Annotated in this window: 57 protein-coding genes (1 of these 57 running past the window's edge); 43 read left to right on the top strand and 14 right to left on the bottom strand. The window is 59.6% G+C overall.

What is annotated here, in order from left to right; translation table 11 throughout:
- Together trmD and rplS are read left to right on the top strand one after the other, a co-directional pair.
- Nucleotides 1-576, top strand: the 3' portion of a protein-coding gene (gene trmD / locus BN1130_RS20050; RefSeq protein WP_042044209.1) for a tRNA (guanosine(37)-N1)-methyltransferase TrmD. 171 nt of this gene lie to the left of the window's left edge; the window shows 576 of its 747 coding nt (coding positions 172-747); the start codon falls outside the window, past its left edge; its stop codon occupies nt 574-576.
- Between the two features lie 35 nt (nt 577-611).
- Entirely contained in the window at nt 612-959 is a 348-nt protein-coding gene (rplS, locus tag BN1130_RS20045; protein ID WP_005892418.1) for a 50S ribosomal protein L19, read from the top strand.
- An 83-nt stretch (nt 960-1,042) separates the two neighbouring features.
- On the opposite strand, the gene BN1130_RS20040 is transcribed toward rplS, so the two are convergent.
- Together BN1130_RS20040 and mutH are read right to left on the bottom strand one after the other, a co-directional pair.
- Nucleotides 1,043-1,366, bottom strand: coding sequence for an isoamylase early set domain-containing protein (locus tag BN1130_RS20040; RefSeq protein WP_042044208.1), 324 nt, complete (start codon nt 1,364-1,366; stop codon nt 1,043-1,045).
- Nucleotides 1,367-1,446: 80 nt separating this feature from the next.
- A complete protein-coding gene (mutH, locus tag BN1130_RS20035; protein ID WP_042044408.1) occupies nt 1,447-2,121 on the bottom strand; it encodes a DNA mismatch repair endonuclease MutH in 675 nt (224 codons plus the stop codon).
- 735 nt (nt 2,122-2,856) lie between these two features.
- Between mutH and rppH the strand changes: the two genes are divergently transcribed.
- The 8 genes from rppH to BN1130_RS19995 all read left to right on the top strand — a co-directional run bounded on the left by rppH (nt 2,857) and on the right by BN1130_RS19995 (nt 10,467).
- Nucleotides 2,857-3,384, top strand: a complete 528-nt coding sequence (gene rppH, locus BN1130_RS20030) for an RNA pyrophosphohydrolase (RefSeq protein ID WP_084218272.1) — start codon at nt 2,857-2,859, stop codon at nt 3,382-3,384.
- A gap of 12 nt (nt 3,385-3,396) precedes the next feature.
- Nucleotides 3,397-5,664: a phosphoenolpyruvate--protein phosphotransferase gene (ptsP, locus tag BN1130_RS20025; RefSeq protein ID WP_042044206.1), complete on the top strand. Its 2,268-nt coding sequence runs from the start codon at nt 3,397-3,399 to the stop codon at nt 5,662-5,664.
- Nucleotides 5,665-5,737: 73 nt separating this feature from the next.
- Nucleotides 5,738-6,562, top strand: coding sequence for a prolipoprotein diacylglyceryl transferase (gene lgt / locus BN1130_RS20020; RefSeq protein WP_042044205.1), 825 nt, complete (start codon nt 5,738-5,740; stop codon nt 6,560-6,562).
- Complete coding sequence (gene thyA / locus BN1130_RS20015; protein WP_042044204.1) at nt 6,559-7,353, top strand: thymidylate synthase; 795 nt, start codon at nt 6,559-6,561, stop codon at nt 7,351-7,353. Before lgt ends, thyA begins: the two co-directional genes overlap by 4 nt.
- Nucleotides 7,354-7,601: 248 nt before the next feature.
- Nucleotides 7,602-8,792 carry a Na+/H+ antiporter NhaA gene (gene nhaA, locus BN1130_RS20010; RefSeq protein ID WP_042044203.1) on the top strand — a complete coding sequence of 397 codons (1,191 nt, stop codon included), beginning with the start codon at nt 7,602-7,604 and terminating at the stop codon, nt 8,790-8,792.
- A gap of 14 nt (nt 8,793-8,806) precedes the next feature.
- Nucleotides 8,807-9,196 carry a hypothetical protein gene (locus BN1130_RS20005; RefSeq protein ID WP_370736623.1) on the top strand — a complete coding sequence of 130 codons (390 nt, stop codon included), beginning with the start codon at nt 8,807-8,809 and terminating at the stop codon, nt 9,194-9,196.
- On the top strand, nt 9,183-10,115 hold the full coding sequence (gene nhaR / locus BN1130_RS20000; protein WP_042044201.1) for a transcriptional activator NhaR: 933 nt from the start codon (nt 9,183-9,185) through the stop codon (nt 10,113-10,115). Before BN1130_RS20005 ends, nhaR begins: the two co-directional genes overlap by 14 nt.
- A 49-nt stretch (nt 10,116-10,164) precedes the next feature.
- Nucleotides 10,165-10,467: an ArsR/SmtB family transcription factor gene (locus BN1130_RS19995; protein ID WP_042044200.1), complete on the top strand. Its 303-nt coding sequence runs from the start codon at nt 10,165-10,167 to the stop codon at nt 10,465-10,467.
- Between the two features lie 48 nt (nt 10,468-10,515).
- Here BN1130_RS19995 and rpsT read toward each other — a convergent pair whose 3' ends face one another.
- Entirely contained in the window at nt 10,516-10,779 is a 264-nt protein-coding gene (rpsT, locus tag BN1130_RS19990; protein WP_005892298.1) for a 30S ribosomal protein S20, read from the bottom strand.
- Nucleotides 10,780-10,970: 191 nt separating this feature from the next.
- Between rpsT and murJ the strand changes: the two genes are divergently transcribed.
- From murJ to ispH, 6 genes are all read left to right on the top strand, one after another.
- The gene (murJ, locus tag BN1130_RS19985; protein WP_042044199.1) at nt 10,971-12,536 is read left to right on the top strand and encodes a murein biosynthesis integral membrane protein MurJ; all 1,566 of its coding nucleotides are present in this window, start codon (nt 10,971-10,973) and stop codon (nt 12,534-12,536) included.
- A gap of 61 nt (nt 12,537-12,597) precedes the next feature.
- Nucleotides 12,598-13,572, top strand: a complete 975-nt coding sequence (ribF, locus tag BN1130_RS19980) for a bifunctional riboflavin kinase/FAD synthetase (protein WP_042044198.1) — start codon at nt 12,598-12,600, stop codon at nt 13,570-13,572.
- Nucleotides 13,572-16,433, top strand: a complete 2,862-nt coding sequence (gene ileS, locus BN1130_RS19975; RefSeq protein ID WP_042044197.1) for an isoleucine--tRNA ligase — start codon at nt 13,572-13,574, stop codon at nt 16,431-16,433. The genes ribF and ileS overlap by 1 nt, the downstream gene beginning before the upstream one ends.
- Nucleotides 16,433-16,948, top strand: coding sequence for a signal peptidase II (lspA, locus tag BN1130_RS19970; RefSeq protein ID WP_042044196.1), 516 nt, complete (start codon nt 16,433-16,435; stop codon nt 16,946-16,948). Before ileS ends, lspA begins: the two co-directional genes overlap by 1 nt.
- Nucleotides 16,945-17,400, top strand: coding sequence for an FKBP-type peptidyl-prolyl cis-trans isomerase (gene fkpB / locus BN1130_RS19965; RefSeq protein ID WP_042044195.1), 456 nt, complete (start codon nt 16,945-16,947; stop codon nt 17,398-17,400). The genes lspA and fkpB overlap by 4 nt, the downstream gene beginning before the upstream one ends.
- On the top strand, nt 17,400-18,335 hold the full coding sequence (gene ispH / locus BN1130_RS19960; RefSeq protein WP_042044194.1) for a 4-hydroxy-3-methylbut-2-enyl diphosphate reductase: 936 nt from the start codon (nt 17,400-17,402) through the stop codon (nt 18,333-18,335). The genes fkpB and ispH overlap by 1 nt, the downstream gene beginning before the upstream one ends.
- Before the next feature lie 46 nt (nt 18,336-18,381).
- Here the strand turns inward: ispH and BN1130_RS19955 are convergent, their stop codons facing one another.
- Entirely contained in the window at nt 18,382-18,771 is a 390-nt protein-coding gene (locus tag BN1130_RS19955) for a type IV pilin protein (protein ID WP_042044193.1), read from the bottom strand.
- A 103-nt stretch (nt 18,772-18,874) separates the two neighbouring features.
- Here BN1130_RS19955 and BN1130_RS19950 point away from each other — a divergent pair, with 103 nt between their 5' ends.
- The 8 genes from BN1130_RS19950 (at nt 18,875) to luxS (ending at nt 26,446) form a co-directional block, all read left to right on the top strand.
- Nucleotides 18,875-19,402 carry a GspH/FimT family pseudopilin gene (locus tag BN1130_RS19950; protein WP_042044406.1) on the top strand — a complete coding sequence of 176 codons (528 nt, stop codon included), beginning with the start codon at nt 18,875-18,877 and terminating at the stop codon, nt 19,400-19,402.
- Nucleotides 19,396-20,040 (top strand): PilW family protein, encoded by a 645-nt coding sequence (locus BN1130_RS19945; RefSeq protein WP_042044192.1) that lies wholly within the window; start codon nt 19,396-19,398, stop codon nt 20,038-20,040. The genes BN1130_RS19950 and BN1130_RS19945 overlap by 7 nt, the downstream gene beginning before the upstream one ends.
- Nucleotide 20,041: 1 nt before the next feature.
- The gene (locus BN1130_RS19940; RefSeq protein ID WP_042044191.1) at nt 20,042-21,151 is read left to right on the top strand and encodes a PilX N-terminal domain-containing pilus assembly protein; all 1,110 of its coding nucleotides are present in this window, start codon (nt 20,042-20,044) and stop codon (nt 21,149-21,151) included.
- 11 nt (nt 21,152-21,162) lie between these two features.
- Nucleotides 21,163-23,265 carry a prepilin-type N-terminal cleavage/methylation domain-containing protein gene (locus tag BN1130_RS19935; protein WP_042044190.1) on the top strand — a complete coding sequence of 701 codons (2,103 nt, stop codon included), beginning with the start codon at nt 21,163-21,165 and terminating at the stop codon, nt 23,263-23,265.
- A gap of 86 nt (nt 23,266-23,351) precedes the next feature.
- Nucleotides 23,352-24,974, top strand: coding sequence for an NAD+ synthase (locus tag BN1130_RS19930; RefSeq protein WP_042044189.1), 1,623 nt, complete (start codon nt 23,352-23,354; stop codon nt 24,972-24,974).
- 9 nt (nt 24,975-24,983) lie between these two features.
- Complete coding sequence (gene glnB / locus BN1130_RS19925) at nt 24,984-25,322, top strand: nitrogen regulatory protein P-II (RefSeq protein WP_005895417.1); 339 nt, start codon at nt 24,984-24,986, stop codon at nt 25,320-25,322.
- Nucleotides 25,322-25,918, top strand: a complete 597-nt coding sequence (locus tag BN1130_RS19920; protein WP_042044188.1) for a transglycosylase SLT domain-containing protein — start codon at nt 25,322-25,324, stop codon at nt 25,916-25,918. The genes glnB and BN1130_RS19920 overlap by 1 nt, the downstream gene beginning before the upstream one ends.
- 18 nt (nt 25,919-25,936) lie before the next feature.
- On the top strand, nt 25,937-26,446 hold the full coding sequence (gene luxS, locus BN1130_RS19915) for an S-ribosylhomocysteine lyase (protein ID WP_005895411.1): 510 nt from the start codon (nt 25,937-25,939) through the stop codon (nt 26,444-26,446).
- Between the two features lie 74 nt (nt 26,447-26,520).
- Here the strand turns inward: luxS and BN1130_RS19910 are convergent, their stop codons facing one another.
- Entirely contained in the window at nt 26,521-27,543 is a 1,023-nt protein-coding gene (locus BN1130_RS19910; protein WP_042044187.1) for a GGDEF domain-containing protein, read from the bottom strand.
- 133 nt (nt 27,544-27,676) lie between these two features.
- Here BN1130_RS19910 and rnr point away from each other — a divergent pair, with 133 nt between their 5' ends.
- The 6 genes from rnr (at nt 27,677) to BN1130_RS19880 (ending at nt 34,013) form a co-directional block, all read left to right on the top strand.
- A complete protein-coding gene (rnr, locus tag BN1130_RS19905) occupies nt 27,677-30,055 on the top strand; it encodes a ribonuclease R (RefSeq protein ID WP_042044186.1) in 2,379 nt (792 codons plus the stop codon).
- Nucleotides 30,052-30,801, top strand: a complete 750-nt coding sequence (gene rlmB / locus BN1130_RS19900) for a 23S rRNA (guanosine(2251)-2'-O)-methyltransferase RlmB (RefSeq protein ID WP_042044185.1) — start codon at nt 30,052-30,054, stop codon at nt 30,799-30,801. The genes rnr and rlmB overlap by 4 nt, the downstream gene beginning before the upstream one ends.
- A gap of 9 nt (nt 30,802-30,810) precedes the next feature.
- Nucleotides 30,811-31,368 carry a Crp/Fnr family transcriptional regulator gene (locus BN1130_RS19895; protein ID WP_042044184.1) on the top strand — a complete coding sequence of 186 codons (558 nt, stop codon included), beginning with the start codon at nt 30,811-30,813 and terminating at the stop codon, nt 31,366-31,368.
- A 109-nt stretch (nt 31,369-31,477) separates the two neighbouring features.
- Nucleotides 31,478-31,927 (top strand): GNAT family N-acetyltransferase, encoded by a 450-nt coding sequence (locus BN1130_RS19890; protein WP_042044182.1) that lies wholly within the window; start codon nt 31,478-31,480, stop codon nt 31,925-31,927.
- A 255-nt stretch (nt 31,928-32,182) separates the two neighbouring features.
- The gene (locus BN1130_RS19885) at nt 32,183-33,043 is read left to right on the top strand and encodes a DMT family transporter (protein ID WP_042044181.1); all 861 of its coding nucleotides are present in this window, start codon (nt 32,183-32,185) and stop codon (nt 33,041-33,043) included.
- A 133-nt stretch (nt 33,044-33,176) separates the two neighbouring features.
- Nucleotides 33,177-34,013, top strand: coding sequence for an EamA family transporter (locus BN1130_RS19880; RefSeq protein WP_042044179.1), 837 nt, complete (start codon nt 33,177-33,179; stop codon nt 34,011-34,013).
- Between the two features lie 45 nt (nt 34,014-34,058).
- Here BN1130_RS19880 and BN1130_RS19875 read toward each other — a convergent pair whose 3' ends face one another.
- Together BN1130_RS19875 and BN1130_RS19870 are read right to left on the bottom strand one after the other, a co-directional pair.
- Complete coding sequence (locus BN1130_RS19875; protein WP_042044178.1) at nt 34,059-34,907, bottom strand: alanyl-tRNA editing protein; 849 nt, start codon at nt 34,905-34,907, stop codon at nt 34,059-34,061.
- 86 nt (nt 34,908-34,993) lie between these two features.
- Nucleotides 34,994-36,232 carry an Nramp family divalent metal transporter gene (locus tag BN1130_RS19870; RefSeq protein ID WP_157014122.1) on the bottom strand — a complete coding sequence of 413 codons (1,239 nt, stop codon included), beginning with the start codon at nt 36,230-36,232 and terminating at the stop codon, nt 34,994-34,996.
- A 299-nt stretch (nt 36,233-36,531) separates the two neighbouring features.
- On the opposite strand from BN1130_RS19870, the gene rpsF reads away from it, so the two are divergent.
- The 4 genes from rpsF to BN1130_RS19850 all read left to right on the top strand — a co-directional run bounded on the left by rpsF (nt 36,532) and on the right by BN1130_RS19850 (nt 38,523).
- Nucleotides 36,532-36,918 carry a 30S ribosomal protein S6 gene (rpsF, locus tag BN1130_RS19865; protein ID WP_005895384.1) on the top strand — a complete coding sequence of 129 codons (387 nt, stop codon included), beginning with the start codon at nt 36,532-36,534 and terminating at the stop codon, nt 36,916-36,918.
- A 32-nt stretch (nt 36,919-36,950) separates the two neighbouring features.
- On the top strand, nt 36,951-37,181 hold the full coding sequence (rpsR, locus tag BN1130_RS19860) for a 30S ribosomal protein S18 (protein WP_005313392.1): 231 nt from the start codon (nt 36,951-36,953) through the stop codon (nt 37,179-37,181).
- A 49-nt stretch (nt 37,182-37,230) separates the two neighbouring features.
- Entirely contained in the window at nt 37,231-37,677 is a 447-nt protein-coding gene (gene rplI, locus BN1130_RS19855) for a 50S ribosomal protein L9 (protein WP_042044176.1), read from the top strand.
- Between the two features lie 102 nt (nt 37,678-37,779).
- The gene (locus BN1130_RS19850; protein WP_042044175.1) at nt 37,780-38,523 is read left to right on the top strand and encodes a ferredoxin--NADP reductase; all 744 of its coding nucleotides are present in this window, start codon (nt 37,780-37,782) and stop codon (nt 38,521-38,523) included.
- Between the two features lie 17 nt (nt 38,524-38,540).
- On the opposite strand, the gene BN1130_RS19845 is transcribed toward BN1130_RS19850, so the two are convergent.
- The gene (locus BN1130_RS19845) at nt 38,541-38,855 is read right to left on the bottom strand and encodes a hypothetical protein (protein WP_042044173.1); all 315 of its coding nucleotides are present in this window, start codon (nt 38,853-38,855) and stop codon (nt 38,541-38,543) included.
- Nucleotides 38,856-39,080: 225 nt separating this feature from the next.
- Here BN1130_RS19845 and BN1130_RS19835 point away from each other — a divergent pair, with 225 nt between their 5' ends.
- Nucleotides 39,081-40,145, top strand: coding sequence for a hypothetical protein (locus tag BN1130_RS19835; RefSeq protein ID WP_042044171.1), 1,065 nt, complete (start codon nt 39,081-39,083; stop codon nt 40,143-40,145).
- Nucleotides 40,146-40,259: 114 nt separating this feature from the next.
- Here BN1130_RS19835 and BN1130_RS22480 read toward each other — a convergent pair whose 3' ends face one another.
- Nucleotides 40,260-40,427, bottom strand: coding sequence for a hypothetical protein (locus BN1130_RS22480; RefSeq protein ID WP_198135324.1), 168 nt, complete (start codon nt 40,425-40,427; stop codon nt 40,260-40,262).
- A gap of 56 nt (nt 40,428-40,483) precedes the next feature.
- Between BN1130_RS22480 and BN1130_RS19830 the strand changes: the two genes are divergently transcribed.
- The 5 genes from BN1130_RS19830 (at nt 40,484) to BN1130_RS19810 (ending at nt 47,908) form a co-directional block, all read left to right on the top strand.
- Complete coding sequence (locus tag BN1130_RS19830) at nt 40,484-41,443, top strand: NADP-dependent oxidoreductase (RefSeq protein ID WP_042044169.1); 960 nt, start codon at nt 40,484-40,486, stop codon at nt 41,441-41,443.
- Nucleotides 41,444-41,506: 63 nt separating this feature from the next.
- Nucleotides 41,507-41,932 carry a YqaA family protein gene (locus BN1130_RS19825; protein WP_042044167.1) on the top strand — a complete coding sequence of 142 codons (426 nt, stop codon included), beginning with the start codon at nt 41,507-41,509 and terminating at the stop codon, nt 41,930-41,932.
- A 27-nt stretch (nt 41,933-41,959) separates the two neighbouring features.
- Nucleotides 41,960-44,773 (top strand): M16 family metallopeptidase, encoded by a 2,814-nt coding sequence (locus BN1130_RS19820; RefSeq protein ID WP_042044166.1) that lies wholly within the window; start codon nt 41,960-41,962, stop codon nt 44,771-44,773.
- A gap of 61 nt (nt 44,774-44,834) precedes the next feature.
- Nucleotides 44,835-46,430, top strand: coding sequence for a glutamate--cysteine ligase (gene gshA / locus BN1130_RS19815; protein WP_042044165.1), 1,596 nt, complete (start codon nt 44,835-44,837; stop codon nt 46,428-46,430).
- A 263-nt stretch (nt 46,431-46,693) separates the two neighbouring features.
- Entirely contained in the window at nt 46,694-47,908 is a 1,215-nt protein-coding gene (locus tag BN1130_RS19810) for an aldose 1-epimerase family protein (protein ID WP_042044164.1), read from the top strand.
- A gap of 70 nt (nt 47,909-47,978) precedes the next feature.
- Here BN1130_RS19810 and BN1130_RS19805 read toward each other — a convergent pair whose 3' ends face one another.
- Nucleotides 47,979-48,692, bottom strand: coding sequence for a lipopolysaccharide kinase InaA family protein (locus BN1130_RS19805; RefSeq protein WP_052448273.1), 714 nt, complete (start codon nt 48,690-48,692; stop codon nt 47,979-47,981).
- A gap of 191 nt (nt 48,693-48,883) precedes the next feature.
- Nucleotides 48,884-50,674 (bottom strand): AMP-dependent synthetase/ligase, encoded by a 1,791-nt coding sequence (locus BN1130_RS19800; RefSeq protein WP_042044163.1) that lies wholly within the window; start codon nt 50,672-50,674, stop codon nt 48,884-48,886.
- Nucleotides 50,675-50,858: 184 nt separating this feature from the next.
- Here BN1130_RS19800 and BN1130_RS19795 point away from each other — a divergent pair, with 184 nt between their 5' ends.
- Nucleotides 50,859-51,401 (top strand): hypothetical protein, encoded by a 543-nt coding sequence (locus BN1130_RS19795; protein WP_042044162.1) that lies wholly within the window; start codon nt 50,859-50,861, stop codon nt 51,399-51,401.
- A gap of 52 nt (nt 51,402-51,453) precedes the next feature.
- Here the strand turns inward: BN1130_RS19795 and rimI are convergent, their stop codons facing one another.
- Together rimI and BN1130_RS19785 are read right to left on the bottom strand one after the other, a co-directional pair.
- Complete coding sequence (rimI, locus tag BN1130_RS19790) at nt 51,454-51,915, bottom strand: ribosomal protein S18-alanine N-acetyltransferase (protein ID WP_042044161.1); 462 nt, start codon at nt 51,913-51,915, stop codon at nt 51,454-51,456.
- A 66-nt stretch (nt 51,916-51,981) separates the two neighbouring features.
- A complete protein-coding gene (locus BN1130_RS19785; RefSeq protein ID WP_042044160.1) occupies nt 51,982-52,428 on the bottom strand; it encodes a hypothetical protein in 447 nt (148 codons plus the stop codon).
- Between the two features lie 161 nt (nt 52,429-52,589).
- On the opposite strand from BN1130_RS19785, the gene BN1130_RS19780 reads away from it, so the two are divergent.
- Nucleotides 52,590-54,203 (top strand): ATPase RavA domain-containing protein, encoded by a 1,614-nt coding sequence (locus BN1130_RS19780; protein ID WP_042044159.1) that lies wholly within the window; start codon nt 52,590-52,592, stop codon nt 54,201-54,203.
- Between the two features lie 95 nt (nt 54,204-54,298).
- Entirely contained in the window at nt 54,299-55,756 is a 1,458-nt protein-coding gene (viaA, locus tag BN1130_RS19775) for an ATPase RavA stimulator ViaA (protein ID WP_042044157.1), read from the top strand.
- On the opposite strand, the gene BN1130_RS19770 is transcribed toward viaA, so the two are convergent.
- Nucleotides 55,703-55,961: EamA family transporter (locus tag BN1130_RS19770; RefSeq protein WP_042044155.1), on the bottom strand; the 259-nt coding region annotated here is incomplete at its 5' end. The two genes, viaA and BN1130_RS19770, sit on opposite strands and share 54 nt — an antisense overlap.

Genomic DNA, 55,961 nt, shown 5'->3' with positions numbered 1-55,961 from the left:
CCCGGCATGTTAATGATGGTTCAGCCGCTGCGTGATGCGATTCATGCGGCCAAGCAAGCGGCGGGAGACGGGGCGAAAGTCATCTATCTCTCCCCTCAGGGACGCAAGCTGACTCAAGCGGGCGTAACCGAGCTGGCAAGGGATCAGAAGCTTATTCTGATCGCAGGTCGATACGAAGGTGTCGATGAGCGCGTGATACAAACCGAAGTCGACGAAGAGTGGTCTATCGGCGATTACGTGCTAAGTGGTGGCGAGTTGCCTGCCATGACCCTGATCGATGCGGTTTCGCGTCTGGTTCCAGGGGTATTGGGGGATCAGGCCAGTGCCGAGCAGGACTCCTTTACGGATGGCTTGCTGGATCATCCCCACTACACTCGGCCAGAGGTGTTGGATGGATTGGCGGTGCCGGAGGCGCTGACAAGCGGCAATCACGAAGTGATTCGACGCTGGCGGCTCAAGCAATCGCTCGGACGAACCTGGCAACGTAGGCCGGAACTTATTAACAACCTAGCTCTGACTGACGAGCAAGAGTCACTTCTTGCCGAGTATGTCCGCGAAGTGCGTGACAACGTTTAGTAGAGTTTTCAGTTTATCCTAGGTAAGGAAAGACAATGAGCAAGATTATTCAGCAGCTTGAACAAGAGCAACTGCGTAGCGACATCCCGGCTTTTGCCCAGGGCGATACCGTACGTGTTCAAGTGCGTGTTAAAGAAGGTGGCAAAGAGCGTCTGCAGGCTTTCGAAGGCATCGTTATTGCCAAGCGTAACCGCGGTCTGCACTCTGCTTTCACCGTTCGCAAGATCTCCAACGGCGAAGGTGTTGAGCGTGTATTCCAGACTCACTCTCCGCTGATCCACAGTGTAGAACTGAAGCGTCGTGGTGATGTTCGTCGCGCCAAACTGTACTACCTGCGCAACCTGTCCGGCAAAGCTGCTCGTATCAAAGAGAAGCTCAACTAATTCGATTCGAATTGGTGTCGATTTATCGACGGATAGTGAAAAGGCTCGCCAATGGCGAGCCTTTTTTGTTGCTGGGGTGCGGCCTAGGCGCTGACTCGTACCACCGAGTTGTCACGCCCGAACGGGCCTGGCACATAGGCATCCGCCGCCCAGTCGTTGTCGTAGCGACTCTCTCCATCGGAGTGAACCAGCTGATAACAGTACTCGAAGTGGCTGGGACCATCGGTGGGCAGATTGAGGGTCGCCTTGAACTCGCCGCTTTTCATGCGCTTGAGCTCGATCGGTTGCCACTGGTTGAACTCCCCCAGCAGTAACACCTGCTCAGCCCCCTCTGCGGCGGCTTTCTCCACTTCGAAGGTGACCTTGACTTCCGGACGGGACTTGAGGAACTGCTTGTTGATAGGCATGACGCCTCCTTGTCATTGGCTACGAAGAAACCAGATTGGTTATTTTTATACCAATTCATGACAAGACGATAGATAAAGTCTCATTCGGGCAAGGCGAAATGGCGCATCAGCAGGGCGTGGGTGAAGGGGATCTTGAGATAGAAGCCCCTGGGCAGGGTCATGATCGGCTGGCCAGCTCTACCAATGGCGCGGGTCAGTGCCTTGTTGTTGGCGGCCTTGGGGCGCAGTTGCATCACTTGGCCGTGACGAGCGCTGATCTGTTCCACCTCTCCCAGCACTATCATGTCCATCAGCTCCTCCCAGTCCTGGCGCAGCAAGGCATCCTCCTCGGCACTGGGGATCCACAACAGCGGCATGCCAACCCGGCGCTCTCCTATCGGGATATCGCGACTGCCTTCGACCGGGATCCAGAGCACCCGGGAGAGCTTGTTGCGCACATTCGATGCCTCCCAGTGCTGGCCATTGATGCCAACCAGCGGCGCCACGCAGACGAAGGTCGTTTCCAGCGGCTTGCCTCTGGGATCCACCGGTATTGTCTTGAGCTCTATGCCCAGTTCGGGGAAATCCTGCTCCGGTCTGCTGCCAGCACTGGCGCCCAACTGCCACTCGATGAGTTGACCTACCCAGCCCTTGTCCCGACGCAGATCCCGGGGCACCTTGATGCCGGCCTCAGCTGCCAGTTGGGCCAGGGTGAACCCGGCGATGGCATGAGCACGGGTCAGCAGCTCCTGCTCTGACTGGGGTGGCATGGGCATAGGCATAGCTTCTCCTGTGGTTGAAAGGGTTGGGATCAGCGACCCGGATCTGGATCTGCTGATTTTATCAGCAGTGGGCTGAACGGGAAAAGTGGGGGACTCTTAATGGGACGCTGTTACTTATCACCATGATTTTAAATGATTTTGATGAGGAAATCTGGCTTTGTTGTTATCAGGATCCTCAGGCCTTGAACTTGTCCAAGGGTTTGCCCTGCTTGTTACACATAGTTATCCACAGAAAACTTGGATAACTGATCCCCATGGGGATCAGTTCCCACTTTGGGAGAAAAAAAATGTGATCTGACCGCTTTTTCAGCCGGGATCCTGGTGAGAAAGAGCTCAGGCCTTGTGGATAATTTCCTCTTGATGGATCTTTGAGCACCCAGACTTGTTCACAATCTGGATCCGGGATCCTGAGGCGATAAAGTCATGGATCTTGATCCAGTTGTTTATGGTTATTTGTATGTATTTAAAGAAGTTATTCTTAACTGTTCCAAGATGGATATGACTGTTCGTTCGGGATCTCGTTTGCTAGTATGTGGGGGTATACCCGTTTGCTCACAGTGTTATACACAGTTAGCGTGAGCAACTCCTGGATGAGGATCCCTGAGTTTGTTTATAACTTGGGTTGAAATTGAAAGTTATTCATGATTCGCGGAATGTAACCGCCGTTTGCTGCCAAGGGGTGAATGTGGAACAATCTCCTTATAGATTCAGCCTTTATAAGGTGATCACGTGATAGATGGTGACGGGTTTCGTCCCAATGTCGGCATCGTGATCTGTAACCGCGAAGGACAAGTTCTGTGGGCTAAGCGCTATGGACAGCACTCCTGGCAGTTTCCCCAGGGGGGAGTGGATGAGGGTGAGACACCAGAGCAGGCCATGTTTCGGGAATTGTATGAGGAGATTGGCCTCAAGCCCGAGGATGTGACCATACTGGCTATCAGCCGTAACTGGCTCAAATATCGCTTACCCAAACGTCTTGTCCGTTGGGACAGTTCACCGGTCTGTGTTGGCCAAAAACAGAAATGGTTTCTGCTGCAGTTGAATGCTGGTTGCGAGTCGCACATTCAATTTGGCTGTTATGGTCATCCTGAGTTTGATGACTGGCGCTGGGTCAGTTTCTGGTATCCGGTGCGGCAGGTCGTCTCCTTTAAACGGGAGGTGTATCGCAGGGTGATGAAGGAGTTTGCTCCGCTGGCTATGCCAGTGGTGCAGCAGGTGAGTAACAAGAAGGAAGGACGGCGCCACCGTTCTCGCTAAGGAGCAGAGTATTTGCTGACGGAATTGAGGCGTATCGTCGAGAGCATGGCCCAGGCCAACACCCTCGAACAGGCACTGGAAGCATTGGTGGGCCAAACCCGGCTCGCCATGCAGGTATCCTGCTGTTCTGTTTACGTCTCCGAACCCGAGGCTCGCTGCTACCGGCTGGCGGCCACTGACGGCCTGGCACAGGCTGCGGTAGGCAAGACCACGCTGCCGTTCGAACAGGGTATCGTCGGTTTGGTGGGTCAACGCGAAGAGCTGATCAACCTGGCCGATGCCCCCTCCCACCCCAGTTTCAAGTTTCTGCCCGATGTGGCCGAGGAGGCATTTCGCTCCTTCCTCGGCGCTCCCATCATGCATCAGCGCCAAGTGGTGGGCATCCTGGTGGTGCAGCAAAAAGAGAGCCGGCTGTTTGATGAGAGCGAGGAGTCCTTCCTCGTGACGCTGGCCGCTCAACTGGCGGCCCGGATCGCCCATGCCCAGACCAAGGGCTGGTTGCAGAAAACCGACTGGAGCAAGCCACTGCGCGGCATCGCTGGCGCCAGTGGCATTGCCATCGCCAAGGCCTGGGTCTGGCGCCCGCGCAAGGCGCTCAATACCATCAATCCACGCAAGGATGAGGATCACCAGGCTCAGTTGGTCCGTCTCGATGAGGCGGTCGAAGAGGTGCGTCACGATCTGGAGAGTCTGGCGCTGCGCTTTCGCGAGAGCTACAGCCAGGATTCGGTCGCCATTTTCGACATCTATCTGCATCTGCTCGATGATCCCAGCTACATCAAGCCGATCCGTCATAAGGTCAGCAAGGAGCACTGGACTGCGGTCTCGGCGGTCAAGCTGGTCAGCGATCGGCTGATCGATCAGTTCCGGAGCATGAAGGATCCCTATCTGCGGGAGCGCTCCACCGATGTGAAGGACATAGCCCAGCGGCTCATCAGCCGTCTGGTGCAGAATGAACCCGAACATTTCACCATAGGTGAACCCGTTATTCTGGTGGCGGATGAGGTGACCGCCACCATATTGGCCGAGATCCCGCGAGAGTTTCTGAGCGGAGTGGTGTCGCTCAAGGGGGGAACCAACTCCCACGCCGCCATATTGGCACGGGCCATGGGTATTACCGCCATCATGGGGGTCGAGCTGCCCCTCGGTGACATTGGCGGTCGTCCGCTCATCCTGGACGGCTACAGCGGCGATCTCTTCATCGAACCCAGCGCCCTGCTGCTCACCGAATATCGCCAGTTGCTCGATGAGGAGCGGGCCCTCGATACCCTGGTGCGCAGCGTCGATAGCCTGCCGTCCGAGACGGCGGATGGCGTCAAGGTCTCCTTGCTGCTCAACGCCGGCCTCAGCGCCGACACCGAGATATCCCTCAATCAGCTGGCCGACGGGGTGGGACTCTATCGCACCGAGATCCCCTTCATGCTGCAAGACAGTTTCCCCTCGGAAATGGAGCAGACGGCGCGATATCGCGGCATTCTCGAAACCTATCGCGATCGCCCCGTCTGCATGCGTACCCTGGATGTCGGCGGCGATAAACCCCTGCCTTACTTCCCCATCGTCGAGGAGAACCCCTTCCTCGGCTGGCGAGGGATCCGGCTCACTCTGGACCACCCCGAGCTCTTCCTGGTACAGCTCAAGGCGATGCTGCGCGCCAGCGAGGGCTTGGACAACCTCACCATCATGCTGCCGATGATCAGTAGCGTGGGGGAGATAAAAGCCTCCCGTCGTCTGCTCGATCAGGCCTGGCGGGAAGTCTCGGAAGAGGCGGCCACCCGCGGCGCCACCATCAATTATCCCAGCCTTGGCGCCATGATAGAGGTGCCTTCCGCCCTTTACATCCTGCCGGAGATGGCCCCCCTCATCGACTTCTGGTCGGTGGGCAGCAACGATCTGACTCAGTATCTGCTGGCGGTAGATCGCAACAATGCCCGGGTGGCCAACATCTATGACGCCTTCCACCCGGCGGTGATCCGGGCCCTGCAACTGCTGGTCGATGCGTCCCATCAATACAAGAAGCCGGTGTCGGTCTGCGGCGAGCTGGCTGGGGATCCGGTCGGCGTGCTGCTGCTGCTGGCCATGGGCTATCGCCGCTTCAGCATGAATACCCACAACATAGCCCGCATCAAGTATGTGTTGCGCCAATCAAGGCTGAGCGAGCTGAGCAGCCTGTTGGCCGAGGGGCTCAAACATGACAACCCCCATGTGCTGCGCGGTCTGTTCGCCCGCTATCTGGAAGAACAGGGCCTGGGTGGTCTGCTGCGAGCCGGTCATAAGCCTTAACTGATTAACATCAAACCTTGTCCCCCTGCGAGATTCATCGCAAAATGCGGCTTTTCGTTTGACAGAGACGCTTATGCAGCACGATGGATATTGGGTTTTCTCACAGATTGATCCCGTCGCATTCAGCCTGGGGCCGTTGTCGGTACGCTGGTATGGCCTCATGTACCTGTTCGGTTTTGCCTTCGCCATGTGGCTGGCTGGCCGCCGCGCCGACAGTCCCAACAGTGGCTGGACTCGTGATGAGGTCTCGGATCTGCTGTTCTACGGTTTCCTCGGGGTGATCCTGGGGGGACGAGTCGGCTACGTACTCTTCTATAATTTCGACCTATTCCTGGCCGATCCCCTCTATCTGTTCAAGATCTGGACCGGCGGTATGTCGTTCCACGGTGGCCTGATTGGTGTCATCACCGCCATGGTCTGGTTTGCCCACAAGACCAAGCGTCACTTCTTCACGGTGGCAGATTTTGTGGCGCCGCTGATCCCGTTCGGACTGGGGGTTGGCCGCATCGGCAACTTCTTGAACGGCGAGCTGTGGGGCCGGGTCACCGATGTGCCCTGGGCCATCATCTTCCCGGAGGCTGGCCCCGAGCCGCGCCACCCATCTCAGCTCTACCAGTTTGCCCTGGAAGGGGTGGTGCTGTTCATCATCCTCAATCTGTTCTGGCGCAAGCAGCCGCCCCGTGGTGCCATTTCGGGCCTCTTCCTGTTCTGCTACGGTCTGTTCCGCTTCCTGGTGGAGTTTGTACGCCAGCCGGATGCCCAGCTTGGTCTCTATTTCCAGGAGATCAGCATGGGACAGATCCTCTCTACCCCCATGATACTGGCCGGTGCCCTCATGGTCTGGGCCGCTTACAAGCAGCCTCGCCTGTTTGGTAATGCCCCCAAGGAGGCTAAATGAGGGCCTATCTTGACCTGATGCAGAAAATCCTGGATGAGGGCACGGTCAAATCTGATCGTACCGGTACGGGGACTGTGTCTCTGTTCGGTCATCAGATGCGCTTCAATCTGGCCGAGGGTTTCCCTTTGGTCACGACTAAGAAGTGCCACCTGCGCTCCATCATTCACGAGCTGCTCTGGTTCCTCAATGGCGATACCAATACCGCCTATCTCAAGGAACATGGGGTCAGCATCTGGGATGAGTGGGCCGATGAGCATGGCGATCTGGGTCCTGTCTATGGTGCTCAGTGGCGATCCTGGCCGGCGGCCGATGGCACCGTGGTCGATCAGATCCAGAAGGCCATCGATGACATCAAGCACAACCCGGACTCTCGCCGCATCATCGTTTCGGCCTGGAACGTGGGTGAGTTGGACAAGATGGCGCTGGCCCCCTGTCACGCCTTCTTCCAGTTCTATGTGGCGGACGGCAAGCTCTCCTGCCAGCTCTACCAGCGCAGCTGTGATGTGTTCCTGGGTCTGCCGTTCAATATTGCCAGCTATGCCCTGTTGACCCACATGGTGGCCCAGCAGTGCGATCTTGCGGTAGGCGACTTCGTCTGGACCGGCGGTGATGTACACCTCTATTCCAATCACATGGAGCAGACGGCGCTGCAACTCTCCCGGGAACCACGCGCACTGCCGCAACTGGCAATCAAACGCAAGCCGGGCTCCATCTTCGACTACCAGTTCGAGGATTTCGAGATCCTGGGATACGATCCCCATCCTGGCATCAAGGCGCCCGTCGCCATCTAATACTCAGGCGCCTGCGGGCGCCTTTTTCATCTCTTCTTTATATGCAAAATATGCAAATATGAAGGTAACTATTCATTGATAGAGTGCCGGTTCGACCTAGTGCCCAGTGGCTTGATATATGCTTATAGCCGCTCATTAAGATTTTGCCTTCGGTTTTTCCGTTGGTTTAGGCTGTAAGAAACGATTTTTCATTGTTCCCATCCCTGTCTAGACTGAATCCAATAGGATTTTTGGGGGATAGCTTGACCATGAGTGATGTATTAAAACGCTTTCTGAAACTGGAGTCCGCTTCGGGGATTATTCTTATCCTCGCGGCACTGGTTGCTATCTTGCTCGCCAATTCCAGTTTGGCTGATGCCTATCAAGCCTTTCTCAACACCCCGGTTCAGGTGCGTATTTCTGCACTGGATATCCACAAGCCCCTGCTGCTCTGGATCAACGATGGCTTCATGGCCATCTTCTTCCTGCTGGTCGGCCTGGAGGTGAAGCGGGAGATGATGGAAGGGGCACTCTCTTCCAGGGAGCAGGCGACCTTCCCGGCCATTGCTGCCGTGGGGGGCATGTTGGTGCCTGCCCTGCTTTACTCTTTCTTCAACTATTCGGACGACGTGACCCGGGCAGGTTGGGCCATACCGGCGGCTACCGACATCGCCTTTGCCCTCGGTGTCATGGCGCTGCTCGGCAAGCGGGTACCGACCAGTCTCAAGGTGTTCCTGCTGGCGCTGGCCATCATGGATGACTTGGGAGTCATCATCATCATTGCCCTTTTCTACACCCAGCAGTTGTCACTGACGGCGCTGGCAGTGGGTCTGGTGGCCACGCTGATCCTGGTGTGGATGAATCGCCGGGGTGTGGATCGCATCTCCCTCTACATGCTGGTCGGTTTGGTGCTCTGGGTTGCCGTGCTCAAGTCAGGTGTCCATGCGACCCTTGCCGGGGTAGTGGTTGGTTTCCTGATCCCCCTCAAGGGGGAGCGCCATGTATCGCCGCTCAAGCACCTGGAACATCAGCTCCATCCCTGGAGTGCTTATCTGATCTTGCCGCTGTTTGCCTTTGCCAATGCTGGCGTCTCCCTCGATGGCATAGGGTTGGATACCTTGCTGAGCCCTGTGCCAATGGGCATCATGCTGGGTCTGTTCGTGGGCAAGCCACTGGGCGTATTCACTATCAGCTGGTTGTCGGTGCGTCTGGGCATAGCTCAGCTGCCACCTGGGGTTAACTTCCGCCAGATCTTTGCGGTCAGCATTCTGTGCGGCATAGGCTTTACCATGTCGATGTTCATTGCCTCCCTGGCATTCGAGCACGGCGGCATGGATTACGGCAGCTACTCGCGTCTGGGCATACTGGTCGGCTCTACCCTGGCCGCCGTGGTGGGCTATGTCGCCCTGCGCTTGTCCCTGCCCAAGGGGATCGCCAATCAGAGTACGGAGGGGTTATGAGGAAGATTGTGGTGATGTTGATGCTGCTTGGGCCGACCATGGCATGGGCCAGCGGGTTGGAACAATGCAAGCAGGATGCCGTTTCGCCTGACTGCTCCGCCTATCTCGATGGCGTAGTGGATGGCGCCCTGGGCATGGGGGATCAACAGGCCCGCGCCCGCTTTGGGGAAACCTTCCAGGAGCGAGCGCTTCGCAGCCGGGTCGGTGAGCGACTCAAGCATGACAACAAACGCTACTGTGACCAGCGTCGACCCGATGCCGTCAAGTTGAAACAGACCCTGATTAACCAGTTCGCGGCAAACAAGGTTGACTCGGTCAGCGACATGTATGACATTCTGGCGGTTGAACTCAGCTGCTACCGGAGTCCGCGCAGCGCGGAAACCCCATCGGATGTCACACCTTAACTACAATCACCTCTACTATTTTTGGATGACTCAGAAGAAGGGCTCCGTCACTCAGGCGGCGGAGGCACTCTTCCTCACTCCCCAGACGGTCACAGGCCAGATCAAGCTGCTGGAGCATCGACTGGGGGGTAAGCTGCTCAAACGCAAGGGACGCTCTCTGGAGGCCACCGAGCTGGGCCAGCTGGTGTTTCGTTACGCCGACAAGATGTTCAGCCTCTCCTACGAGATGCTGGATATCGTCAACTACCGCAAGGAGAGCCAGATACTGTTCGACGTCGGTATCGCCGATGCGCTCTCCAAGCGCCTGGCTAGCCGGGTACTGCTCTCTGTCATTCCCAATGATGGCTCCATCCATCTGCGCTGCTTCGAATCGACCCACGAGTTGCTGCTCGAGCAATTGAGCGAGCACAAGCTCGACATGATCCTCTCCGACTGTCCGGTGGACTCCAGCCAGCATGCCGGCCTGCTCTCCAAGCGGCTCGGCGGCTGTGGGGTCAGCTTCTTCTGTAAGGCACCACTGCCTGAGAAACCCTTTCCCGCCTGTCTGGAGGAGCGCAAGTTGCTCATTCCGGGTCGCCGTACCGCCATGGGGCGTCAATTGACCCAGTGGTTCGAGCAGCAAGGCATCTCCCCCAGCATTTTGGGCGAGTTCGATGACGCGGCGTTGATGAAGGCGTTCGGTTTCTTCAACCAGGGTATCTTTATGGCGCCCACCATCTACCGGGAAGAGATACTGGAAGGGGAGGGGGTCATGCTGATCGGCGAGACCCAGGACTTGATGGAGGAGTATTACGTCATCTTTGCCGAGCGGATGATCCAGCACCCGGCGGTCAAGCGGGTATGCGAGAGTGACTTCTCTTTCCTGTTTGCCGGGCAGGAGAACTTTTCCACCATACAGCCCGCGACCCTGTCGTTTTAAATTGAGGCCAATCAAGCTATTATCGCCATTGACGTCAGAGGAGAGCGCCATGGTAGTGGAGGAGATTGAGGCGAATGCAGGCAGGGCGGTAGCCTTGCTCAAGGCGCTGGCCAACGAGAGAAGGCTGTTCATTCTTTGTCAGCTGCTAGACAAGGAGTTGTCGGTGGGCGAATTGAATGAAGTACTTGGCTTGAGCCAGTCTGCGTTGTCACAACACCTGGCTGTACTGCGGCGGGATGAGTTGGTGGAGACGCGAAAAGAGGCCCAGACGGTCTATTATTCGCTGCGCAGCCATGAGGTGCGCGAGATGATAGGTTTGTTGCATAAACTTTACTGCACGACAGATAAATAAAAAACCGGCACAGAGGCCGGTTTTTTTGCTTTATTCAGCCGAAGCTGATTAAGCCATAGCTTTGATCTGGGCAGACAGGCGGCTCTTGTGACGAGCAGCTTTGTTCTTGTGGATCAGGCCTTTGGTAGCCATGCGATCCATGATCGGCTGAGCGGTAGCGAAAGCAGCAACGGCAGCAGCTTTGTCGCCAGAAGCGATGGCAGCAATTACTTTCTTCAGATAGGTACGGGTCATTGAACGACGGCTGGCGTTGTGTTGACGACGTTTCTCTGACTGAATCGCGCGCTTCTTAGCAGATTTGATATTAGCCAAGGTAAAACTCCTAAAACTGTCTTAGCGAGTGTATTGAAAAGGCCCGGAAATATGCCTTCTCAACCACATATTGTCAAATGATTTGTGCAAATAAACACCGCCCCCCGGTGGTGTGTCAGTTGGGAGGCGGTTAAACTGTCGGCCGATTCTAGCAGCATTCTTTCCATTCTGACAGTTCCAGAGGCCTCGTCTTGAGTAAGAAATTGATCAAATCCGGTATGATAGTGTCCTCAATGACACTGGTATCCCGTGTGATGGGCTTGGTTCGCGATGTGGTTATCGCCAATCTGCTCGGTGCAGGCGCGGCTGCCGACGTCTTCTTCTTTGCCAATCGTATTCCCAACTTCCTGCGACGGCTCTTTGCCGAAGGTGCTTTCAACCAGGCGTTCGTCCCCGTCATGACCGAGTACAAAAAAAATGGCGATGAGCGGGAGGTACGCGAGCTGCTGGCGGCGGTGGCGGGGACCCTTGGCGGCATAGTGACCATAGTGACTCTGCTCGGTGTGCTGGGCTCCGGTGTGCTGACGGCGCTGTTTGGCTGGGGCTGGTTCTGGGACTGGTTACATGGTGGTCCGGCCGCCGAGAAGTTCGAGCTGGCCAGTTTGATGCTCAAGATAACCTTCCCTTACCTCTGGTTTATCACCTTTACCGCCATGGCGGGGGCCATACTCAACACCTTCGGCCGTTTCGCCGTCTCCTCTTTTACCCCCGTCTTTCTCAACATCACCATGATAGCGTCGGCCTGGTGGATAGCGCCGCTGATGGAGAGGCCCGAGCTCTCCCTGGCCATCGGGGTCTTCTTGGGCGGCTTGGTACAGTTTCTATTCCAGTATCCTTTCCTTCGCCAAATCAACATGTTGGTATGGCCAAAGTGGGGCTGGCATCACCCCGGGGTGGTCAAGATCCGCACCCTGATGATCCCGGCGCTGTTTGGCGTCTCGGTCAGCCAGATCAACTTGCTGATCAACACCATGCTCGCTTCCTTCCTGGCCACCGGTGCCATCAGTTATCTCTACTACTCGGATAGGCTGCTGGAATTCCCGCTCGGGCTGTTTGCGGTGGCCATCAGCACCGTCATCTTGCCTGCCCTGGCCAAAAAACATGTGGATTCAGATCCTGCCGATTTTTCCCGCACCATGGATTGGGGGGTGCGCATGGTGATGCTGCTCGGCCTGCCCGCCATGATCGGGATTGCCATGCTCCGTGAGCCCATACTGCGGGTGCTGTTCATGCGTGGTGAGTTCGGTCTGCATGAGGTGGCGATGTCCAGTGCCAGTCTGCTGGCCTCTACCACGGGCCTGTTGTCACTGATGCTGATCAAGGTGCTGGCCCCAGGCTACTATGCACGCCAGGACACCAAGACTCCGGTGCGGATCGGCATCATGGCGATGGTGACCAACATGGTGTGCAACCTCATTTTCATCTACCCCCTCGGCTATGTGGGATTGGCGCTGGCCACTGCCTGTGCCGGGACCCTGAACGCCGCCTTGTTATTCAAAGGCTTGTATCAACAGAGCGTCTATCGCCCATCCCGTCAGACCGGGTTCTTCTGCCTCAAGTTATTGGCGGCGACCCTGATGATGGGGGGGCTGCTTGGCTACCTGTCACCGGATCTCGCTCAATGGGGGGCCTGGAGCATGGCCAAGGCCAGTTGGGAGCTGACGCTGCTGCTGCTGACAGGGGGCGGCGTCTACGGGATCTGCCTGCTTGTGCTCGGAATTCGGCCACGACACCTGAAATCCAGCCGCGAGGGCTGATCCAGACCGCCGCCTGATATATAATCCGGCGATTTCGACAGCAGCAGAACACAAGGCACTGATGGAGCTTATCCGCGGTATTCACAATCTCAAGCCCCGTCACCAGGGCTGTGTGTTGACCATTGGCAACTTTGATGGGGTCCATCAGGGTCACCAGGCTGTGTTGACGCGCTTGCAGGAGAAGGCTGCGGCGCTTGGGCTGCCAGCTTGCGTCATGCTGTTTGAGCCTCAGCCTCTGGAGCTGTTTGCAGGGGATGACGCACCCGCCCGCCTCTCCCGCCTGCGAGAGAAGGTGGAGGCGCTGGCGGCGCTGCGCATAGACCGTTTGCTTTGCGTGCGTTTTAGCCGCGAGTTTGCCGCCCAGTCCGCCGACACCTTTATCAAGCAGCTGCTGGTCGAGAAACTGGGTGTTCGCTACCTGGTGGTGGGGGATGATTTTCGCTTCGGCAAGGGCCGGGAAGGGGATTTTCAACTGCTGCAACAAGCCGGACGCCGTCACGGTTTCGAGGTGGTCAGCACCCAGAGCTTCCAGCTTGCCCGCCAGCGGGTCAGCAGCACCCTAGTGCGGGAAGCCCTCAGCGCGGGGCGCCTGGCCGAGGTGGAACTGATGCTCGGTCGTCCCTATGCCATCACTGGCCGGGTGGCTCATGGTGACAAGCTGGGGCGCACCATAGGTTTTCCGACGGCCAACCTTGCCCTCAAGCGCCGGGTCAGCCCGGTCGGTGGCGTGTTTGCGGTGGAAGTGGTATGTTCCGGCAATCTATTCCCCGGTGTCGCCAATGTGGGTGTGAGGCCGACGTTGAGCGGCTCGCAGGCCAGATTGGAAGTACATTTATTTGATTTTTCTGGCGATCTCTACGGTCAACAGGTCAAGGTGCTGCTTCGCCACAAACTGCGCGAAGAGCAAAAATTTGCCTCTTTCTCCGCCTTGAAAGAGCAGATCGAACGAGATGCCCAGGCAGCCCGAGCCTGGTTTGGGCTGCCGTTATTCAATTTACCCAGCACTCTTTTAGAAAAGAAGGGAACCCAGGACTGATGAGCGACTATAAACACACCCTGAATCTTCCGGAAACCGAGTTCCCGATGCGTGGCGATCTGGCCAAGCGCGAACCCGGTATGCTCAAGCGTTGGTACGATCAGGATCTCTACGGGGCGATTCGCCGCGCCAAAGCGGGCAAGCCTTCATTCATCCTGCATGACGGTCCTCCCTATGCGAACGGCAGCATTCACATCGGTCACTCGGTCAACAAGATCCTCAAAGACATCATCATCAAGTCCAAGGGGCTGTCCGGTTTTGACTCCCCCTATGTGCCGGGTTGGGACTGCCATGGTCTGCCCATCGAGCTGAAAGTGGAAGGCAAGGTTGGCAAGCCTGGCGTCAAGGTTTCCGCTGCCGAATTCCGCGCCGAGTGTCGCAAGTACGCCAAGACCCAGATTGAGGCCCAGAAGACCGACTTCGTCCGTCTGGGCGTGTTGGGGGATTGGGATAAACCCTACCTGACCATGGACTTTGGCACCGAAGCCAACATCATCCGCTCCCTGGCCAAGATCGTCGACAACGGCCACCTGCACAAAGGCTCCAAGCCAGTGCACTGGTGTACCGACTGTGGCTCCGCCCTGGCTGAAGCCGAAGTGGAGTATTACGACAAGGACTCCCCCTCCATCGATGTGCGTTTCAGGGCCGTCGATGAGGCTGACGTGGCGGCCAAGTTCGACTGTGCCGAGGGTCATTTTGGCCGTGGCGCGCTCTCCGTCGTTATCTGGACGACCACCCCCTGGACCCTGCCGGCCAACCGTGCCGTCGCGCTGCATGCGGATCTGGACTATGCCCTGGTCCAGGTTGAAGGTGAGCACCCGGAGCGCCTGATCCTGGCCGCCGATCTGGTCAAGGACGTGATGGATCGTGCCGGGTTCGAGAAGTTCCACAATCTGGGCTATGCCAAGGGCGCAGCCCTCGATCTGCTGCGCTTCAAGCACCCGTTCTACAACTTTGATGTGCCCATAGTACTGGGTGATCATGTCACCCTGGATGCTGGTACCGGCGCCGTGCACACGGCACCTGGTCACGGTCAGGAAGACTTCGTGGTCGGCCAGAAGTACGGTCTGGAAGTGGCTAACCCGGTTGGCAGCAACGGCGTCTACCTGCCGGATACCCAGCTGTTCGCCGGCCAGCACGTGTTCAAGGCCAATACCGCAGTGGTCGAAGTGCTCAAGACTCATGGTGCCTTGCTCCATCACAAGATGTTCAATCACTCCTACCCCCATTGCTGGCGTCACAAGACCCCAATCATTTTCCGTGCTACTCCCCAGTGGTTCATCAGCATGGAACAGAAAGGGCTGCGCAAGCAGGCGCTGGCCGAGATTGAGCGCATCGAACAAGATGGTATCGCGCAGCAGGGTCAGAGCGGCTGGGTACCGGCGTGGGGCAAGAACCGCATCCAGGCCATGGTCGAGAATCGCCCGGACTGGTGTATCTCCCGTCAGCGTACCTGGGGTGTGCCCATCTCTCTGTTCGTCCACAAAGAGACCCAGCAGCTGCACCCGGAATCCGTGCGCCTGATGCACGAAGTTGCCAAGCGGGTCGAGCAAGAAGGCATCCAGGCCTGGTGGGATCTGGACAAGGCCGAGCTGCTCGGAGCCGACGCCGACAACTACGACAAGGTGCCTGACACCCTGGATGTCTGGTTTGATTCGGGCTCGACCCACTCCTCTGTGGTCGCTGCACGCCCCGAGTTCAACGGCCACTCCGCCGACCTCTATCTGGAAGGTTCGGATCAGCACCGTGGCTGGTTCATGTCTTCCCTGATGATAGGGGTGGCCATGAATAACAAGGCGCCCTACAACCAGGTTCTGACCCACGGCTTCACCGTCGATGGTCAGGGTCGCAAGATGTCCAAGTCCATCGGTAACGTGGTCAGCCCGCAAGATGTGATGAACAAACTGGGTGCCGACATACTGCGTCTGTGGGTAGCCAGCACCGACTATACCGGCGAGATGACGGTCTCCGACGAGATCCTCAAGCGCAGCGCCGATGCCTATCGCCGCATCCGCAACACAGCCCGCTTCCTGCTGGCGAACCTCAGCGGTTTCAACCCGGCAACCGACATGGTGGCACCCGCCGACATGGTGGTGGTGGATCGCTGGGCCGTGGGCCGTGCTCAGGCTGTCCAAGCCGAGATCATCGAAGCGTATGAGTCCTACAACTTCCATGGGGTGACTCAGAAGCTGATGCAGTTCTGCTCCATCGAGATGGGCTCCTTCTATCTGGATGTGATCAAGGACCGTCAATACACCGCCAAGGCTGATGGTCTGGCCCGTCGTTCCTGCCAGAGTGCGCTGTATCACATCGCCGAGGCTATGGTGCGCTGGATGGCGCCCATCATGAGTTTCACCGCCGATGAGATCTGGGCGCTGCTGCCGGGTGAGCGTAGCGAGTTCGTGTTCACCGAAGAGTGGTATGACGGCCTCTATGGCCTGGCTGCCGGTGAACAGATGGGGGATGAGTTCTGGGCCGAGATCCTGACCGTGCGCGGTGAGGTGAACAAGGCCCTGGAAGCCGCCCGTGGTGAGAAGCGTATCGGCGGTTCTTTGCAGGCCGAGCTGACCCTGTTCGCCAAGCCTGCTCTGGCCGAGCGGCTCAATGCCCTGAGCGACGAGCTGCGTTTCGTGCTGCTTACCTCCAAGGCCAACGTAGTCCTGGCAGACAGCATGCCGGAAGGCAGCGTTGCGACCGAGCGTGACGATTTGTGGCTGAATGTAGCCCAGTCTGCGGCCGCCAAGTGCGATCGCTGCTGGCACCATGTGGAAGACGTGGGCACCATAGCAGGTCACGAAGAGATCTGTGGCCGCTGCGTCAGCAACGTTGAGGGTGACGGCGAAGCTCGTCAATTTGCCTGATGAAGATGACTCATGAAAAGAGTGGCCTGCGCTGGCTGTGGCTGGCGGTTGTGGCCTTCATCCTTGACCAGGCGACCAAGTTGGCTGTGGTCAAGATGCTGCCGTTTGGCTACCCGGGGGTGGAGATCGCCCCCTTCTTCAATCTGGTGCATGTCTACAACAAGGGCGCGGCATTCAGCTTCCTGGCCGAGCAGGGGGGCTGGCAGCGCTGGTTCTTCGCCCTGTTGGCCTTCGCTATCTGTGGCCTGCTGATACATTGGCTGCGTAAGCAGCCGGTGACCATGCGCTGGAGCGGTATCGCCTATTCGCTCATCATCGGCGGGGCCCTTGGTAACGTGTTCGATCGGTTGGTGCTGGGCCATGTAGTCGATTTCCTCGATTTCTACTGGCAGCGTTCCCACTGGCCTGCGTTCAACCTGGCCGACAGCTTCATCTTCATCGGTGCGACCATGATAGTGCTGGAAGGTTTTCGAAGCGAAAAGGCGGCGAACAAGCACGGCAAGGAGTCGGTATGAGCAAGCTCATCAGCCATGACAGCACTGTGCTGTTCCACTTCACCATCAAGCTGGAAGATGGCTCCGTCGCCGACAGCACTCAGTTGCACGGCAAACCGGCCCGTCTGACGATGGGGGATGGCAGCCTGACCGATACCTTCGAGCAGTGTTTGCTGGGCCTGCGGCAAGGGGAGGCCAAGAGCTTCACCTTGGCGCCGGAGCAGGCATTTGGTCTGTCCAACCCGGACAACATCTACCATCTGGACCGAGCCAAATTCGGTGCGGATGTGGAGCCCAGCGTCGGCGCCATCATCGTCTTCGACCAGCCCAATGGCGGCGAGCTGCCCGGCATAGTGCGGGCGGTGGAAGGCATGTCGGTCACGGTCGATTTCAACCACCCCCTGGCCGGTCATACCGTCACCTTCGAGGTGGAGATCCTGGCCGTCGATGACGTAGAAGAGGTGCATGGATAGTGGATATTCTACTGGCTAATCCCCGTGGCTTCTGTGCTGGTGTCGATCGTGCGATCAGCATCGTCGAGAGTGCGCTGGAAAAATTCGGTGCTCCCATCTACGTGCGCCACGAAGTGGTGCATAACCGCTATGTGGTGAACAAGCTCAAGGATGCAGGGGCCGTCTTTGTCGAGGAGCTCGATGAGGTGCCCGATGACAGCATCGTCATCTTCTCCGCTCATGGCGTGGCCAAGACAGTGCGCGAGATGGCCAAGTCCCGTGCCCTCAAAGTATTCGATGCCACCTGTCCGCTGGTGACCAAGGTGCACATGGAAGTCCACCGTGCTAGCCGCAAGGGCTCAGAAGCCGTGTTGATTGGCCACGCAGGCCATCCTGAGGTGATCGGCACCATGGGGCAGTATGAGAACCCTGAGGGCGGCATGTATCTGGTGGAGACGCCGGACGATGTGGTCAAACTCAAGGTGAAGAACCCGGATGATCTCTGTTTTGTCACCCAGACCACCCTGAGCGTGGATGAGACCTCGGATGTCATCGATGCCCTGCGCAAGCAGTTCCCCAAGATCCAGGGGCCGCGCAAGGACGATATCTGCTACGCCACCCAGAACCGCCAGGATGCGGTACGGGAAATGGCCGGGCTGGTGGATGCCATGCTGGTGGTCGGTTCGCGCAACTCCTCCAACTCCAATCGCCTGCGCGAGCTAGCCGAGAAAGTGGGGGCCCGTGCCTACCTGATCGACGACGCTACCATGATAGAGCCAGTCTGGTTGGAGGGGGTCAAGACCATAGGTGTGACGGCGGGTGCCTCGGCGCCTGAGGTACTGGTGAAGAATGTCATCGCCCGGCTGCGTGAGCTGGGGGGCAAGATCGTAGCCGAACACCCGGGCCGCGAAGAGAATGTGGTGTTCGAAGTGCCGCCTGAACTGCGCATCATCTGACAAAAAGCCCATCCTGGTGATGGGCTTTTTTCATGGCGCAGCAGGGCTATTTCCAGCAGGCTGCGGGTGTCTTGGCATCAGCCTTGGTGAGGGTCAAGGTGTTGCAGCTGGTCGCCCCGCTATTATCCCCGCTCTGGGCCCCCTTGGCGGTAGCAATCAGGGTATAGCCGGTTGCAGAGGCGCCCGATATGCTGAAATTGTAATAGTCGCTGGCAGGATTGCCGACGGCACTGAGGGTTGGACTGTAGCTGCTGTTGCTGACCCTGTACTCCTCCTGCTTGAGCTGCATGGTCAGCAGGCCCTTGAACCCTTCTGCGCGGCGAGACTTGCGCAAGCCGTCCGTGAAGCTGGGATAGGCGATGGCGGCTATGATGGCCACTATGGCTACTGCCACCATAAGCTCAATCAATGTCATTCCTCTGGCGTGTTTTCTCATAGTCGGCATGGTTTGGGAGGCGGGTTGATACTATAGAATAGTATGGGCTGTTTCCTCCACATGGATGAAGGCACACAGACAGGGAGTCTGGACAAAAATGGTGATGCAAGGGAAAGGATCCCGTGGTTTTACCCTGATTGAGTTGATGGTCGCCACTCTGGTGGTTGCGTTGCTATTGGTGGTCGCCATCCCCAGTTATCAATCACTGCGTCAGGAGCAACTGGTCAGGGCTGTTACCCAGGCCATCTATACCGATGTCATGCTGCTTAAGTCAGAAGCTATCAAGCGCAACCAGACATTGAATCTCCTCATCTTCAACAGCGGCACCAGCAACTGGTGCTATCGCATTCATATCGATGATTCCTGTACCAGCTGTGCCGATGCGTGTTCTTCCATTGAGGGGCGCAAAGGGGTTGATGCTGGCGAGTTTCCAGGCATCAGTCTGGTTGGCAGCTACAGTGAGTCAGCCACCAATATCAGACCCCTCAATATATCGCCCCGGCGAGGCACACTGACGGCTGGCAATATAGCCATTACGCTAGGGTCGTACGCCATGCAGGTGAAAACCAACAATGTTGGACGAGTGCGAACCTGCGCCGTCAGCAACATTAGCGGGGTGACGGCATGTTGAGAAGGTCAGCAGGGTTTAGCCTGGTTGAACTGATGGTGGCCATGGTGGCAGGTCTGATCCTGGTTGCGGCTGTGACAGCCCTGTTTGCGACAGTGCTCAGGGCCAACAGTACCGCCATGAAGGTCAGTCGCCTCAATCAGGAAATACAGGCGATCACTGACATGATGGCACGTGACATTCAACGGGCCGGATTCGACGCCAGTGCCGCGACGGCGACACGATTGGCGTCCGGCGCAACACAGTCACCTTTCTACTTCGATGTGGCAGCTGATCTATTGGACGAGACGGCGACAGGATCCAAGATTTACCGCTGCATCAGGGTGCGTTATGACGACAATGGCAATGGCGTACTCAACAACAGCGCCTCCAGCAGTTTAGAAACCCTGGTCTACAGCTACAGTGCTGCGAGCAAGGGGGTTAAATTGGCAACCGGGGCCACGGCAGCCTGCAATGGCGGCAGCCTGATCTCAACCGATGACACCCTCGAAATTACCTCGCTGACGTATAACTTGCTATCCAGTAGCCAGGCAAGCGGTGCCAGAGCCATCCAGCTCAATATCTCGGGTCGCTACAAGGATAATACGGCGCTGACCTTGAACCTGCAGCGTGATATCAAGCTGCGCAACGATGGTTACTAGCATGAGAACTCAGTCCGGTTTTACCACCTTCACTGTGACCCTGATCCTGCTGCTCATCTTGCTGGCAGTCTCTTTGCTGGTGGGCAAGTTGCTGGTCGCCGATCGTCGGGTGACCTTGAATGAGGCGCTGTATCGTCAGGTGATGACATTGGCTGAACAGGGGATCTCCTATGGGTTTGGCCGGATCAGCAGCGTTCCAGCCTGGCGTGGCAACATTACGGTGTCACCGTCTGGTGCAGGAGGCAGCTATACCCTGCTCGCAGAGGAGATGACGCCTTTCCCCGTGGTATCAGGTAGCAGCACATTAGTGACCCCGATACGGCTGCGTGCCCAGGCAACGCTTGCCAATAGTCAGGCGCAAGCTGTTGTCGAAGCGCAATACGTGCAGACCAATGTGCTGGCCGGTACGCCGGCTGCGCCGCTCACAGTGGCAGGGGGCATGGCGGTGGGAGGGAATTTTACCGTAGTTGCCAATCCCAATGGTGGCGGGCCTGGGGTACCACTCTCCATCTGGACCGATGATTATGTCGATCTCAACAATGGTTCGGGTCAGACCTGCCATCAAGGTGATTATGCTGGCGGTTGCAGTGCCAATATCAGCCAGAAAGGGGATAAGCAATCTGATATCAAGGACAGCGATCCTGCTTTCCCAACCGATCTGGTTTGGTATCTGTTCAATGAAACTGATGATGCTGCCGGTTGGGCCAACATAGAGTCAAGGGCCAGCCAGATAGTCAATAACTGCAGCAGCCTGGGACCAACCTCCACCGGACTCATCATCGTCAAGGGTGATTGCAGCCCTGGAGCCAATATTGGTACTCAAGCCGCGCCTGTGGTGCTGATCATCAAGGATGGCAGCTTGAGTATCAACGGCAATAACCAGCTCTATGGCCTGATTTTTGCCTACTCCTCCCATCCCGCCACGGCAACCACAGACATCAAATTAAATGGGGGGGCCATCGTCAATGGTGCCCTTGCCGCCAATTTCAAGCTGGGTAAGGCCAATGGTACCTATGATGCCAAGTATGATGAGGCCGCCTTGAGCAACATAAAAACGGGGGCTGCCTTTCAGACCCTGAAACAGATACCCGGTAGCTGGCGCGACTGGTAGAGGATATGCAGATGAAAAGGCAAAAAGGATTTGGCCTGCTGGAGATTCTGGTCACCCTGGTGGTGTTGGGGGTCGGTGTTGTGGGGTTGATCTCCTTATCCAAGTCGGCGCTGACGGCCTCTCAGGATGGGCGCCGCTATGAGATTGCCATGCGGCTTGCCGAATCAAAGCTGGACGAGTTTCGCAACTTCAATAATCTGGTAACGGCCACAGCCCCCCTCACCGCTTATAGCGCCATCGCGAGCGGTACCGCAAGCAAGAGCCAGTCAGGCGACAATTATGCATTGGCATGGACTGTGGCCAATCAGTACTGGAATAGCGCCACCTCCGCGTGGCAAGCGACAGCCCCGGTGGGCTATCTGTTGAATTACCCCGGACGCAAAGAGATCAGGGCCGTGGTCAGCTGGACCAACAGCGAAGGGGCGACTCCCAATATCACCTTGGTGGGCTACGCCTCCCCGTCTCAGTCGCTGACTCTCAGTCAAATCGCTGGCGGTCTGGATGTCACTCGGGCAGGCCCCAAAATCAGCTATACCCCCGGAGTGGCTCCCGATGTCATCTCGATAGACCTTGGCAATGGCAGCAAGCAGGAGACCAGCAAACCCTCACCGACCGTCAGCGCCAAGAACAGTACCATTGGCAAGGAGGTTCAGTTTGAAACCATGACCTATCAGCCTGTCGGGCAGGGGAATACCCAGCAGATCCAGCAGGATATTGCCTCGGTCAGCTGTGCCTGTACCTCTGGCTCTACTGCGAGCACGTATCTGCCTGGGCAAGTGTACAAGACGGCGACGGGTCAGCTTTATTGGAAAGTCGGCGCCCTGCAGAGCAAGCCAAGTGGCACCGTCAGTGGCAATAATCAGCCAGCATTGTGTGCCAGTTGCTGCACGGATCACTTCGACGGAACGGGGACGGGATTCACCAACTACTATGCCCCGCTCAACACCAGCCGCAAGCGCTATAACAGTGCACTGGCGGAGGCTGTCAGCGGTAACTATGTCGATGCTTGCCGCTTTGTGCGACTGGATGGTTATTATCGCCCCATTCCAGATTGGAATCTGATCAAAGTGATAGTGACTACCTCGGATTTTCTTGCCACAGCAGCCAATCAGATAAGTTATGAGAATTACATCAAATATGTGGTCAAGGCTTATGTTGACTGGCAGAAGCAGACTCTGAACTGGACCTCCAACCCCACGGCAACGGCTCCGACCATCAGCGAATTTAGCGACTGGCTTGCTACCAATGCGGCTGGTGGTGGTGATACGGCGACCGCCATTACTGTCAATACCGGTACCCGGCAGCTGATCGCCCGCGGCATTTATGTCGACATTCTCGATCCGACTTATTTGAGCGGTATAGATACCAGTGTCGCCGGTTATCTGGCCAAGGTGCCTTTTCAGGATATCAACCTGACTATGCTGGCGGAATGGTCCATGACGCCACTCAGTGGTCAGCTAACGGGAGCGGTGACCGATTACGGTACCATCAGCAATGAGCCGATCGATACCATAGTCGATCTCAATAACTACTATTTTGGCAGCTACAGTCGTGGCTATCTGACGACCAAGAAATCAACCAAAGACAGCAGTCAGGTACTGCAGAGTGTGAAGGTCAAGGCGACGGTTTATCAGGGCAATTCTGGGGTGACGGCGACGCTTATTTCCCCCAGGGATCAGAGCTTGGCACTCAGTACCGAGTTGGCGGTCAAAGTTGACAGCACAGTAGTGGCTCAACCGACATTGACGGTGACCGGCAAGGTGCAATGCCTGGAACAAACCAGCAAACAGAATCCAGCACCAAAAGCTTGTAATAAAGATTATTTCAAAAACTTGGATATTTACCCCTCTTCCTCTTGCCATATTGATGAGCCTGCAAGTACCAACCAAGTTGGTATATATGTTTGCACGGCAGAGCAGAATAGTACTTTGGTGGTTAGTTTCTCGCATTCTGGGAGTGGTAATATCAACTTCCTTCTGAGGCCGAGCACGTTAAGCATTCCCATGGCTCCGCCAGCGGATGGTTCTCAGGTCATCAATGGCCCCTGCACTCTGTTGGTCGACAATGGCGTCACCAACGCAGCCAACTTGACCTGCTCCTCCCCCTCCCCTTAAGGTCCGTCGCGGGAGCCAAGGCGCTGGCACAGCCAGCGCCTTTTCTTTATTATTCCCCATCATTTTCGAATTCAAGATGCATCGCCATGGCAAAAGCCCTCTCCCTGATGCTTGCCCAGTTAAACCTGACGGTAGGCGCCATCGAAGATAACTGTGACAAAATTCTGGCCGCTGCCGAGCAAGCCTCAGCACAAGAGGCCGATCTGCTGGTCTGCTCCGAACTGGCCCTGACCGGCTATCCGCCGGAAGATCTCTTGCTGCGCGCCGATCTCATGATACGGGTCGAGGCGGCCCTGGCTCGCATTGCCGCCTGGCAGGGCTCCTGTGCCATCTTGCTGGGCCACCCCTGGCGCAAGGATGGCAAACTCTACAATACCGCTTCCTTGTACGATAACGGTGAACTGCTGGCCCGCTATTTCAAGCAAGATTTGCCCAATTACGGGGTCTTTGACGAGAAGCGTTACTTCAGCGCTGGCAACGAGACCTGTGTGGTGAATTTGCGAGGCCATCAACTGGGCCTGCTTATCTGCGAAGATCTGTGGCAACCGGGTCCGGCCATGGCCGCCAAGGCGGCGGGGGCCGAGCTGCTGCTCACCATCAATGCCTCGCCCTATGACAAGGACAAACCCTGGATCCGTCGCGAGCTGATGGCGGAGCGCTGCGGCCAGACTGGCCTGCCGCTGGTCTATCTCAATCAGGTATGCGGTCAGGATGAGCTGGTGTTCGACGGCTGTTCCAAGGTGTTCAACGGCCAGGGGGAGCTGACTCACCGATTGGCTCCCTTCGCAGAGGAACTGGCGCTGGTTCATTTTGACAATGGTCAGCCCCGCAAAGAGCGCGAGCCTGCGGCGCCTCTGGCTCCCTTGGCTGAGGTCTATCAGGCTTTGGTGCTGGCGGTACGTGATTACGTCACCAAGAATGGCTTCCAGGGTGCCGTGCTGGGTCTGTCCGGCGGTATCGATTCGGCATTGACCCTCGCTATCGCCGGCGATGCGATTGGCAATGACAAGGTGCAGGCGGTGATGATGCCGTTCCGCTACACGGCTCAGATGAGCGTGGAAGATGCCAAAGAGCAGGCCGAGCGAATGGGAGTTGAATTCAACATCATCTCCATCGAGCCCATGTTTGAGGGCTTCATGACTCAGCTTGCCCCCCTGTTCGAGGGCACCGCCCGGGATACCACGGAAGAGAACTTGCAGGCGCGCTGCCGCGGTGTGCTCTTGATGGCGATCTCCAACAAGCGGCGCCGCATCGTGCTGACCACCGGCAACAAGAGCGAGATGGCCGTGGGTTATGCCACCCTGTATGGTGACATGGCGGGCGGCTTTGATGTGCTCAAGGACGTACCCAAGACGCTGGTGTTCCAACTCTGCGAATACCGCAACAGCGTCAACTATGTGATCCCACAGCGGGTCATCGACAGGCCGCCTTCGGCAGAGCTGGCCCCTGACCAAGTGGATCAAGACAGCTTGCCCCCCTATGAGATCCTCGATGCCATCTTGCAACGCTATGTGGAGCAAGATGCTTCGGTCGCCGACATGGTGGCAGAAGGGTTTGAAGAGGCGGTAGTGCGCAAGGTGATCCGGCTGGTGGACATCAACGAATACAAGCGCCGTCAGGCCGCGGTGGGGCCACGTATCTCGCCCCGTAATTTTGGTAAGGATCGCCGTTACCCCATCACATCCGGGTTTGGCAAACAGAACTGGTAAGGAGTCACCATGAAGAAGATTGAAGCCATCATCAAGCCATTCAAGCTGGACGATGTACGGGAAGCCCTGGCCGAGATTGGCATCAACGGCATGACGGTCTCCGAGGTCAAAGGCTTCGGACGCCAGAAGGGTCATACCGAGCTGTATCGCGGTGCCGAATACATGGTGGATTTCCTGCCCAAGGTCAAGGTTGAGCTGATCGTGCAAGACGAGGAGCTGGACGCCTGCATCGAGGCTATCCAGAACACGGCCCGCACCGGCAAGATAGGGGATGGCAAGATCTTCGTGTGTGAGGTTGAACGGGTGATCCGCATCCGCACCGGCGAAGAGAACGAAGACGCTATCTGATGTGGAAGCGCCTCGTGCTTGGGAGCCTGTCGTTGGGGCTCGCCGCTTGCAGTAGTTCGCCGCCGGCCCAGCCGGAAAATCTGTGTCAGATCTTTCGTGAGAAGCCTGACTGGCATGAGGCGGCCCTCGACATGTCGAAACGTTGGGGCACGCCGGTCCAGGTGGTGATGGCCATGATGTATCAGGAGTCCTCCTTCGTACATGATGCCCAGCCACCTATGGGGTATTTCCTCTTTATCCCCACGGGACGTGCCAGTTCGGCCTATGGCTATGCCCAGGTCAAAGATGATACCTGGGATGATTATCAGCGGGAGACCGGCAACAGCTGGAGCAGCCGCGATGACTTTGCCGACGCCATCGATTTTATGGGCTGGTACACTAACAAGGCTCAGAAGCTCAATGGCACCTCCAAGTGGGATGCCTACGGCCAGTATCTGAATTATCACGAAGGCTGGGGTGGCTATCGCCGTGGCAGCTACCGCAGCAAGGGGTGGCTGATGAAGGTCTCCCGCAAGGTAGAGGCCCGTGCCCAGCGCTACGGAGCCCAGTATCGACAATGCAAGGATCAGCTCTCCAGCGGGGGCTGGTTTTCGTAACTAATCAGGAGTTCAGACATGCCGTTATTGGACAGTTTTACCGTCGACCATACCCGTATGGAAGCCCCTGCCGTGCGGGTGGCCAAGACAATGCAGACCCCGAGCAAAGACACCATTACCGTGTTCGATCTGCGCTTCTGCTTGCCGAATCAGGAGATCCTCTCCGAGCGTGGCATCCATACGCTCGAACATCTCTTTGCTGGCTTCATGCGCGATCACCTCAACGGTGACGGGGTCGAGATCATCGATATCTCCCCCATGGGTTGCCGCACCGGCTTCTACATGAGCCTGATTGGTGCGCCGGATGAGGCGCGGGTTGGCAAAGCCTGGCTGGCGGCCATGGCGGATGTGGTCAAGGTGCAGGATCAGTCCCAGATCCCCGAGTTGAACCTCTATCAGTGCGGCACCTATGCCATGCACTCTCTGGATGAAGCTCAGGATATTGCCCGCAACGTGCTGGCTCGTGGGGTGGGTGTAAACCACAACGATGCGCTCGCCTTGCCGGAAGAGCAGCTCAAATCCCTGTAATAGGGGAAGACAAATACGAGAGGGGCCGCTGATAGCGGCCCCTCTTTTTGGTGGCGGGTAAGCAGACAAGACCGTCAGAGTGCCAGTGGCATCACCCGGTTACGACCCAGTTCCTTTGCCTTGTAGAGCAGCTTGTCGGTACGTTCTACCAGGGTATCCCCCGTCTCCTGGCTGTTGAACTCACCGACCCCGAACGACGAGGTGATGTGATCGATGCGCTTGCCAGACTTGCGATCCAGGATCGACATCTTCTCTATGGCTCGACGCAGACTCTCTGCCATCTGACGGCTAAGGGAGAGGTTGCGGCCAGGCAGCAGCAGGGCGAACTCCTCACCGCCGAGGCGGTAAGCGGTGATGCCATCCCGGCAGCCTTCGCGCATGCGTTGGCTGAAGGCGCGCAACACCTGATCGCCAAGCAGGTGGCCGTATTCGTCGTTGAAGCTCTTGAAGCGATCGATATCGGCCAGGATCAAGGAGAAGGGATGACGGCTGCGGATCAGGCTCTCAAGTTCCAGTCCGAAGGCGCGTCGGTTGAGCAGGCCGGTCAGCGCATCCTCATTGGCGAGCTTGCGGGTCTCGTTGAGCATCTCCCTCAGCTCCTTGATCTCCTTCTCGGCATTGCTTAGCTGGCTGCGAAAGTGCATGGTCGACATGCGCACATCGCGAGACTCGCGCACCAGATCCCGTAATATACCCATGGTATCGTCGAGGCTGAGCCCCTCATCCTCGATCTGGCTCAGTCGATCGAAGCTGCGATCCAGCATGGTCTGAAAGGCGCCGGTGTCTGACAGTGCATCCTGCATGGTATGGCCAAGTTCGCTGGTCATGGCCGCGAGGCTTAGCTTCATGGTTTCGATCTGCTGTTCGTCCTGAGCCGCCAGATGCTGATGGAACAGGCGCTCACAGGTCGTCAACGAGCAGGTGCCCTGCAATTTGATGGCCTGATCGATGGCGTGATTCAGCTCGGGCATGCTGGCCGACACATAGCTGTACCAGAGGGTATAGTTGGCAGGCGTGGTGGGGATCTGATACTTGATCATCAGAGGAACCGCCTGCTTCAGGTAGGCGGCGGACTGCGCGAATGAATCCTTGCTCATGAGTTCCATGTCTTATGGGGCACACAATTTCGGCCAGTATGACAGAGAGATGTTGTAAAAGGCAGCAGGTGGATGCCATTAGCTCCCCCCTCCGATATACTAGCCGAGTCATTACTTATTCTAAGGCCTGCTTATGTCTGAAAAAGATCCTTTCCTCCAACGAGAGGCCGAGAAATACGAGAATCCCATCGCCAGCCGCGAAATGCTGCTGGAGCTTATTCGCGGTCATGAAAAACCCATGTCCCGTGAAGAGCTGGCCACAGTCCTCAAGCTGACTGAAGAAGAGCCGTTGGAAGCCCTTCGCCGTCGTCTGCGCGCCATGGAGCGTGACGGACAACTGGTCTTCACCCGCAACCAATGTTATGCCCTGCCGGATCGTCTGAATCTGGTGAAAGGCTATGTGCTCGGCCATAAAGATGGATTCGGTTTTCTGCGCCCTGAAGGTGGTGGATCGGATCTGTTCCTGAACAACCGCGAGATGCAAAAGCTGATGCACGGCGATTACGTGCTGGTGCAACCGACCGAGATCGATCGCAAGGGCCGCCAGGAGGCGCGCGTCGTGCGTCTGCTCAAGGCGCGTGAGGCTGACATCGTCGGGCGTTACTTCGTCGAGAACGGCATGGGCTTCGTGGTGCCGGACGACAGCCGCATCGGCCAGGACATCGTTATCCCTGAAGGGGAAAACAAGGGCGCTCGCCAGAGCCAAGTGGTTGTGGTGCGTGTCACTCAGCGTGCCACGGCGCGCATCAATGCGGTCGGTACCGTGCTGGAAGTGTTGGGCGAGAACATGGCCCCCGGCATGGAAATCGACATAGCCCTGCGCACCCATGGCATTCCTCACACTTGGCCCGATGAAGTGACCAAGGAGATTGCTGGGCTGGGCGAGCAGGTGCCGGAAGAAGCCAAAGTTGGCCGCATCGACCTGCGTTCCCTGCCGTTGGTGACCATAGATGGTGAAGATGCCCGCGACTTTGATGACGCCGTCTTCTGCCAGGCCAAGAAGAGTGGTGGCTGGCGCCTCTGGGTTGCCATTGCCGACGTCTCCTCCTATGTTCGCCCAGGTACCGCCCTGGATGGTGAGGCTTATCAGCGTGGCAACTCCGTCTACTTCCCCGAGTACGTGGTGCCCATGTTGCCTGAGGTGCTCTCCAACGGCCTCTGCTCCCTGAACCCGCAGGTGGACAGGCTCTGCATGGTGTGCGAGATGACCATCTCCTCCGGCGGCCGCATGTCCGGCTACAAGTTCTACGAAGCCGTGATGAACTCCCACGCTCGCCTGACCTACAACAAGGTGGCAGCCATGCTGGATGGCGATGCCAAGTTGCGCCATCAGTATGACCCTCTGGTGGGGCATATCGAGGAGCTCAACAACCTCTACAAGGCGCTCAAGCATGCCCGCCATCAGCGCGGTGCCGTGGAGTTCGAGAGCGAAGAGACCCGCTTCATCTTCAACGCCCAGCGCAAGATAGATCGCATCGTGCCGCTGGTGCGCAACGATGCGCACAAGATCATCGAAGAGTGCATGATCATGGCGAACGTGGCTGCGGCTCGCTACATCGAGAAGAACGAGGCTGCCGCCCTGTTCCGGGTGCATGACCGTCCGGGTGAAGAGCGCCTGACCAACTTCCGTGGCTTCCTTGCCGAACTGGGCCTGGAGCTCAAAGGCGGTCTGGAACCCGAGCCGAAAGATTTCGCCGAGCTGGCTGCCAAATTCGAAGGCCGTCCGGATGCCGAGCTGCTCTCCACCATGTTGCTGCGCTCCATGCGCCAGGCGGTCTATCAGGCCGATAACATAGGTCACTTCGGTCTGGCATTGAAGTCCTATGCTCACTTCACCTCGCCGATCCGCCGTTATCCTGATTTGATCCTGCACCGTGCCATCAAGTTCCAGGCGGCCAAGGAGCAGGCGGCCCAGCGTAACAAGTGGACCCCGAGTGGCGGTTACCACTATCAGCTGGCAGAAGTGGATCCCATGGGCGAGCACTGCTCCATGACAGAGCGCCGTGCCGATGATGCCACCCGCGATGTGGCCGACTGGCTCAAGTGCGAGTACATGCTGGATCACGTGGGTGACGAGTTCGACGGCGTCATCGCCAGCGTCACCGGCTTTGGCTTCTTCGTGCGTCTGGCGGAGATCCACATCGACGGTCTGGTGCACATCAGCTCCCTCGACAATGACTACTACCAGTTCGACCCCATGCATCAGCAGCTGATCGGCGAGAACTTCCGCCGTCGCTATCGTCTGGGTGATCGGGTGCGGGTCAAGGTCATGGCCGTCAATCTGGATGATCGCAAGATCGACTTCACCATGGTGGAGGAGCCCCTCAAGGCGACCGGCAAGAATGCCAAGGAGATGGCGCGCAAACAGGCCGAGATCAAGAGCGAGAAGGCCAAGAGCAATCGCCGCCATGAGCGTCGTCAGGAGGGCAAACCCCTGAAGACCACGGCCGCCAAACCCAACAACCGCCGTCCGAGCAAGAAGGCGCGTGACAAGGCCAAGAGTACGAAATGAGCAGTGAACTGATATATGGCATCCATGCCGTGGCCGCCCTGCTCGAACGTGAGCCAGAGCGTTTCATTGAAGTGTGGGCCCTCAAGGGGCGCGACGACGACAGGCTGCAACCGCTGTTGGATGAGCTGGAATCCCTGGGCCTCAAGGTGCAGAGCGTGAACCGCAAGACCCTCGATGATAAAGCCGAAGGCAACAATCACCAGGGCATCATGGCCAAGGTGATCGAGGCCCCCAAGCTGGCCGAGCATGACTTGGCCAGCTTGCTGGACCAGCTTGAGCAGCAGAAGGCGCAGCCCTTCCTGCTGGTGCTGGACGGGGTGACGGATCCCCACAATCTCGGTGCCTGCCTGCGCAGCGCCGATGCGGCTGGGGTGCATGCGGTGATAGTGCCACGGGATAAGGCCACCGGCCTGACTTCGGTGGCGCGCAAGGTCGCCTGTGGCGCCGCCGACGTGGTGCCGCTCATCCAGGTCACCAACCTGGCCCGCAGCCTGCGCGAGTTGCAGCAGCGCGGCATCTGGCTGGTCGGCACCGCCGGCGAGGCGGATCACGACCTCTATCAGGCCAAGTTGACCGGACCCATGGCGCTGGTGATGGGCGCCGAGGGCAAGGGCATGCGTCGTCTGACTCGTGAGCATTGTGACGAGCTGGTCAGCATCCCCATGGCCGGGGCGGTTTCCAGCCTCAACGTCTCGGTGGCCACCGGTGTCTGCCTGTTCGAAGTGGTGCGTCAGCGCCGTGGTTGAGTGAACGCCATGGAGCGACCCCTGTTTAGCTGGGATCCCCACATCGATGAGCAGGAGGCCAATGGCCTCCTCTCTTTTGCCCGTTTGCAGCATCTGGCGCCGCGAGAGTGTTTGTGGCGGGCAGGGGAGAGCCCTGACCTGCTCGTGAGGGTCGAGCAAGGGCTGTTGCGAGCCCGGGTCGCCCTCGATGACGGCCGCGAATACATCAAGGAGTTCTACTGGGAGGGGGATGAGTTTCTCGATTTCCATCATCAGCTCAGTGGTCAGCCCGCCCGCTACAGCGTGGAGGCATTGGAGCCGTGCCGTCTGCGGGTATTTCCCCTCGCCAGCTTGCGTCAGCACCGCCTTTGGCCCGCCTGGTACCAGCATCTGATCGCCGTCCAGCTGCGCATCAAGGAGGAGAAGGAGCTGTTGTTGCTGACTGGCACCCCGGAGGCGCGTTATCAGCACTTCCTGACCCATTTCCCCGCCCTCGATGCCCGTCTGCCGGATCATCAGGTGGCGGCCTATCTCGGCATCACCCCCATCAGCCTGAGCCGGATCCGGAAAAGACTGCGATCTCGCTAAGGCGTCTCGCACTTTCCCTGCATGAAAATCCCTACCGTCCGTTAACCAAGGTTAATGCGGGGCCGCTGGCGGGACGCTATGCTGGCGGCTTCTTCCCAAGGAGTCAGTTATGGATTGGACCCTCAAGGGCTTCGACGCCCTCTCGTTACATGAACTCTATGACCTGCTGGTACTGCGCTCGCGGGTGTTCGTGGTGGAGCAGACCTGCCCCTTCCTCGATCTGGATGGGCTGGACAAGCGCGGCGATGTGTTGCACCTGCTGGGGTGGCAAGACGGTGAGCTGGTCGCCTATGCTCGCCTGCTGGCACCCGATGTCGTGAAGCCGGGCCATGCGGTGATAGGGCGGGTGGTGACGGCGCCTGAGGCCCGTGGCGGCGGTCTGGGCCATCAGTTGATGGAAACGGCAAGCGCCGAGTGCGAACGGCTCTGGCCCCAGGCGCCCATTTACCTGGGTGCCCAGGCGCAGCTGCAGGGGTTCTATGGCCGTCACGGCTATCGACCCGAGGGGGAGGCCTATCTCGAAGATGACATACTGCACATCGGCATGGTTCGCCCCTGAGGGTGAGCGACCTTGTGCGCAACCCTCAGGACCTCTAATGCCTTTTTGGCATAACAATGAAATTATTATGTCTTGAGGTAGTAAAAAAAACGGATGCCTCTCTCGGACTTAGTCCGTATTCTTTGAATGATTAATCGACAATATTCGGCAGAGGCATCCTAAAGTGGCAAATCTTGCGATAAATACTGAACAAGATCCGAAAGCCTTGCTGCTTCACCGATTTATGACTGCCCCTGTCCTGAATGGGGAGGGGCGATGGAGCTGATCCGCAAGCGCTTCGCCCTCGATCTGCAAACCTTCGCCATCATCACCCTGGTGCTGGGCAATCTGGCCCAGGCCTTCTCCGATGTGCTGGTCAAGCTGATCGGCCCCGGTTTCAGTCCCTTCCAATACATGTTCCTGCGCCAGCTGCTGACCCTGCTGGTGTTGCTGCCTTTCATGCTGCGGGTGCCGAGAGCGGCCTGGGGACTGGGGGCCTGGAAATGGCACCTGCTGCGCGGCCATCTCTGTCTGATCGGCGGTGGGGGCATGATGCTGGCCCTGACCCAGCTGCCGCTCGCCACGGCCAACGCCATCTTCTATGTCTCTCCCCTGTTGACCCTGCCGCTGGCGGCCTGGCTGCTCAAGGAGAAGATCAATTCCCGGGTCTGGCTGCTGGGAGGGATGGGGCTGCTCGGGGTGGTATTTGTACTCAAACCGGGGGACTTCCATCTGGCCGGGCTGGGGGCGCTGGTCACGGCTTTTACCCTGGCACTGTTCAATGTCACCGGTCGCAAGCTGCCAGCGGGTATCTCTGTGGTGGCGACCCTGTTCTGGGCCAACCTGCTGGCGCTGCCGCTGACGGCGGGGCTGGCGGTGCATCAGTGGCAGCCGGTGGATTGGCGTTTGCTGGTGCTGATCGGGGGCAGCGGCGTGATGCAACTGCTCTACCATGCCAGCTGCATTTATGCCTATCGGCAGGTCGAGGCCAACCGCATCGCGACGACCGAGTACTCCGGGCTGATGTTCGTGGTGCTGCTGGGGGTCTGGCTGTTTGGCGAGATCCCGAGCTGGAACCTCTGGGTCGGCGTGGGTTTCATCCTGCTGGCCATCCATTGGCAGCGTCGCCTGCGCTAGCGCGCTCTGTGTTCCTGCCAATGAAAAACCGGCCGCTTGCCGGTTTTTCATATGAGCAGCTTATGAGGCCGATCCCGGTTGTGGCACCGAAAATAGGGTAGCCTGCCTCGCTCATAGTGACAGGAACTCCGTCGTGACATCCACCCTCTTTGCGGCCATCTTGCTGGCCGCGCTGCTGCATGCCCTCTGGAATGCGCTGGCCAAGCGTCAGGCCGAGGGGCGGGTCAGCGTCTTGCTGGTCTCCCTCTGCTCCGGGCTGTTTGCCGCCCCCTTCTTGCCGCTGGTGGGGTTGCCAGCGCCTGCCGAATACCCCTGGTTGGCACTCTCCATCCTGCTGCATTGCGGCTACTGCCTGTTTCTCGGTCGTGCCTATCGGCTGGGAGAGTTTGGCCAAGTCTATCCCCTGGCCCGTGGCAGTGCCCCCCTGGTGACCCTCTTGCTCGGGGCTCTGCTGCTGGGGGAGGTGCCCGGTGGGATGGCGATAGCGGGTGCCCTGGTGCTGATCAGCGGGGTGTTGCTGATGGCCTGGCGCGGTGGTGTCAGACTGGCGCCTGCGGCCCTGCGTGCCGTGCTGATCACGGCGCTGTTCACCGCCGCCTATACCCTCTCCGACGGGGCTGGCGCCCGCTCGGCCGGAGAACCGGTGCGCTATACCCTCTGGCTGTTTGCCCTGACGGCCTTGATGATGCCGCTGCTGATGGGTTGGCAGAGTCGCACCGCCTGGCGCGCGCTCAGTCTCGCGGCATGGCGCACCGGCGCCCTCGGCGGCGTCTTGTCACTGCTGGCCTACGGCATCGTCATCTGGGCTATGACCCAGGCGCCCATCGGGCTGGTGGCGGCGCTGCGCGAGAGCAGCGTGCTGTTTGCGGTGCTGCTCTCCTGGTGCTGGCTGGGGGAGAAACTGGGTCGGGTACGGCTGTGGGCCGCGCTGGTGATCCTCTGCGGTATCCTGTTGATCCGCCTCGGCTGATGGGTGACTACATCAGGCCGGTATGCTACCGGCCTGATGTTTGGCTTAAGGAGTGACCCGGGTGATCAGGGTAAAGCCCTCCTCGCAGGGGGCGAGCTGCACCCGCACCTGGCCCAATTCGGCCAGATCGGTCACATGGGTACCCCCGCAGGGGATAGTCACCTCCTGGCCTTCGAGTGCACAGTGCCAATAGCGCGAGTCTATGATGGCTTCGCCAGCCCGGCTGCGACGGATAGCCCCTCCAGCCGCCAGCCACTTCGCCAGCTGATCGTTGACCTTGCCTTCAATCTGTTCGAGTGCTGCCAGCAGTGCCTCGCCGTTGATACCTTTCTTGCGCAGACTCTTGCCGATCCGGTACTGCTCTTGGGAGCCCATGGACTCGACCCGCGAGGTCTGGATGGCGAGGCGGTCAAAGTCGGGCTGATCCAGGGCGTCGCGCTCGCTCACCTCCTTGCGCCAGTAAGGGACGAGTGTCCGGTTGAGGGCCAGCGCCGCCAGGTGGCAGCCGCTGTGGCCCAGGCTAAGGGCGAGGCGTCGCTCGCTATCCACCTGCAGGCTTATCTCGGTGCCGACTGCCAGGTCATATCGACCGGACAAGGGGTGAACCACCACGAACGCCCAACCGGGCTCACCCCGCTTCACGGGTATATCGAGATCGACAAAGAGTTCACCCGCAGGGCTGATAGCCCCCATGCGACAGGGGGCCACCTTGGCCTCACCCCCCTCCCAGCGCACCCTGCCCATATCCCCCGGCTGATCGGGCCAGAGATGACTCTGGGGGTGAAAGGGGCTGAGGTCTGTCACCAGCAGGGTCGGTTCACCGACTTGGCAATGGATCACCTTAGCCAGCTCGTTGTGATGACCCAGCACGAAGCTGGCGCGGGTATGGTGCATGGGACACTCCTGCAATGGGATTGAAGGGCAGGATAGCGCAAAGGGGGCCCAGGCTCATTAACTTGGGTTAATGAGCCTGGGGGAGATCAGAGCAGGGAGACCAGCAGGTAGGCGTTGAGGCCAATGACCAAGGCGACGATGAGACGCCCCAGCGCCTGGGTGACAGGATGATTGCGATATTCCCCCATCAGGGCCCGCTCCCCGGTCAGCATCAGCAGCGGGATCAGCGCCAGGGCTATGCCAAAACTCAGGATCACCTGGCTCAGTACCAGGACTTCGGTGGTGTTGAGGCCCATGGCAATCACGATGAAGGCCGGAGCCATGGTGATGAGGCGGCGCAGCCAGAGCGGAATGGTGAAGCGCACGAAGCCTTGCATCACCACCTGGCCCGCCAGGGTTCCCACCACGGTGGAGGAGATGCCTGAGGCGACCAGGGAGAGGCCAAACAGGGTGGCCGCCCCCTGACCCAACAAGGGGGTCAGCGTCTGGTAGGCGGACTCCAGTTCGGCCACGTGCTGGTTACCCGTGGCATGGAAGGCCGCCGCGGCCATGGCCACCATGGCCAGGTTAACGAAACCGGCGATGGTCATGGCAATGGCCACATCGACCCGGGTGCTGTGCAGACGCTGGTCGACCGAGCCTTGCCCTTCGCCGTGCTGGGTCAACGCCGAGTGCAGATAGATAACATGGGGCATGACTGTCGCGCCCAGGATGCCGGCGGCCAGGTAGATGGCCTCACTGTTGGGCAGACCGGGGAAGAGGGCCCCTTCCAGCAGGCTGGGCAGATGGGGGCGGGAGAGCATCAGCTCGACCAGATAGGCGGCTGCCACGAACAGCAGCAGGCCGCCGACCACACACTCCAAGGGCTTCTGGCCGCGGCTCTGCAACATGAGAATGCCCCAGGTGATCACCGCCGTCATGCAGGCCCCCTCCATCAGGGTCACGCCGAGCAGCAGCTTGAAGCCCACCGCCGCCCCGATGAATTCGGCGAGATCGGTCGCCATGGCGATGATCTCCGCCTGTACCCAGTACGCCCAGACCGCCGGTCTGGGCAGCCGGTCGCGAATGTGTTCGGCCAGGTTCTTGCCGGTGACGATACCGAGCTTTGCCGAGAGGGTCTGTACCAGCATGGCCATCAGGTTTGCCCAGACCACCACCCACAGCAGTTGATAACCGAAGGTGGAGCCCGCCTGGATATTGGTGGCGAAGTTGCCCGGGTCTATATAGCCGATGGCGGCGATAAAGGCGGGGCCCAACAGGCTGAATCTGAGTTTGCGCTGGGTCACTATGGCACTGACTGCGGGTTGCATAACGGCACCCTCCATAAGGATATAGCCCTAGCATAGCTGTAACTGATAACTATTATCAATTGGGTTTTTGGATGGGATCGATAGGAAAGAGCCGTTATTTACTCGGCCAGTAATGCCTGTGGCTCTGGCGTGGGCAGAAGGGGGCGGCAGGAGAAACTATCGGCTATCAAAATCACAACGGCCAGTTGCAGTCGGTGTGTCGATTTCGTACAATACGCCGCCCTATGAAAGCAGCGTCTAAACACCATACGTTCCTTGCCTCCGAGGTCTGGCTGCACCTGGGCGGAGGCTGAATTAATCCGTAAGGAGCTAAAATGCGTCATTACGAAATCGTCTTCATGGTTCATCCGGACCAGAGCGAGCAAGTCCCCGGCATGATCGAGCGTTACACTGGCGCCATCACCACTGCCGGCGGCACTATTCACCGCCTGGAAGATTGGGGCCGCCGTCAACTGGCTTACCCGATCGACAAGCTGCACAAAGCCCACTACGTTCTGCTGAACGTAGAAGCAGAGCAAGCCGTTATCGATGAGCTGGAAACCAACTTCCGCTTCAACGATGCCGTTATCCGCAACATGATCATGCGCACCAAGCACGCTGTGACTGAAGTTTCTCCGATGGCCAAGGCCAAAGAAGAGCGCTTCCCACGTCGTGACGACGAGCGCCGCGAAGAAGCGACTGAAGCTTCTTCCGAAGAGTAATTCTTAGATCACTGACATAGAGGATAAAGGCCATGGCACGTTATTTCCGTCGTCGTAAGTTCTGCCGCTTCACTGCCGAGAACGTTACCGAGATCGACTACAAAGATATCGTTACTCTGAAAAACTACGTCACTGAATCTGGCAAGATCGTACCGAGCCGTATCACCGGTACTCGCGCCAAGTATCAGCGTCAGCTGGCACGCGCCATCAAGCGTGCTCGTTACCTGGCTCTGCTGCCGTACACCGATCTGCACAACAAGTAAGAATCGGTCCGGCACTTAAGCCTAACTCAACTCTCATAGAGGAAAGGTAATGCAAGTTATCCTGCTCGACAAAATCGCCAAACTGGGCGGTCTGGGTGATCAAGTCAACGTTAAAGCTGGCTACGCCCGTAACTATCTGATCCCGCAAGGCAAAGCCGTTATGGCTACCAAGGCCAACATCGAGACCTTCGATGCTCGCCGTGCTGAACTGGAAGCCAAACTGGCTGCCGGTAAAGCTGCCGCTGAAGAGCGCGCTGCCAAGCTGGGTGAACTGGCTGCTGTTGTTATCGCCTCCAAATCTGGTGACGAAGGCAAGCTGTTCGGTTCCATCGGTACCCGTGACGTGGCTGATGCCATCACTGCTGCCGGCGTTGCTGTTGCCAAGAGCGAAGTCCGTATGGGCAACGTTCTGCGTAACACCGGCGAGTACGAAGTTGTTGTTCAGCTGCACGCTGACGTCAAGGCAACCGTACAGATCCAGGTTGTTGCTCTGTAATAGCGATTCGCTTTTGCAGAAGAAAACCCGCGCCTCGGCGCGGGTTTTTTATTTTGGGGCACCGAGTTAGAGTAAGGGACTGTTGCAACGAGAGAGGTTTCCATGGCGGCTTGGGTAGAAGGGCATGTCATCGAGCGTATCCAGTGGACGGATACCCTGTTTTCCCTGAAGGTGGAAGCGCCGCTGCTCCCCTATCAAGCGGGGCAATTCACCAAGCTGGCCCTCGAGCAGGGCGAGCGCCGCATTCAGCGCGCCTACTCCTTCGTTAACCCGCCATCATCCCCCTATCACGAGTTTTATCTGGTCGAGATCCCGGGTGGCGAGCTGACCCCCGCGCTGAGCGCCCTGGCCGTGGGGGATCCACTGCTGGTGCAATCCCAGGCGACCGGTTTTCTCACCCTGGATGAGATCCCGGCGGGACGGGATCTCTGGCTGCTCTCCACCGGCACCGCCATCGGTCCCTTCCTTTCGCTTTTGACTGCGGGGGAGGCCGAGCTGCGCTTCGAGAATCTGATCCTGGTGCACGGGGTAAGAAAGGGGGAAGAGCTCAGCTATCAGCCGTTGATCGCCGCGCTGAAGAGTCAGCTCGGCTCGCGGCTTCACTATGTGCCCTTCGTCAGTCGTGAGCCCTGGCCGGATGCCATGGCGGGTCGCATTCCAGCGGCCATCGACAGCGGCGCCCTGCAAGAGCGAGTGGGGCTGGGCTTTAGCCCCGAGCAGAGCCAGGTACTGATCTGCGGCAATCCCGAGATGGTCAAGGCGACCCAGCTCTCCCTGATTGAGCAGGGCCTGACCAAAAATCTGCGCCGTACCCCGGGTCAGATCAGCTCGGAAAACTACTGGTAACAGGGCAATGAGGGGGCTTAATTGTGCTTACCCTTGCCATTATTACCTTTGGATTTGTTGTGACCCTGGCCCGGATTGTTGTCACCGTGGACGCTGCGATTGTAGTGATCGCGGTATTTGCCATCCATGTTGCCGCAGTCAGTCTTGAGGCGACTGTCCCCTATGCGGATATCCAGACAGTTGTGCTGCCACCAGTCGTACTCCTTGGTGTCAAAATCGACATTGATTGCGCCGCCCGACAGGCTGACGCCACCATCTTTGTTACTGGGTGGTGCGGCCTGGGTGGTGGCGCTCAGGGCAAGCAGGGTGAGCAGCAGTGCGCTATGTCGCATGATAGATCCTCGATGTGGTGATGACTGGTGCCAGTATAGTGTCAGCTAGCTGGATCCCAGCCTAATGAGCCTGGGGAAAGTGGATTTAGGTCGAAAATCTGACCGAACTGGTCATCCCCTGTCCGAACGTCGGTAATATCTTGCCATTTCAGAGTGATAGCCTTCAATCTTGGCGGAGCGACTCTATAATCGGCGGTCTGATATTCCAACCGCCAGCGCAGCATCATGCAGACAGCCATCTCCTTGCCCCCAGCGTCTCCCTCATCCCAGTTACGTTACCCCAAAGGCTGGTTCGCACTCACCACCGTCTATGGTTTTACCGGGCTGGCCATCTTGGCCTCCATCGTTTTCTCTTTGTTGCTGTTTCTCTCCATCGACGACAACCCCTTGATGAAGTGGTTGTTTGGCGGCCTTGCCATCATTTTTGAGCTCGGCAAATTCTACATCTGGTACGAATATGGCGAGCGCCGGGCGCGGCGGGAGCTAGGTGGTGCCTTCTGGTCACTGCTGTTCTACGCCGTGCTGGCGGCCATCTCCATCGGCGGCAGCATAGGGGGCATCAACAGCGCCACCAACACCGTGCTCGGCATCCAGGCCAAACATGAGCGGGAGGTCGCGCGCTTTGATGAGCAGATCGACAGCATAGAGCGCCAGATCCGCCTCAATGAGGAGGCGGCGCGCAAGTACATCGAAATGGCCCGCATCTCCAGTGGGGTGAGTGGTTTGCAGCAGGCCAATACCCAGCTCAGATTGAAGCAGGATGAACTGCGCCTTGAGCGTGATGCCAAGCCGCTCAATGAACAATCTTCGATGCTGGGGCTGATGAGCAGTCTGGCGGAGGGGATGGGGGTGAGCATAGGCCAGGTGCAATTCTTGCTGGTCTGTTTCCTCTCTGTGCTGCTCGATGTGTTCGGAGCCTTTTTCGTCTCCCTGATTGGGGATGAGACCCGTTTTCGCCGCCACTGGCAGGCTCAGCGCAGCAGTGGGTGTGTCGTCTCCCGGGTCTCAGGGGAGAGGGGGCGCATGGATCAGCATGACCATGATGAGGGGCAATCTGAGCCAGCCCCCCAGCTCACGCCGCTGGATGCGGTACGCCAGGGTCTGCAAAGCGGGCGACTCAAATGTGGTAAACGGGCGGTCGCTCAGGCGCTCTCCTTGCCCCTTGAAGAGGTGGACAAGATCTTCGTGCAGTTGATGCGCGAGGGGGTGCTGACCCAGGGCAGCAACCGTCACTATGCCCTGCAAGAGACCGGGCAATCCGAACCGGGTCAATATCAGACTGGGCCCTGACAGAGAGGCTCGCCCAGGGCCTCTTGGATGGGCAAGTTAGCAGCGTCAATGGCAGTGCCAGCTGACATCGAGGCTCCGACGGGAGGGGGCTAAGCCCGGTTAGCATGGGGTTTTCTAGTGGGTGAGTATCATCATCAGGCTGAGGAAGGCGGCAAGGGCGCCACCCAGCCCGATGATCCAGTAAAAGCCCTTGGCGCCCCGCTTGATGGGGATGCGAAAGTAGAGCAGAAACAGCCACCAGGCCAGGGCCAGCAGCAGCGGGATAAGAAACATTCGAGCCATGGTGTCCTCACTGTTATCCTGTCGCCTCACCGTCAACCATAAGGATGGAATCTGCAATGACGCAACTACAGATTACCGCATTCGGCCCCCCCTCGGTACTCAGACTAAACCCCTCTCTGGATGGCATGCCCGCCGAGGGTGAGGTGCGGGTGCGCATCTGTTACGCCGGGGTCAACCCCATCGACGCCAAGACCCGCGCCGGTCTAGGGTGGGCCGCCGCCGAAAACAAGGACAAGCTGCCCTGGACACCAGGCTATGACATGGCCGGTGTGGTGGAAGCCCTTGGCCCTGGGGTAGAGACCCTCAAGGTGGGCGACAAGGTGTGTGGCATGATCGGCTTCCCGCTGCAGGGCGGCGCCTACGCCGAGTCTGCCCTGACCCCGGCCGAGCTGCTGGTGCCGCTGGAAGAGGTGAGCCTCAAACAGGGTGCGGCCCTGCCCCTGGCAGGCTTGACCGCCTGGCAGGGCCTGTTCGACCATGGTGAGCTCAAACAGGGGCAGCGGGTACTGATCCTGGCCGGGGCGGGCGGTGTCGGCCACCTGGCGGTGCAGTGGGCCAGGGCCTATGGCGCCAAGGTGACCGCGCTGGCCAGCCCGGATAACCATGGTTTCCTGCACGGCATAGGCGCCGAGCGGCTGGTCGATTACCACGATGCCGATTGGGCTGCTCAGGTCGGTCAGGTTGAGCTGGTCCTGGATTTGGTCGGTGGCGAGAGTGGCAAGGCGGCGCTGGCTTGCGTGGCCAGCGGCGGCCGCCTGATCACAGTGCCGACCATCACGGCGGAGGCGATCAAGCTGGCGGGCAGCGAGCGCGGCATCGAGGTGCGCGGCATGCTGGTGCAGCCCAATCCCAAGCAGCTGGCCCAGATGCTGACCCTGCTGCGCATCGATGAGGCGCAGATCTGCATCAATCGCGAGTTCGAGCTGGCCGACGGGGCCCTGGCCCACACCGCCATCGAAGCGGGTCACACTCGTGGCAAACTGCTGCTGCGCATGCCCGCGAGCGTGGATGACTAACCACAGGCCGCAGGCTGACCGAGCGCATCAGGCTCGGCTTGCGGGCCGGGCGGCGCCCCTCTCATGGAGATGAGTCTCGGCTGGCTGTTTCTGAGCGCCTTTGGCTCGGCGACGCTCTTGCCCGGTGGCTCCGAGCTGCTGCTGGGGGCCATGGCGAGCCGGGGGGAGTGGAGCCCGGCCAGCCTGCTACTCTGGGCCACCATCGGCAATACCCTGGGATCCATGACCAGCTGGTGGCTCGGCTGGCTGGCGACCTTCAAGAAAAAACCCGAAGATTTTCAGGGACGTGGGGAACAAAAGGCGCTTGGATGGCTCAAACAACATGGTCATTGGTGTCTGCTGCTCGCCTGGACGCCCATTCTCGGCGACGGGCTCTGCCTGTTGGCCGGCTGGCTGCGCCTCTCATTCTGGCGCTCGCTTATTCTCATCGGTCTCGGTAAGTTAATCCGTTATGGCCTGGTCCTGTTGCTGGCGATTCAATTCTTCTAGCCGGTGCCTTTCATCTACGAGGTAACAGTGAACAAACTCATCCCACTCGGCATATTGCTCGGGTTCAGCCTGCCACTTCTGGCCGCGCCAACCCTGGTATCCCAGCAGACCAAGACGGCGGGCCAGCTCGCCATTCCCTACCAGATGTACAAGCTGGACAATGGCCTGACCGTGATCCTGGCGCCGGACAGATCGGATCCCCTGGTGCACCTGGATGTGACCTATCACGTCGGCTCATCGCGCGAAACGGTCGGCAAGTCCGGCTTCGCCCACTTCTTCGAGCACATGATGTTCCAGGGCTCCAGGCATGTGGGGGATCAGGAGCACATGCGCATCATCAACGAGGCCGGTGGTGACATGAATGGCACCACCAACAAGGACAGAACCAACTACTACGAGACGGTGCCAGCCAATCAGCTGGAGAAAGTGCTCTGGCTGGAGGCGGATCGCATGGGCTTCCTGCTCGATGCGGTCAGCCAGAAGAAGTTCGAGATCCAGCGCGCCACCGTCAAGAACGAGCGCGGTCAGCGGGTCGACAACCAGCCCTACGGCCTGGTGAGCGAGCGGGTGGGCGAGGCGCTCTACCCGCGCACTCACCCCTACTCCTGGCAGCCGATCGGCTATGTGGAGGATCTGGACCGCGTCGGGGTGGATGACCTCAAGCAGTTCTTCCTGCGCTGGTATGGCCCCAACAATGCGACCCTGACTCTGGGGGGGGATTTTGACAGCAAGCAGGCCCTGGCCTGGATTGAGCAGTACTTCGGCACCATTCCCCGAGGGCCCGAGGTTGCCGAGCCGACCCCCGAGCCGGTGAGTCTGCCCGAGACCCGCTACATCACCCTGGAAGACAAGGTACACCTGCCGCTGCTCTACATCAACTATCCGACCGTCGCCCTGGGGGATCCCCAGGAGCCTGCGCTGGACATGTTCGCCGATGTGCTGGGCGGTTCGGCCAGCTCCATGCTCTATCAATCCCTGGTCAAGACCGGCAAGGCGCTGGAAGTGGGGGCCACTCACTATTGCGAGGAGCTGGCCTGTACCCTGACCGTCTACGCCTATCCGAACCCGGCGGTGGATGGCAGCCTCAAGAGCCTCAAGGCTGAGGTGGACAAGGCGATCGGCGACTTCGCCCAGCGTGGCCTCAAGCCGGAGGATCTGGAGAAAGCCATCAGCAAGTATCGCGCCTCCACCATCTGGGGACTCGATAGCGTCGAGGGCAAGGTCAGCCAATTGGCCATGGGCCAGGTGCTGGCCGGTGATCCCAACTACGTGTTCAAGAGCCTGGATGCCATTGGCAAGGTGACCCCGGAGCAGGTCAAGGCGGCCTATGACAAGTTCATTGCGGGCAAGCCTGCGGTGGTGATGAGTGTGGTGCCCAAAGGCAAGAGCCAGTGGCAGGTGGCTCCCCCCAACTTCACCCCGGCCAAGCGTGAGCTACCCGATTACAACAAGCATGAAGCGGCCCTGCCGCTGCGCCCGGTGACCGACAGTTTCGATCGCGGTGTGCAGCCCAGGGTGAGCGATGCGGTCAGTGCCAAGGTGCCGGCCATCTGGCATGGCAAGCTCGACAAGGGCATCGAGATCATCGGCAGCCAGAGTGACGAGATCCCGGCCGTCTCCATCATGATTGCCCTGCCCGGTGGCATCAGTGCCGAGAGCAAGGGGGAGCTGGGACTGGCCAATCTGACCGCGGCCATGATGGAGCAGGGGTCGGTACGCCTCTCCGAGGCAGCGCTCAGCGACGAGTTGCAAAAGCTGGGGGCCAGCATCGAGTTTTCCAGCGCCCAGTACAACAACCTGATCACCATCAGCAGCCTGACTGACAAGCTGCCCCAGACCCTGGCACTGGTGAAGGAGCTGTGGCTGCGCCCCGGCCTGCGTGAGGCAGACTTTGAGCGCACCAAGGCGCAGTTGCTGCAAGGCATGAAGCAGAGCGAGCAGCAGCCTGAATGGCTGGCGGGTCAGGCGTTTCGCGAGCTGATCTATGGCAAGGGCAGCCGTCTGGGGGAACCGGCTGAGGGTCTGCCCGCGGATGTCGCCAAGCTGACCCTGAGCGATGTGAAGCGCTTCTATCAGCACTACTACGACTCGAGCCATGCCAAGGTGGTGGTGGTGGGTGACGTCACCCAGCAGCAGGTGGAGGATCAGCTCGGCTTCCTGACCGAATGGCAAGGCACGGCCCCTACCCTTGGCGACCTCAAACCCAAGGTGGCGCAAGCCAAGCCGGGCATCTATCTGGTGGACAAGCCGGGGGCGCCCCAGTCGGTGATCCGCATCGGTCGCCGCGCCATGGCGTTTGATACCACGGGGGATTACTTCACCGCCGGTCTGATGAACTTCAACCTGGGGGGCAATTTCAACAGCCGGATCAACCTCAACCTGCGGGAAGACAAGGGCTACACCTATGGCGCCAGCTCGGGTTTCTCCGCCAATCGTGATGTCGGTGTCTTCGCCACCGGTGCCAATGTGCGGGCGGATGCCACCGTGGATGCCATTCGCCAGTTCCTCAAGGAGCTGGAAGGGTATCAGGGGAGCGGCCCCACCCCGGTGGAGCTGGCCTACATGCGCAGTGCCGTCTCCCAGCAGGATGCGCTCTCTTATGAGACCCTGAGCCAGAAGGCGGGCTTCCTGCTGCAGATGATCATGTATGACCTGAAACCGGATTTCGTTCAGGCCCAGAGCCAACTGATTAAAACGGTTTCACAAGAGACTCTAAAGCAGAGCGCGGCCCACTGGCTCGATCCCAAGCAGATGGTAATAGTGGTGGTGGGAGACAAGCAAAAGCTTGAAAAACCCTTAAGCCAGCTTCATCTTCCTATCTATCCGCTGCAACTTCCCTAGAGAAGCGTGCGGCATGCCTGAGTGCCGCCCCGACTGGGGCGGCCAACAATGAGTCTTGAATATGACCACATCTAGCTTGTCACTGCGCGAGTTACTGGCGGCGTTGGGAACCCCGGAGCGTCTCTCTGCCCTCAAGGGGATCCGGCGTGGCCTGGAGCGCGAGACCCTGCGCATCACCCCCGAGGGTGGCCTGGCCCAGGGGGATCACCCCCGCAGTCTGGGCTCGGCCCTGACCCATGCCAACATCACCACCGACTACTCCGAGAGCTTGCTGGAGTTCATTACCCCGGCCACCGACTCTATCGAGAGCCTGATGGAGCAGCTGGGCGACATTCATCACCATGTCAGCCAGCACATCGGCGAAGAGCGCCTCTGGCCGCTCTCCATGCCCTGCTTCGTCGGTGACGAGGAGAGCATACGGCTTGCCCAGTACGGCAGCTCCAACATAGGCCGGATGAAGACCCTCTATCGCCAGGGCCTCAAGAATCGCTATGGCAGCCTGATGCAGGTGATCGCCGGCATCCACTTCAACTTCTCCATGCCGGACAGCTTCTGGTGTGAATGGCAGGATCTGGCGGGGGAGCCCTGTTGCAGCCAGCGCTTCATCTCCGAGAAGTACATGGGGCTTATTCGCAACGTCTACCGCTTCGGCTGGCTGGTGCCTTACCTGTTTGGCGCTTCCCCTGCCATCTGCCAATCCTTCCTCAAGGGGCGGACCAGCACCCTGCCGTTCGAGAAGATTGGCAAGGGGACTCTCTATCTGCCCTATGCCACCTCCCTGCGTCTGTCCGATCTCGGTTATACCAGCAGCTCCCAGAGCATGCTCAATATCAGCCACGACAACTTGCCTGCCTATGTGGCCTCCCTGCGCCGGGCCATCAGTACCCATGACCCCGAGTTTGCCAAGATAGGGGTCAAGGTGAACGGCGAGTATCGCCAGCTCAATGACAATGTCTTGCAACTCGAAAACGAGTTGTATGCGCCTATCCGCCCCAAGCGTACCCCCCGCAGCGGCGAGAAGCCGTCGGATGCGCTGGAGCAGCGTGGTATCGAATACATAGAATTGCGCACCGTGGACGTGAACCCCTTCACGCCGCTCGGTATCGACGTGGAGCAGGTACGTTTCTTCGACGTCTTCCTGGTGTGGTGCCTGCTGCGTCCCTCTGCCCAGCTGTCGGAAGAGGAGATCGCCCGCAATCGTCGCAACATGAACAAGGTCGTGCTGGAGGGGCGTCGCCCCGGCCTGCAGCTCGAAGATGAGCAGGGCACAGCCCTTGGCCTCAAGGAGTACGGACTCAGCCTGTTTGACGAGCTGGACGAGGTTGCGGCCTTGCTGGACCGTTGCTGTGGCCGTAATCGCTATCGTGAGACGGTGGCGACGCACAGAGCCAAGCTCAACAACCCCGAACTCACCTACTCGGCCCGCCTGCTCAAGCTGCTCAAGGAGAGCGACCTGGATAACGGCTGCTTCGGCGACGCCTTGGCCAGTCAGTATCGCGAACAGTTGCTGGCCGGTGAACTGCAGTACTGGGATGAGGCTTACTTTGCCGGTGAGGCGCGGGAGTCCCTGCTCAAACAGCGGGAACGGGAGCGGGGCGACAGCCTGAGTTTCGACGACTTCCTGGCCGACTACTTCGGCCGCACAGTGCCCGCCTGATCGTCTCCTGATACAAAAAGCCGCTCCTCGGAGCGGCTTTTTCATGGCCGCGGGTCGTCTTCCTGGCTGCCCTGTTATCGGGAAAAGAAGTGTGAGTCAGCCTTCACTTCAGCAAGCCCATTGACGTCTTTATTGTCAAACGGCTCACATTTCCCCCTTTTGTCCCTTGAGTCTGGTGCGTCAGGCGCCTAGTTTTCGATCACTGAAACGATTCAGCTTTCACGAAAACCACTCACAAGAACAAGAGACACGAGGATAAAGCCATGTTGAAGAGACTCTCCATTGCCGTGTTGCTCGCCCTGGGCGCGAGCTCTGGCCAGGCCGCCGAATTCCTGCTGACCGATTCCCAGCAGGGGCTGGATGTGGGGGACTGGAAGATCACCAGCGACAAGCTGAGGATCAAGAGCCCGGTGCCCTTCTCCATCGAGAAGAAGCGCCTGCACGGCGGGCGCCAGGAGGGGGTGGACTTGCTCATCGTCGACAACGGGGTGATGAAGATCACCCTGGTGCCGACCCGTGGCATGGGGATCAAGGAGGTCAAGGGGGCCGATGTGCGCCTCGGCTGGGATTCCCCGGTCAAGGAGGTGGTCAACCCGGCCTTCATCGATCTGGAGAGCCGCGCCGGGCTCGGCTGGCTCGATGGCTTCAACGAGATGCTGGTGCGCTGCGGCTATGAGTGGACAGGCCACCCCGGGGTGGATGACGATGGTCGCCTCAAGAGCCTGCACGGCCGGGTGCAGAACATACCGGCGTCCGTGGTCAGCGTGACAGTGGACGAGGAGCCGCCCTACGCTATCCACGTGCGGGGCCGGGTGGACGAACGCACCTTCAAGATGAGCGAGCTGGTCACCTGGACCCAGCTGAGCGTAGTGCCCGGTCAGGCGGAGTTTGCCTTGCAGGACAAGCTGACCAACCACGCCGACTACGAGAACGAGTACCAGATCATCTATCACGGCAACTTCGGGGCGCCCATCCTGGAGGAGGGGGCGCGGGTCAGCACCCCGGTGAAGCAGATCTCCCCGTTCAACGACTACGCCAAGGTGGGGCTCAAGGGGTGGCAAACCTACCTGGGGCCGACCAAGGGCTTCGACGAGATGGTGTTCAACCTGGTGCCCTACAGCGATGCCGACGGCAATACCCTGGCGGTGCTCAACAACAAAGCGGGCAATGTCGGGGTGGCTGTGGGTTACAACACGCACCAGCTGCCTGTGCTGACCCTGTGGAAGAACACCGACACCCGGGCCCAGGGCTATGTGACCGGTATCGAGCCCGGCACCAGCTATGCCTACAGCACCAAGTACCAGCGTCCGCTGGGGCTGGTACCCAGGATCCAGCCGGGGGAGACCAAGACTTTCGATCTGACCTATCGCCTGCTGCGCAATGGGGAGGAGGTGAAGCAGGCCCTGGCCCAGGTGGATAAGATCCAGGCCGGCCGTCCCACAGAGCTGCGGGAGCAGCCCCTGGTCAAGCTGCCCTGAGTGGCAAGCAAACAGCAAAAAGCCGCTCCTCGGAGCGGCTTTTTCATGGGGTGGAGGCCATGAGCGGGCGTCAGTGGCGCACAGGCACTTGAAGGGGACACTGCTTAATCTGTTGCAGCAGATAGTCGCGATAGCCTTCCCCATGCAGCTTGCCGGGTTTGAGGGTGGCCGCCAGGATCTGCTGACGAGCCTTGGCGCCAGAGGGCAGGCGACGTACATGAGTATCAATCCAGATGATCTCCCCCATGGGATCAATCATCAGATTGCCAAAATGGAGATCCCGGTGGCAGTAACCGTGGCTGGCCAGGGTGGCAATCTCCCTGGCGAGTCGGCGTAGCAGGGCGAGGCGCTGTGCCTCGTCGGCGCCGAGAAAGTAATCCTCCCCCGAAACGGCATCTTGCAGGTACTGCACCGCCAGGAAAGAGGCGAGGGGATTGAGAGGGTTGATGGCGATCCCGGCTGCCTGGCAAGGCACCACATTGAGACCGACCTGGCGCAGTATCCGGTTACTGCGCCATTCACGCAGGGCGTCGATGTGACCGATCAGCCGCTTGCCGAGTTGATCGCGGCACAACCAGGCCAGCGACCAGCGTGGATGCTTGTCGGCAACCAGCTTGCACAGGGAGTGACTGGCGTCGTGGCGGCGAAACAGACTGCTGCCGATCTGTTCGAAGTGGGCGGTATCCTGGGTCTTGTCCAGGGACCAGCGGGGCAGTTGCAGTTGATCATGAAACAGCAGGTAGTGATGGGTTTGGCCATCGAATTCGAGTGAAGTCAGCTTCATAAGAGAGTCGCTCTGGGAGTGGTGCGAGCCTGACTTGACGGGATGGCAAGAGGGGCTCATCTGCTATGAAGCCATGGTGCGACTCTGTTGCTGACATCAGCTGAATGACGGGACGAAAACACTGCTTTCAATATGAAAAACGCCGCAGGACCTGGTGATCCTGCGGCGATATCGGGGGATTGGCAGTGAGATCAGAGGTGGCTGTACATGGCCTCGATCTCGCTCTGGTACTTGGCCTCGATGATCTTGCGGCGCAGCTTCATGGTGGGGGTGATCTCCCCCAGCTCCATGGAGAAGGCGCTCGGCAGCAGGGTGAACTTCTTCACCTGCTCGAACTTGGCCAGCTCCTGTTGCAGACCCTGAATGCGCACCTCGAAGAACGCCATCACCCGGGAGTGGCGCAGCAGCTCGGTCTTGCACTGATATTGCAGGTTGATGGAGCGGGCGTACTCCTCCAGAGACTCGAAGCAGGGCACGATCAGCGCCGACACGAAGTGGCGGGCGTCGGCGACGATGGCGATCTGCTCGATGAAACGATCCTTGCCGAGGGTGCCCTCCACCAGCTGCGGCGCCACGTACTTGCCGTTGGAGGTCTTCATCAGCTCCTTGAGGCGCTCGGTGAAGTAGATATTGCCCTCGCCATCCAGCTCGCCCGCATCGCCGGTGCGCAGGAAGCCATCCTCGGTCATCACTTCGGCGGTGGCCTCCGGCTTGTTGTAGTAACCGCGCATCACAGTGGGGGAGCGCACCAGCAGCTCGTTGTTCTCGCCGAGTTTGACCTCGATGCCGTCCATGACGGTACCGATAGAGCCCAGCTTGAACTGGCTGTCCTCGTAGCAGCAGACGGTGGCCGTGGTCTCGGTCATGCCGTAACCGTACTTGAGGTTGAGCCCCATGGCCTGGAAGAAGAGATTCACATCGTCGGCGAGGCGGGCGCCCGCCACCGGCAGGAAGCGGGTGCGGCCACCGAAGCGGGCCCGCAGCTTGCGAAACACCAGCCGCTCGGCCAGGGCCAACTGCAGGTAGAGCAGGGGGGAGGCGGACTTGCCCGCCTGGCGGGTGGCGACCATCTGCTTGCCGACCCCGGTGGCCCAGCCAAACAGGGCGCGGCGCAAGGCCGGGGCCTGGGCGACCTTGGCCTGGATCATGGCGTAGGCCTTCTCGTAGAGGCGCGGCACGGCGCACATCACGGTCGGCTTCACTTCGCCAATCACCTCCATCACCTTCTGGGGATCGCGGATATAGACGTTCTCGGCGCCGCAATAGAGCACGTAATAGCTCCAGGCGCGCTCGAACACGTGGCTCAGGGGCAACATGCACAGAGACACATCCTGCTCGCTCAGATCCAGGCGGCTGTCATGCATCTCGAAGCAGGCGGCGATGTTGGCGAAATCGAGCATGACCCCCTTGGGCTCGCCCGTGGTGCCCGAGGTGTAGATCAGGGTCAGCAGATCATCCATCCGGTAGTGCTGTTCGCGTGCGCGCAACGTCTGTTCGCTGGGCTGATGGTTGCCGGAGGAGAGGAAGGTCTGGAAGTGGCTGGCCTGCTCGCAGCCGCGTAGATCGACACCGCCATCGAGGGCCACAATCTGGCGGATCTCGCCAGCCTTCAGCAAGTGGAGCGCCTGATCGAACTGTGGCTGCTCCCCCACGAACAGCAGCTGGATCCCTGCATCGCGCACTATGTAGCGCAACTGATCTAGGGTGCTGGTGGGGTAGATGGGCACGCTGACCCCGCGAGCGGCCAGGATGCCGAGGTCGGCCTGGGTCCACTCCGGCATGTTGCGGGCATAGAGGCCGACCATGTCACACTCCTGGTGACCGGCCCGGATCAGCGCCTGGGCGCAATAGTCCATGGCCTGTCCCAGGGTGCGCCAGCCGATGGCACGCCATTGGCCATCCTGTTGCACCCGCAGGGCGGCTTTATTACCCAGACGGGCGATGCGTTCGCGAAGCAGATGAAGCAAATGAAGCTGTGACATCCGTAGATCCTCAATGACAGAGAGACGCCCGGCAGGGGCGTGAAAATCGGGCTGGAGTGTAAACTCTAAGATTACGGCTTACAAGTGTGCGCTGTTTTGTTCCTGATCAGGGAGAGCGGATTTTGCTGCGAAATTAATCAAAATCGGCGATAACTGGGAGAGTCGGTCGTCGGAGGCTAGATCAATGAAAAATCTGGGGAAATGGTTAGGACTTCTGTTGGCCTTGCTGTTGGTGGCCGGGGGCGTGGGTTGGTATGCATGGAATCAACAGGCGCTGGCTCGTGGCAACCCTTGGCTCAAGGGCGAACAGGGGGCGGCACGGGCCGGGCAGCTCGCCCGGGAATCCGGCATGGCGGTGCTCTATGTGATCGAGTCAGACAAGTGTCGGCGCTGCAAATTGCTCGACAAGGCGCTGTGGCAGGATCCGGCGCTGACATCCACCCTGGCCGGGCTGATCAAGGTGCGCCTCAACCCGAGTGCGGGGGATGGCAGTGAGCGGGTACTGCGTCGCTTCCCCAAGGTGAATACGCCCCCTGGCATCTATCTGCAACAGGGCGGTGGCCCGCTCAAACCGATACAGATAGTGGTGGATATCGAGCAGATCTGGATGCCGGGAGTGACCTATCGGCGCGGTTTCTTCATGCCGCTGTCGGTCGCGGGCTTCGATGCGGTGTTACGCACCACCCTGGCACTGGACGATCCCGCCTTCGTGTCACTGGCACCCTGAGTGGCAGCAGAGCGGGGGGCGCGCCAGATCAGGGTCAGGCCCGGCTGAGGGGTCAGCCGAAGTCGAACAGCCGGGACATCAGCACGGCATCTTCCCGATCCGGGCCTGTGCCATAGTAGTCGGCGCGGCGGCAATACTCGGCGAAGCCTTCACTCTCGTAGAGGGCGATGGCGCCCTTGTTGCCAGCCCGCACCTCAAGGAACCAGGCCTCGGCTTTTTTTGCCTTGCTGCTGGCCAGATATTCCCTCAGCAGTGCCCGCCCCAATCCCTTGCCCTGAAAGTCAGGATGGACGCAGATGTTCATCAGCGAGCTGTCTCCGGCCACCAGATCCGAGATGTAGAAACCGGCGGGACGCCCCTCCACCAGCAGCAAGCCGTTGAGGTAGCGGGGCCCGAAGCAGGAGAGCAGATTGGCCTGGCTCCAGGGCTCCTGGTGTGCGGCCTGCTCTATGGGGTAGATGAGGGAAAAATCGCTCTCCAGCAGGGGGCGAAATGCGGGCTGGGCTTGGGACATCTGGACTCCGAAACGGGGGACGGCAATCTGGGCCATGAAAAGGTGCAAGGCTAGGGTGGCAATGACTCAGCTCAGGCGCTGGCGAAGCTGTTGCCAGAGTGCCCGTTTCTGGGTCGCACTGGGTTGCAGCGGGCAGACAAGTGCCTGGGGCCAGGCGGGATCCGCCGCTTCGAGCCAGAGCAGGGGCGTTGCCATGCCAGGATCCAGACTCGGCACCAGGCTCACTTCCTGAGTCCCGAATCCCAGTAGCAGGCAGACATCCGCCAGCAGGGTGGGGGCAGGCAGGCTGTCTGCCACTATCCAGAGTCGGCCCGCCGGCAAGGGGGGCTTGGCATGGCTGCTCGGCATGTTGATCCGCGGTTCGACCACAAGCTGGCTCGGCGGTGAGGGGGCGGCCACGTCGGCGGTGTCCTCTGTGGGCGCAGGCTCAGCGCCCAGCAGGGCCGGGCGGCGCACTTGCCACTGGGGTATGCCCATGCGGCTAAGCAGGCCCTGGCGTAAGGGATCTAGCATCTGATTGACTCTGGATTGGCAAAAAAAACTCAAGGAAGGGTACACTCGAACGGCGTTTGCTGCACCCTTTGCCGTTATGCAGCCCGAAACCCGGCGCCTCTTCCCATGAACCGACGCCGCCGACCTGAATCTCCATCCCTATCTCGAGCCGGAATTTGCCTATGTCGCTGTTGTCCCAGAAGAGTCACTCTGCTAACGCCATCACTGAGCGCTTGCCACGGCTGCTGGCTGCCCTGGGGGAGGGATTGTACGAGCGCCAGGATGCCTTGCGTCTGGGGCTGCTGGCCGCCCTGTCAGGGGAGAGTGTCTTCTTGCTCGGCCCCCCCGGTATCGCCAAGAGTCTGATTGCGCGGCGTCTCAAGCTCGCCTTTCATGAGGCGCGTCACTTCGAATACCTGATGACCCGCTTCAGCACCCCGGAAGAGGTGTTTGGTCCCCTCTCCATTCAGGCGCTGAAGGATGAGGGCAAGTACCTGCGCCTCACCGCAGGCTATCTGCCCGAGGCCGAGGTGGTGTTTCTCGACGAGATCTGGAAGGCGGGCCCGGCCATCCTCAATACCCTGCTCACCGCCATCAACGAGCGGCAGTTTCGCAACGGCGACAGTCAGCATCCCATTCCCATGCGGCTGCTGGTCACCGCGTCCAACGAGTTGCCCGCGCCGGACAGCGGCCTGGAGGCGCTCTATGATCGCATGCTGGTGCGGATCTGGCTGGACAGGGTGCAGGAGAAGGGCAACTTCCAGGCCATGCTGGCGAGCGAGGGGCAGTCTCATCAGAACTTGCCCGCCTCGGTGCAGATCCGCAGCGACGAGTACCTGGCCTGGCAGGGCCAGATAGACGAGGTGCGGCTGCCCGATGGCTGCTTCGAGCTGATTTATCAGCTGCGCCAGCAGCTCGACAGCCAGCTGGCCCACCGCTGTTATGTGTCGGATCGGCGCTGGAAGAAGGCGGTGCGGCTCATCAAGGCCAGCGCCTTCTTCAATGGCCGTGAAGAGGTGGCGCCGCTGGATCTGCTGCTGTTCAAGGATTGCCTCTGGCATGACGAGGCCTCCCGCGAGGCGCTGCAGGAGATGCTGGGGGAGTTTGCCCGGCTGCACTGCTACCGCCAGCTCGCCCTGACCCGTCAGCTGCTCGACCTCAAGGAGCGCTTCCGCCTGCTGCAAGGGGAGATGGCCCAGCGTCTGGCGCACAAGGCCAGGCAGCGCCAACAGTGGTTCGGACGCCGCGCCCGTGGCATTGCGCTGCCGCTGACCGGGGCTCACGCCTTCGGCAAGCAGGTACATTTGCATCTGCTCTACCCCGCAGCCCTCGGCGCGGAAGATCCGACCCGACTCACCGAGACCCTGGCATTCGATCGCCACAGATTGGCGCATTGGCACCCCACCGGCGAGAAGCTGGTGGGCTGGCACCTGGGCAGCCCGGCCGAGGGGCACTACGAGCTGGTGCTCGATGATCAACTGCGCCTGGGGGTGCTGGATGTGCAGCGCCAGAGCGTGCCGCTGGTACTGGTGGGACAGCAGCCCCTGCCTGCCGTGGTACTCGAACCCTGGCAGCAGACGCTGACAGAGTTGTTGAGTCAACTCGAGACCCTCAGCCAGGATCTGCGTCGGCAACGCAGCCTGTATGAACGCCAGCAGAGCCACCTCTTCCTCGGTCAGGAGTGGTTGCAGAAGGTGGAAGAGAGCTTCTTCGTGCTGGCCCGGGATCTGGGCCAGTTGCAGGGGGATGCCCGCAGCTGGCGCGAACGCCTCGCCCTGTTTGGCGAGAGGCACTGAGTCGTGGTCGCCGCGCACCTTGTCGTCACCGACCCGTCGTCTGAGAGGATCCTGTCCAGTGCCATGGGCCCTGCTCGCCGCATCCTGAGGTCATCATGATCGAGATCGGCATGATGGACCTGGCCCTGCTGATGGAGGAGGGGGAGATAGCCGGGGAGATGGCGCTGCTGTTGGCCGCCTCACCCAAGATCTCCGAATTTATCCGGCGCGCGCCAGGCAGCCAGGGCAAGCGGCTCAAGCGGCGCATCATGAGCTGGAGCGAGCGGCTGAACGAGGAGATCAAACACAAACCTGTGCCTGTGGTGCTGGAGCAGGAGTATCAACTCTATCAACGCCACAAGGGATTGCCCCTCTCCGAGCTGGTGGGTCAGCTACCGGCCCTGCTCGATCTGCTGGCGCCGAGCAGCCCCTTCGCCGGTGAGGCGCGCAGCCTGGTGCGCCAGCTCAGCGAGCACCCCAGTGAAGGGCTGCAAAAGTTGTTTGTCGAGAAGTGGCGCAGCAGCCTGGTCGGCGCCTTGTTGCAGCTGCAGCACCAGATAGCCGAGGCGGAGCGAGACAAGCTGCGCCAGGAGATAGAGGATCAGCTGCTGGCAAACCGCACCCTGGCCGACGCCCTGGATCCACACCAGATCTCGGCGGGGGGCCTCTGGGATCTCGCCCAGGGCCATTGGCACAAGCGCAGCCTGGAACTCATCAAGCAGTACGCGCGCATGCTCGAGCGTGAACCCCTGTTGCGGGAGATCGCAGACTTGCTCGGGCGCAGCGAGCAGGATCGCCACTCCCGCGAGCGCCCCCTGCCCCCTGTCCCGATACAGGAGCTGGCGGAGGCGGTGAGCGATGATGTGCCGGATGATCTGGTGGGCATACACCCGGGCAACGATCTGATGCGGATGCTGCCCAGCGAGGCGGTGATGCTTGGCTTGCCCGAGCTGGAGCTGGAGTTCTATCGCCGTTATCTCGAGCGGCGCCTGCTCAGCTACCAGTGCCGTGGCACCTTGCCACGCCAGCGCCTGCTGCTGCGCACACCCCAGACTGGGGGGGCGGATCCCCAGTCTCGCGGCCCCTTCATCGTCTGCATCGACACCTCGGGTTCCATGGGCGGTTACCCGGAGGAGTGTGCCAAGGCGCTCTTCCTCGCCCTGCTCAAGGTGGCGATGGATGAGCAGCGGGGCTGCTTCCTGATGCTGTTCTCCACCGAGGTGGCCACCCTGGAGATCCGCGCCGACACCGGCCTGGATCAGGCGGAGCGCTTCCTCTCCATGAGCTTCCATGGGGGTACCGATCTGGTGCCCTGTCTCGCCCAGGCGCTGGAGCAGCTCAAGGAGCCCGCCTTTGCCAAGGCGGATGTCTTGGTCATCTCCGACTTCATCGCCCAGAGCCTGCCCCACAGCCTGCTGGATCAGATGAACGAGCGGCGCCGCCAGCAGACGCGCTTTCACGCCGTGGCCATGTCTCGCCATGCCAAACCCGCCCTGCTGCGGGTGTTCGACAACAGCTGGCTACTGGACTGCGGCTTGCGTGGTCGCTTGCTGCGCCGCTGGCAGCAGCGCTGAGGGACTGGCCACCCGGCTGGCCAGCATGACACCACTCGCCAGCAAGGCCAGGGTCAGCCAATGGGGCAGGGTCAACACCTCGCCAAGCAGCAGGCAGGCGAGGGCGCTCGCCACCAGCGGGGTGAGGGAGCCGACCGCCGAGGTGATCTCGGCCCCCAAGACCCGGATGGCGTGGCCGTAGCAGAGCGCCGCCCCCAGACCCGCC

Source organism: Aeromonas rivuli (assembly GCF_000820045.1).
Lineage (GTDB): Bacteria > Pseudomonadota > Gammaproteobacteria > Enterobacterales > Aeromonadaceae > Aeromonas > Aeromonas rivuli.
The sequence above is the reverse complement of the archived record's forward strand: the minus strand, read 5'-3'. Positions and strand labels throughout refer to the sequence as shown.

Bases quoted from the DNA above. Each gene is read 5' to 3' on its own strand.
- nhaA (WP_042044203.1), top strand. From the start codon at position 7,602: ATGAGTGATGTATTAAAACGCTTTCTGAAACTGGAGTCCGCTTCGGGG.
- viaA (WP_042044157.1), top strand. From the start codon at position 54,299: ATGATCGAGATCGGCATGATGGACCTGGCCCTGCTGATGGAGGAGGGG.
- BN1130_RS19845 (WP_042044173.1), bottom strand. From the start codon at position 38,855: ATGCGACATAGCGCACTGCTGCTCACCCTGCTTGCCCTGAGCGCCACC.
- BN1130_RS19930 (WP_042044189.1), top strand. From the start codon at position 23,352: ATGGCAAAAGCCCTCTCCCTGATGCTTGCCCAGTTAAACCTGACGGTA.
- BN1130_RS19830 (WP_042044169.1), top strand. From the start codon at position 40,484: ATGACGCAACTACAGATTACCGCATTCGGCCCCCCCTCGGTACTCAGA.
- luxS (WP_005895411.1), top strand. From the start codon at position 25,937: ATGCCGTTATTGGACAGTTTTACCGTCGACCATACCCGTATGGAAGCC.
- BN1130_RS19995 (WP_042044200.1), top strand. From the start codon at position 10,165: ATGGTAGTGGAGGAGATTGAGGCGAATGCAGGCAGGGCGGTAGCCTTG.
- BN1130_RS19875 (WP_042044178.1), bottom strand. From the start codon at position 34,907: ATGCACCATACCCGCGCCAGCTTCGTGCTGGGTCATCACAACGAGCTG.
- BN1130_RS20040 (WP_042044208.1), bottom strand. From the start codon at position 1,366: ATGCCTATCAACAAGCAGTTCCTCAAGTCCCGTCCGGAAGTCAAGGTC.
- BN1130_RS19950 (WP_042044406.1), top strand. From the start codon at position 18,875: ATGCAAGGGAAAGGATCCCGTGGTTTTACCCTGATTGAGTTGATGGTC.
- BN1130_RS19890 (WP_042044182.1), top strand. From the start codon at position 31,478: ATGGATTGGACCCTCAAGGGCTTCGACGCCCTCTCGTTACATGAACTC.
- BN1130_RS19805 (WP_052448273.1), bottom strand. From the start codon at position 48,692: ATGAAGCTGACTTCACTCGAATTCGATGGCCAAACCCATCACTACCTG.
- lgt (WP_042044205.1), top strand. From the start codon at position 5,738: ATGCAGCACGATGGATATTGGGTTTTCTCACAGATTGATCCCGTCGCA.
- nhaR (WP_042044201.1), top strand. From the start codon at position 9,183: ATGTCACACCTTAACTACAATCACCTCTACTATTTTTGGATGACTCAG.
- fkpB (WP_042044195.1), top strand. From the start codon at position 16,945: ATGAGCAAGCTCATCAGCCATGACAGCACTGTGCTGTTCCACTTCACC.
- glnB (WP_005895417.1), top strand. From the start codon at position 24,984: ATGAAGAAGATTGAAGCCATCATCAAGCCATTCAAGCTGGACGATGTA.
- BN1130_RS19825 (WP_042044167.1), top strand. From the start codon at position 41,507: ATGGAGATGAGTCTCGGCTGGCTGTTTCTGAGCGCCTTTGGCTCGGCG.
- BN1130_RS19870 (WP_157014122.1), bottom strand. From the start codon at position 36,232: ATGGAGGGTGCCGTTATGCAACCCGCAGTCAGTGCCATAGTGACCCAG.
- rpsF (WP_005895384.1), top strand. From the start codon at position 36,532: ATGCGTCATTACGAAATCGTCTTCATGGTTCATCCGGACCAGAGCGAG.
- thyA (WP_042044204.1), top strand. From the start codon at position 6,559: ATGAGGGCCTATCTTGACCTGATGCAGAAAATCCTGGATGAGGGCACG.
- rplS (WP_005892418.1), top strand. From the start codon at position 612: ATGAGCAAGATTATTCAGCAGCTTGAACAAGAGCAACTGCGTAGCGAC.
- BN1130_RS19910 (WP_042044187.1), bottom strand. From the start codon at position 27,543: ATGAGCAAGGATTCATTCGCGCAGTCCGCCGCCTACCTGAAGCAGGCG.
- rnr (WP_042044186.1), top strand. From the start codon at position 27,677: ATGTCTGAAAAAGATCCTTTCCTCCAACGAGAGGCCGAGAAATACGAG.
- rpsR (WP_005313392.1), top strand. From the start codon at position 36,951: ATGGCACGTTATTTCCGTCGTCGTAAGTTCTGCCGCTTCACTGCCGAG.
- BN1130_RS19945 (WP_042044192.1), top strand. From the start codon at position 19,396: ATGTTGAGAAGGTCAGCAGGGTTTAGCCTGGTTGAACTGATGGTGGCC.
- mutH (WP_042044408.1), bottom strand. From the start codon at position 2,121: ATGCCCATGCCACCCCAGTCAGAGCAGGAGCTGCTGACCCGTGCTCAT.
- ribF (WP_042044198.1), top strand. From the start codon at position 12,598: ATGGAGCTTATCCGCGGTATTCACAATCTCAAGCCCCGTCACCAGGGC.
- BN1130_RS19940 (WP_042044191.1), top strand. From the start codon at position 20,042: ATGAGAACTCAGTCCGGTTTTACCACCTTCACTGTGACCCTGATCCTG.
- BN1130_RS19850 (WP_042044175.1), top strand. From the start codon at position 37,780: ATGGCGGCTTGGGTAGAAGGGCATGTCATCGAGCGTATCCAGTGGACG.
- rimI (WP_042044161.1), bottom strand. From the start codon at position 51,915: ATGTCCCAAGCCCAGCCCGCATTTCGCCCCCTGCTGGAGAGCGATTTT.
- gshA (WP_042044165.1), top strand. From the start codon at position 44,835: ATGACCACATCTAGCTTGTCACTGCGCGAGTTACTGGCGGCGTTGGGA.
- BN1130_RS19795 (WP_042044162.1), top strand. From the start codon at position 50,859: ATGAAAAATCTGGGGAAATGGTTAGGACTTCTGTTGGCCTTGCTGTTG.
- BN1130_RS19780 (WP_042044159.1), top strand. From the start codon at position 52,590: ATGTCGCTGTTGTCCCAGAAGAGTCACTCTGCTAACGCCATCACTGAG.
- BN1130_RS19800 (WP_042044163.1), bottom strand. From the start codon at position 50,674: ATGTCACAGCTTCATTTGCTTCATCTGCTTCGCGAACGCATCGCCCGT.
- BN1130_RS19920 (WP_042044188.1), top strand. From the start codon at position 25,322: ATGTGGAAGCGCCTCGTGCTTGGGAGCCTGTCGTTGGGGCTCGCCGCT.
- BN1130_RS19885 (WP_042044181.1), top strand. From the start codon at position 32,183: ATGGAGCTGATCCGCAAGCGCTTCGCCCTCGATCTGCAAACCTTCGCC.
- BN1130_RS19955 (WP_042044193.1), bottom strand. From the start codon at position 18,771: ATGAGAAAACACGCCAGAGGAATGACATTGATTGAGCTTATGGTGGCA.
- rlmB (WP_042044185.1), top strand. From the start codon at position 30,052: ATGAGCAGTGAACTGATATATGGCATCCATGCCGTGGCCGCCCTGCTC.
- BN1130_RS19935 (WP_042044190.1), top strand. From the start codon at position 21,163: ATGAAAAGGCAAAAAGGATTTGGCCTGCTGGAGATTCTGGTCACCCTG.
- BN1130_RS19785 (WP_042044160.1), bottom strand. From the start codon at position 52,428: ATGCTAGATCCCTTACGCCAGGGCCTGCTTAGCCGCATGGGCATACCC.
- BN1130_RS22480 (WP_198135324.1), bottom strand. From the start codon at position 40,427: ATGGCTCGAATGTTTCTTATCCCGCTGCTGCTGGCCCTGGCCTGGTGG.
- BN1130_RS19835 (WP_042044171.1), top strand. From the start codon at position 39,081: ATGCAGACAGCCATCTCCTTGCCCCCAGCGTCTCCCTCATCCCAGTTA.
- BN1130_RS20005 (WP_370736623.1), top strand. From the start codon at position 8,807: ATGTTGATGCTGCTTGGGCCGACCATGGCATGGGCCAGCGGGTTGGAA.
- ileS (WP_042044197.1), top strand. From the start codon at position 13,572: ATGAGCGACTATAAACACACCCTGAATCTTCCGGAAACCGAGTTCCCG.
- rplI (WP_042044176.1), top strand. From the start codon at position 37,231: ATGCAAGTTATCCTGCTCGACAAAATCGCCAAACTGGGCGGTCTGGGT.
- lspA (WP_042044196.1), top strand. From the start codon at position 16,433: ATGAAGATGACTCATGAAAAGAGTGGCCTGCGCTGGCTGTGGCTGGCG.
- BN1130_RS19810 (WP_042044164.1), top strand. From the start codon at position 46,694: ATGTTGAAGAGACTCTCCATTGCCGTGTTGCTCGCCCTGGGCGCGAGC.
- BN1130_RS19895 (WP_042044184.1), top strand. From the start codon at position 30,811: ATGGAGCGACCCCTGTTTAGCTGGGATCCCCACATCGATGAGCAGGAG.